The organism is Bradyrhizobium sp. Crot121 (assembly GCF_059512385.1).
This window is the reverse complement of record NZ_JCAMOR010000053.1, coordinates 1-53,620: the sequence shown is the minus strand read 5'-3', so window position 1 is coordinate 53,620 and position 53,620 is coordinate 1. Positions and strand designations below refer to the sequence as shown.

The 53,620-nt window shown below is 64.5% G+C and carries 48 protein-coding genes and 1 pseudogene; 20 read left to right on the top strand and 29 right to left on the bottom strand.

The features are described 5' to 3' along the window. The 3 genes and pseudogenes from AC5ZGW_RS32505 to AC5ZGW_RS32495 form a co-directional block, all read right to left on the bottom strand. Nucleotides 1-289: pseudogene (locus AC5ZGW_RS32505) on the bottom strand (IS110 family transposase); the annotation flags it as partial. A gap of 208 nt (nt 290-497) precedes the next feature. Next, nucleotides 498-1,283, bottom strand: a complete 786-nt coding sequence (locus tag AC5ZGW_RS32500) for a 2-keto-4-pentenoate hydratase (RefSeq protein ID WP_028163570.1) — start codon at nt 1,281-1,283, stop codon at nt 498-500. 78 nt (nt 1,284-1,361) lie between these two features. Then, on the bottom strand, nt 1,362-2,390 hold the full coding sequence (locus AC5ZGW_RS32495; RefSeq protein ID WP_130230100.1) for an SDR family oxidoreductase: 1,029 nt from the start codon (nt 2,388-2,390) through the stop codon (nt 1,362-1,364). Nucleotides 2,391-2,491: 101 nt separating this feature from the next. On the opposite strand from AC5ZGW_RS32495, the gene AC5ZGW_RS32490 reads away from it, so the two are divergent. After that, complete coding sequence (locus tag AC5ZGW_RS32490; RefSeq protein ID WP_207231154.1) at nt 2,492-2,920, top strand: winged helix-turn-helix transcriptional regulator; 429 nt, start codon at nt 2,492-2,494, stop codon at nt 2,918-2,920. 21 nt (nt 2,921-2,941) lie between these two features. Here AC5ZGW_RS32490 and AC5ZGW_RS32485 read toward each other — a convergent pair whose 3' ends face one another. From AC5ZGW_RS32485 to AC5ZGW_RS32475, 3 genes are all read right to left on the bottom strand, one after another. Further along, a complete protein-coding gene (locus tag AC5ZGW_RS32485; protein WP_130230098.1) occupies nt 2,942-3,751 on the bottom strand; it encodes a phytanoyl-CoA dioxygenase family protein in 810 nt (269 codons plus the stop codon). Between the two features lie 216 nt (nt 3,752-3,967). Further along, entirely contained in the window at nt 3,968-4,333 is a 366-nt protein-coding gene (gene dksA / locus AC5ZGW_RS32480) for an RNA polymerase-binding protein DksA (RefSeq protein WP_196237262.1), read from the bottom strand. 326 nt (nt 4,334-4,659) lie between these two features. After that, on the bottom strand, nt 4,660-5,073 hold the full coding sequence (locus tag AC5ZGW_RS32475) for a flagellar assembly protein FliX (protein ID WP_130230096.1): 414 nt from the start codon (nt 5,071-5,073) through the stop codon (nt 4,660-4,662). A gap of 267 nt (nt 5,074-5,340) precedes the next feature. Here AC5ZGW_RS32475 and AC5ZGW_RS32470 point away from each other — a divergent pair, with 267 nt between their 5' ends. The 4 genes from AC5ZGW_RS32470 to AC5ZGW_RS32455 all read left to right on the top strand — a co-directional run bounded on the left by AC5ZGW_RS32470 (nt 5,341) and on the right by AC5ZGW_RS32455 (nt 7,846). Next, nucleotides 5,341-6,465, top strand: a complete 1,125-nt coding sequence (locus AC5ZGW_RS32470) for a flagellar basal body P-ring protein FlgI (RefSeq protein ID WP_130230094.1) — start codon at nt 5,341-5,343, stop codon at nt 6,463-6,465. Beyond that, nucleotides 6,465-6,821: a flagellar assembly peptidoglycan hydrolase FlgJ gene (gene flgJ, locus AC5ZGW_RS32465; RefSeq protein WP_130230092.1), complete on the top strand. Its 357-nt coding sequence runs from the start codon at nt 6,465-6,467 to the stop codon at nt 6,819-6,821. Before AC5ZGW_RS32470 ends, flgJ begins: the two co-directional genes overlap by 1 nt. Nucleotides 6,822-6,836: 15 nt before the next feature. Continuing rightward, nucleotides 6,837-7,334, top strand: a complete 498-nt coding sequence (locus AC5ZGW_RS32460; RefSeq protein WP_130230090.1) for a hypothetical protein — start codon at nt 6,837-6,839, stop codon at nt 7,332-7,334. A 146-nt stretch (nt 7,335-7,480) separates the two neighbouring features. Continuing rightward, a complete protein-coding gene (locus AC5ZGW_RS32455) occupies nt 7,481-7,846 on the top strand; it encodes a flagellar protein FlaG (RefSeq protein WP_028163578.1) in 366 nt (121 codons plus the stop codon). A gap of 95 nt (nt 7,847-7,941) precedes the next feature. Here AC5ZGW_RS32455 and AC5ZGW_RS32450 read toward each other — a convergent pair whose 3' ends face one another. The 3 genes from AC5ZGW_RS32450 to AC5ZGW_RS32440 form a co-directional block, all read right to left on the bottom strand. Then, nucleotides 7,942-8,307 (bottom strand): hypothetical protein, encoded by a 366-nt coding sequence (locus AC5ZGW_RS32450; RefSeq protein WP_028163579.1) that lies wholly within the window; start codon nt 8,305-8,307, stop codon nt 7,942-7,944. 19 nt (nt 8,308-8,326) lie between these two features. Further along, nucleotides 8,327-8,692: a flagellar biosynthesis regulator FlaF gene (flaF, locus tag AC5ZGW_RS32445; RefSeq protein WP_130230088.1), complete on the bottom strand. Its 366-nt coding sequence runs from the start codon at nt 8,690-8,692 to the stop codon at nt 8,327-8,329. A 206-nt stretch (nt 8,693-8,898) separates the two neighbouring features. Next, nucleotides 8,899-11,361 carry a flagellin N-terminal helical domain-containing protein gene (locus AC5ZGW_RS32440; RefSeq protein WP_130230086.1) on the bottom strand — a complete coding sequence of 821 codons (2,463 nt, stop codon included), beginning with the start codon at nt 11,359-11,361 and terminating at the stop codon, nt 8,899-8,901. A gap of 365 nt (nt 11,362-11,726) precedes the next feature. Here AC5ZGW_RS32440 and flbT point away from each other — a divergent pair, with 365 nt between their 5' ends. Continuing rightward, the gene (gene flbT / locus AC5ZGW_RS32435) at nt 11,727-12,158 is read left to right on the top strand and encodes a flagellar biosynthesis repressor FlbT (protein ID WP_130230084.1); all 432 of its coding nucleotides are present in this window, start codon (nt 11,727-11,729) and stop codon (nt 12,156-12,158) included. An 80-nt stretch (nt 12,159-12,238) separates the two neighbouring features. On the opposite strand, the gene msrB is transcribed toward flbT, so the two are convergent. Then, nucleotides 12,239-12,739: a peptide-methionine (R)-S-oxide reductase MsrB gene (gene msrB / locus AC5ZGW_RS32430; protein WP_130230082.1), complete on the bottom strand. Its 501-nt coding sequence runs from the start codon at nt 12,737-12,739 to the stop codon at nt 12,239-12,241. A gap of 73 nt (nt 12,740-12,812) precedes the next feature. Next, a complete protein-coding gene (locus AC5ZGW_RS32425; protein ID WP_496114022.1) occupies nt 12,813-14,288 on the bottom strand; it encodes an NAD(P)/FAD-dependent oxidoreductase in 1,476 nt (491 codons plus the stop codon). Between the two features lie 94 nt (nt 14,289-14,382). Here AC5ZGW_RS32425 and AC5ZGW_RS32420 point away from each other — a divergent pair, with 94 nt between their 5' ends. Together AC5ZGW_RS32420 and AC5ZGW_RS32415 are read left to right on the top strand one after the other, a co-directional pair. Then, a complete protein-coding gene (locus AC5ZGW_RS32420; RefSeq protein ID WP_130227037.1) occupies nt 14,383-14,925 on the top strand; it encodes a SixA phosphatase family protein in 543 nt (180 codons plus the stop codon). A gap of 57 nt (nt 14,926-14,982) precedes the next feature. Then, nucleotides 14,983-15,408, top strand: coding sequence for a universal stress protein (locus AC5ZGW_RS32415; protein WP_130227038.1), 426 nt, complete (start codon nt 14,983-14,985; stop codon nt 15,406-15,408). Here the strand turns inward: AC5ZGW_RS32415 and AC5ZGW_RS32410 are convergent. Next, nucleotides 15,405-15,653 carry a DUF1127 domain-containing protein gene (locus AC5ZGW_RS32410; protein ID WP_130227039.1) on the bottom strand — a complete coding sequence of 83 codons (249 nt, stop codon included), beginning with the start codon at nt 15,651-15,653 and terminating at the stop codon, nt 15,405-15,407. The two genes, AC5ZGW_RS32415 and AC5ZGW_RS32410, sit on opposite strands and share 4 nt — an antisense overlap. Before the next feature lie 177 nt (nt 15,654-15,830). Between AC5ZGW_RS32410 and AC5ZGW_RS32405 the strand changes: the two genes are divergently transcribed. Then, nucleotides 15,831-17,174, top strand: coding sequence for an aminotransferase-like domain-containing protein (locus AC5ZGW_RS32405; protein ID WP_130227040.1), 1,344 nt, complete (start codon nt 15,831-15,833; stop codon nt 17,172-17,174). A 6-nt stretch (nt 17,175-17,180) separates the two neighbouring features. Here the strand turns inward: AC5ZGW_RS32405 and AC5ZGW_RS32400 are convergent, their stop codons facing one another. Continuing rightward, nucleotides 17,181-17,786, bottom strand: a complete 606-nt coding sequence (locus AC5ZGW_RS32400; RefSeq protein WP_130227041.1) for a hypothetical protein — start codon at nt 17,784-17,786, stop codon at nt 17,181-17,183. A gap of 72 nt (nt 17,787-17,858) precedes the next feature. Between AC5ZGW_RS32400 and AC5ZGW_RS32395 the strand changes: the two genes are divergently transcribed. Continuing rightward, on the top strand, nt 17,859-18,293 hold the full coding sequence (locus tag AC5ZGW_RS32395) for a hypothetical protein (protein WP_028163590.1): 435 nt from the start codon (nt 17,859-17,861) through the stop codon (nt 18,291-18,293). Here the strand turns inward: AC5ZGW_RS32395 and AC5ZGW_RS32390 are convergent. The 3 genes from AC5ZGW_RS32390 to AC5ZGW_RS32380 form a co-directional block, all read right to left on the bottom strand. Next, nucleotides 18,290-20,695, bottom strand: coding sequence for an EAL domain-containing protein (locus AC5ZGW_RS32390; protein ID WP_130227042.1), 2,406 nt, complete (start codon nt 20,693-20,695; stop codon nt 18,290-18,292). The genes AC5ZGW_RS32395 and AC5ZGW_RS32390 overlap by 4 nt on opposite strands. A 147-nt stretch (nt 20,696-20,842) precedes the next feature. Then, nucleotides 20,843-22,273, bottom strand: a complete 1,431-nt coding sequence (locus AC5ZGW_RS32385) for an MFS transporter (RefSeq protein ID WP_130227043.1) — start codon at nt 22,271-22,273, stop codon at nt 20,843-20,845. A 270-nt stretch (nt 22,274-22,543) separates the two neighbouring features. Then, complete coding sequence (locus AC5ZGW_RS32380) at nt 22,544-23,050, bottom strand: YciE/YciF ferroxidase family protein (RefSeq protein WP_028163593.1); 507 nt, start codon at nt 23,048-23,050, stop codon at nt 22,544-22,546. A 391-nt stretch (nt 23,051-23,441) separates the two neighbouring features. Between AC5ZGW_RS32380 and AC5ZGW_RS32375 the strand changes: the two genes are divergently transcribed. Both AC5ZGW_RS32375 and AC5ZGW_RS32370 read left to right on the top strand, forming a co-directional pair. Next, nucleotides 23,442-24,527 carry a lysylphosphatidylglycerol synthase transmembrane domain-containing protein gene (locus AC5ZGW_RS32375; protein WP_130227044.1) on the top strand — a complete coding sequence of 362 codons (1,086 nt, stop codon included), beginning with the start codon at nt 23,442-23,444 and terminating at the stop codon, nt 24,525-24,527. 213 nt (nt 24,528-24,740) lie between these two features. Next, entirely contained in the window at nt 24,741-26,681 is a 1,941-nt protein-coding gene (locus AC5ZGW_RS32370) for an SGNH/GDSL hydrolase family protein (protein WP_130227060.1), read from the top strand. A 54-nt stretch (nt 26,682-26,735) separates the two neighbouring features. Here AC5ZGW_RS32370 and AC5ZGW_RS32365 read toward each other — a convergent pair whose 3' ends face one another. Then, complete coding sequence (locus AC5ZGW_RS32365; RefSeq protein WP_130227045.1) at nt 26,736-27,323, bottom strand: DUF2147 domain-containing protein; 588 nt, start codon at nt 27,321-27,323, stop codon at nt 26,736-26,738. A gap of 163 nt (nt 27,324-27,486) precedes the next feature. Then, nucleotides 27,487-28,515 carry an NAD(P)/FAD-dependent oxidoreductase gene (locus AC5ZGW_RS32360; RefSeq protein ID WP_130227046.1) on the bottom strand — a complete coding sequence of 343 codons (1,029 nt, stop codon included), beginning with the start codon at nt 28,513-28,515 and terminating at the stop codon, nt 27,487-27,489. A gap of 177 nt (nt 28,516-28,692) precedes the next feature. Here AC5ZGW_RS32360 and AC5ZGW_RS32355 point away from each other — a divergent pair, with 177 nt between their 5' ends. Then, on the top strand, nt 28,693-29,157 hold the full coding sequence (locus AC5ZGW_RS32355; protein WP_130227047.1) for an acyl-CoA thioesterase: 465 nt from the start codon (nt 28,693-28,695) through the stop codon (nt 29,155-29,157). On the opposite strand, the gene AC5ZGW_RS32350 is transcribed toward AC5ZGW_RS32355, so the two are convergent. Together AC5ZGW_RS32350 and AC5ZGW_RS32345 are read right to left on the bottom strand one after the other, a co-directional pair. Continuing rightward, entirely contained in the window at nt 29,154-29,474 is a 321-nt protein-coding gene (locus AC5ZGW_RS32350) for a 2Fe-2S iron-sulfur cluster-binding protein (protein WP_028163599.1), read from the bottom strand. The two genes, AC5ZGW_RS32355 and AC5ZGW_RS32350, sit on opposite strands and share 4 nt — an antisense overlap. 127 nt (nt 29,475-29,601) lie before the next feature. After that, nucleotides 29,602-29,991 (bottom strand): Hpt domain-containing protein, encoded by a 390-nt coding sequence (locus tag AC5ZGW_RS32345; RefSeq protein WP_028163600.1) that lies wholly within the window; start codon nt 29,989-29,991, stop codon nt 29,602-29,604. Between the two features lie 393 nt (nt 29,992-30,384). Between AC5ZGW_RS32345 and AC5ZGW_RS32340 the strand changes: the two genes are divergently transcribed. After that, nucleotides 30,385-36,252: an apolipoprotein A-IV repeat region-like domain-containing protein gene (locus tag AC5ZGW_RS32340; RefSeq protein WP_130227048.1), complete on the top strand. Its 5,868-nt coding sequence runs from the start codon at nt 30,385-30,387 to the stop codon at nt 36,250-36,252. A 301-nt stretch (nt 36,253-36,553) separates the two neighbouring features. Here AC5ZGW_RS32340 and AC5ZGW_RS32335 read toward each other — a convergent pair whose 3' ends face one another. From AC5ZGW_RS32335 to AC5ZGW_RS32325, 3 genes are all read right to left on the bottom strand, one after another. Continuing rightward, nucleotides 36,554-37,441: an MlaD family protein gene (locus AC5ZGW_RS32335; protein WP_130227049.1), complete on the bottom strand. Its 888-nt coding sequence runs from the start codon at nt 37,439-37,441 to the stop codon at nt 36,554-36,556. A gap of 117 nt (nt 37,442-37,558) precedes the next feature. Further along, the gene (locus AC5ZGW_RS32330) at nt 37,559-38,332 is read right to left on the bottom strand and encodes an ABC transporter ATP-binding protein (protein ID WP_130227050.1); all 774 of its coding nucleotides are present in this window, start codon (nt 38,330-38,332) and stop codon (nt 37,559-37,561) included. Nucleotides 38,333-38,334: 2 nt separating this feature from the next. After that, complete coding sequence (locus AC5ZGW_RS32325; protein WP_028163605.1) at nt 38,335-39,468, bottom strand: ABC transporter permease; 1,134 nt, start codon at nt 39,466-39,468, stop codon at nt 38,335-38,337. A 137-nt stretch (nt 39,469-39,605) separates the two neighbouring features. Between AC5ZGW_RS32325 and dgcA the strand changes: the two genes are divergently transcribed. Continuing rightward, nucleotides 39,606-40,613, top strand: a complete 1,008-nt coding sequence (gene dgcA, locus AC5ZGW_RS32320; RefSeq protein ID WP_130227051.1) for an N-acetyl-D-Glu racemase DgcA — start codon at nt 39,606-39,608, stop codon at nt 40,611-40,613. Nucleotides 40,614-40,639: 26 nt separating this feature from the next. Here the strand turns inward: dgcA and AC5ZGW_RS32315 are convergent, their stop codons facing one another. After that, nucleotides 40,640-41,839, bottom strand: coding sequence for an MFS transporter (locus tag AC5ZGW_RS32315; protein ID WP_130227052.1), 1,200 nt, complete (start codon nt 41,837-41,839; stop codon nt 40,640-40,642). Between the two features lie 75 nt (nt 41,840-41,914). Between AC5ZGW_RS32315 and AC5ZGW_RS32310 the strand changes: the two genes are divergently transcribed. The 4 genes from AC5ZGW_RS32310 to AC5ZGW_RS32295 all read left to right on the top strand — a co-directional run bounded on the left by AC5ZGW_RS32310 (nt 41,915) and on the right by AC5ZGW_RS32295 (nt 47,948). Continuing rightward, the gene (locus AC5ZGW_RS32310; protein ID WP_130227053.1) at nt 41,915-43,117 is read left to right on the top strand and encodes a hypothetical protein; all 1,203 of its coding nucleotides are present in this window, start codon (nt 41,915-41,917) and stop codon (nt 43,115-43,117) included. Between the two features lie 146 nt (nt 43,118-43,263). Then, a complete protein-coding gene (locus AC5ZGW_RS32305) occupies nt 43,264-45,033 on the top strand; it encodes a metallophosphoesterase family protein (RefSeq protein ID WP_130227054.1) in 1,770 nt (589 codons plus the stop codon). 92 nt (nt 45,034-45,125) lie between these two features. Beyond that, entirely contained in the window at nt 45,126-45,788 is a 663-nt protein-coding gene (locus tag AC5ZGW_RS32300; RefSeq protein WP_130227055.1) for a TetR/AcrR family transcriptional regulator, read from the top strand. 96 nt (nt 45,789-45,884) lie between these two features. After that, nucleotides 45,885-47,948, top strand: a complete 2,064-nt coding sequence (locus tag AC5ZGW_RS32295) for a prolyl oligopeptidase family serine peptidase (protein WP_130227056.1) — start codon at nt 45,885-45,887, stop codon at nt 47,946-47,948. On the opposite strand, the gene AC5ZGW_RS32290 is transcribed toward AC5ZGW_RS32295, so the two are convergent. The 5 genes from AC5ZGW_RS32290 to thiD all read right to left on the bottom strand — a co-directional run bounded on the left by AC5ZGW_RS32290 (nt 47,945) and on the right by thiD (nt 53,158). Next, complete coding sequence (locus tag AC5ZGW_RS32290; protein WP_130227057.1) at nt 47,945-48,979, bottom strand: AI-2E family transporter; 1,035 nt, start codon at nt 48,977-48,979, stop codon at nt 47,945-47,947. The genes AC5ZGW_RS32295 and AC5ZGW_RS32290 overlap by 4 nt on opposite strands. Before the next feature lie 182 nt (nt 48,980-49,161). Next, entirely contained in the window at nt 49,162-50,151 is a 990-nt protein-coding gene (locus AC5ZGW_RS32285; RefSeq protein ID WP_130227058.1) for a threonine/serine dehydratase family protein, read from the bottom strand. 160 nt (nt 50,152-50,311) lie between these two features. Next, nucleotides 50,312-51,376, bottom strand: a complete 1,065-nt coding sequence (locus tag AC5ZGW_RS32280) for a glycosyltransferase family 4 protein (RefSeq protein WP_130227059.1) — start codon at nt 51,374-51,376, stop codon at nt 50,312-50,314. Next, on the bottom strand, nt 51,373-52,185 hold the full coding sequence (locus tag AC5ZGW_RS32275) for a UDP-2,3-diacylglucosamine diphosphatase (RefSeq protein WP_028163613.1): 813 nt from the start codon (nt 52,183-52,185) through the stop codon (nt 51,373-51,375). Before AC5ZGW_RS32275 ends, AC5ZGW_RS32280 begins: the two co-directional genes overlap by 4 nt. Nucleotides 52,186-52,357: 172 nt before the next feature. Further along, complete coding sequence (gene thiD, locus AC5ZGW_RS32270) at nt 52,358-53,158, bottom strand: bifunctional hydroxymethylpyrimidine kinase/phosphomethylpyrimidine kinase (protein WP_130227061.1); 801 nt, start codon at nt 53,156-53,158, stop codon at nt 52,358-52,360. 138 nt (nt 53,159-53,296) lie between these two features. Between thiD and AC5ZGW_RS32265 the strand changes: the two genes are divergently transcribed. Further along, the gene (locus AC5ZGW_RS32265; protein WP_027579940.1) at nt 53,297-53,542 is read left to right on the top strand and encodes an Lrp/AsnC ligand binding domain-containing protein; all 246 of its coding nucleotides are present in this window, start codon (nt 53,297-53,299) and stop codon (nt 53,540-53,542) included. Nucleotides 53,543-53,620: the final 78 nt, after the last annotated feature.

The following is a 53,620-nucleotide window of genomic DNA, read 5'->3' as shown; positions in this document are numbered from 1 at the left end:
ATCCTTCCGCATCCCGCCCGTCGTTCTTGTTCCGCTGCACGTAGGGCTTCACCAGTTGCGGGGCCATCAGCTTCACCTCGTGGCCGAGCTTGGAAAGCTCCCGCGCCCAATATTGCGAAGCCCCGCAAGCCTCCATCCCGATCACCGTCGGCGGCAACTTGGCGAAATACTCCAGCACCTGCTTGCGCGACAGCCGCTTGCGCAACACCACCTTCTCGGCCGCATCAACCCCATGCAACTGAAAAATATGCTTCGACGTATCCATTCCAATGCGGATAATCTGCGTCACGGACGGCTCCCTCGTTTGAGATTTCGACAACCTCATTCTGGCACAACTGATGCCGTAGGGGGCCGTCCACCCCATCAACCACAGGCGCTTGTGATGTGCTCCGCTGCAACCGCTTGCTTGCGCCACAGCAACTCCCTGTGCTTATGGGTCCCCGCTTTTCGCGGCGACGACAGCGAGAGAGCAGCGCGCTCGAACCCACCCTACCCCATCACGCGAACGTGGCCTTCACCTTGCCCAGTCCGGCGAGCTCCATCACGACGCTGTCGCCGGCATTGAGCCATATCGTCCTCACCAGGCTGCCCGTCAGCACCACCTGTCCCGCATGCAAGCCCTTGCCTTCGGCGGCAAGATGGTTGGCAAGCCAGGCGAGTGCGTTATGGGGATGACCGAGCACGTCGGCGCCGGTGCCGCTCGCCACCTCCTCGCCATTAATGAGGGCGCGGCCCTTGACGTCGTGCAGATCGGGCGCGGTGATGCGCGGCACTGCTGTGCCCAGCACGCAACCGGCGGCGAAGAAGTCGTCTGCGATCAGCGTCGGCGCGCCCATCGCCTCCCATTTCGCATAGCGGTCGTCGACGATCTCGATCGCGGGACGATACTCCGCGACCGCCTCCGCCACCCATTCGGCGGTGAACGGCGCCTCGCCCGGCGCCAGATCGCGCGCCAGCTTCACCGCGATCTCGCATTCGACGCCGACGCGGACATAGTCGGCCATCTTGAGCTCGGCGCCGCTCTCATGCACGCCCTTCTCGAACACGCCGCCGCCGCAAGGATGGTCGATGCCGAGATAGTCCTGCATCACGGCACTGGTGCAGCCGATCTTGTAGCCGACGAGCGCGCCGACCTTCGGCAACAACAGGTCATGCACCGCACGCTGGACCTGATAGCCCTCCTCCTCATCGGCCGGCACCAGATCCACCGGCAGCGCCGCCAGCGGCGCGCGGTTACGGCGAGCGGTGGCGATGGCCTTTGCGGCCGCTGCGGTCCTGTCCATGGCCACCTCCCGGATTGCGTTGTCGAGATGGCAATTCAGCACCACGGCGCGCGCTTGACAAGCGCGTCACATACGCGCTCACGCCTTGACAAGGCCAAGCCTGATCAGGCTTTCGGCGGTCGCAAGGATCGTCTCGTCATCGCGGCGGGGCGTCCAATCGAGCTTTTCGCGGGCCTTAGCGCTGGTGGAGCGGCGGACCTTGCCGAGCATCGGCACGGCATAGCGCAGCACCGGAACGCCCATTGCGGCCAACCGCACCACCCAGTCCGGCGCCTGGAAGCGCGGCACCCGCCGGGCGGCGGAACCGAGCTCGCGCCGCAGGAGGTTTGCGATGTCGAGCATCGACATCGGATCTCCGGCGACCGCGATGAAGCGTTCGCCGCGCGCCGCCGGCGAGGTCATCGCGCGCAGATGCAGCTCCGCCACGTCGCGCACGTCGACCACGGCGAAATGGATTCGCGGCACCGCCGGCATCGCGCCATTGAGCAGCATCCTGATGATGTCGATCGAGCCGGAGAAATCCGGTCCCAGGACCGGACCGAACACGCCGACGGGATTGATGACGGACAGCTCCAGCCCGCCGCCCTCCTTCGCAATGAAATCCCAGGCCGCGCGCTCGGCGAGCGTCTTCGATTTGACATAGGCGAACACGTCATCGCCATCGAGATTGGTCCAGCTCGTCTCGTCGAACGGCTGCGCCTGTGGCGGGTGGCCGTAGCCGATCGCCCCCATCGACGACGTGACCACGACACGCTTGACGCCGGCATCGCGCGCAGCGCGCAGCACCCGCAGCGTTCCATCGCGTGCGGGAATGATCATCTCGTTCTCGTCCCTGGGCACACTGCTGCTGAGCGGAGAGGCGACATGCAGCACGTAATCGCAGCCGGCCACCGCCTCGCGCCAGCCGGCATCCTGCGTGAGATCGGCAGTGAAGAACGATACGCTCTCGGGCGATGGCGCATTGCCCTGGTGCAGCATCGCCAGCACATCCTTGCTGCGCTCCGGCCGGCGTACCGTGGTGCGCACCTGATGCCCCGCGACCAGCAACTGCAGGATGGTGTGAACCCCGATGAAACCCGATCCACCCGTAACCAAAACGGTGCTCATCCGACAAAGCCTTTCCTGAATCCTCGGCCTCGGCGCGGAAATTCGTTTCGCCGGCCTGCAACATCCGCATCTGGGCCACTATCTGCAGCGGGACAAGTAGGATGAAATTCGAGACCGGTATGGAAAACAATACCACGTCGCCTTGCGATTCCGCCGAATGCGCAGGTTGTAAACCGGACCCCGCACTGCTCGACGATTTCAAGCATGCCATTCACGCGCTCGGCGGCAAATGGAAACTCGAGATTCTTTTTTTGCTGATGAACAGGGCGATCCGCTTCGGTGCCCTGCGCCGCTCGCTTGATGGCATCACCCAGCACATGCTGACCGCGCAACTGCGCGAACTCGAACGCGACGGCCTGGTTCTTCGCACCGTGCTTGCCGAAAAGCCGCTGCGGGTGGAATACGAATTGACCGACGCCGCTTACGGCCTGCTGCCGGCGTTCCGCGAACTGCTGGCCTGGTCAAAGACCTATGGCGCACGCGGCCATGCAGCCGCGCGCGAAGCGACACTCGGGGCCGAACTCACCTGAATGTCGCTTCGCAGCTTTACGCTATTTCGCCATTCCGAGCGCCCGCCGGATCGCGATCTCGACCGGCGAATAGGCGCCGTCGGGACGCGCGAGCCGATAGGGCTCCCTTAATGGCAGCGCGGGCTGTGCCATGAAGCGCGGCGCCCTGCCCTGGTGCGGTTGAGCGGCGTGAACCAGGAAGGGATGGCAGAGATAGACCGTGCCGGCCGCGCCGGTCGCGAGCGCAATCGGACAGTCGGCGCCGATCTCGTCCAGCACCATGCGGGCACGGCCGGCCTCGCCTGCGGGTGCGAGATAGCGAGCCATCGGCTGGTGCGAGCCGACCCTGATGCGTGTCGGCGCATCCCGTTCGCCGACATCCGAGAACAGGAACAGCATCAGCAATGCACGCCCGCGCGAGCTGACATTGACGCGCCAGGCCGAGAAATCCTGCCGCTCGTTCGGATCGCAATCCTCGCCGGGAAAGCTGAGGTCGACGTGCCAGCCGGCGTCGCCGGGATCCTCCGGATGCGGAAAGCGTACAGGAAAGGTGCCGATGTCCTGTCGCGGCCACCAACGGCCTCTCCCGACGATCTGGTCGATCGCCCTATGCAGGACCGGCGTGTTGATCGCCTGCCGGAACGGTGGCTGGCCATAGAAGCCCAGTCGTACCACCGGGCGCGTCCATGTTGCGGGCGCGTGCTCGCTGCATGGCAAGCCACGCCACAGGATGGCGCGCGCTTCCGCGGCAAGCTCGCGCGGAAAAGCGTCGTCGATCCTGACAAAGCCGTGTTCGATGAATTGGGCAATTTGCGCGTCGGTGAGCGAACGCGCGCGTTCGTGGTCGGTCATGATGATGATCTCTCAAGCTGGCGCCAGACATTGTTGCGCTGCGCCATGCAGCGGCGGTCCGGCTTAATCGGTCCAATGGGATGCCGCAGGCAGCGGCGGCTGGGGTCAGCGACCCAGCAAGAAGACCGACGCGAAGTTGAGAATGGATGTCATCATGGCGGCGCGAAACTACCTCCGCCGGATGGCGGTTTCAATGGCACCGCCGCGAGCCCAACCCTATTCGTCGCGATAGACTTTTTCGCGCTTCTCGTGACGTTCCTGGGCCTCGACCGAGAGCGTTGCGATCGGACGAGCCTCGAGCCGCTTGAGGGAGATCGGCTCGCCGGTCTCCTCGCAATAGCCGTAGGTGTTGTCCTCGATGCGCTGCAGTGCGGCATCGATCTTGGAGATCAGCTTGCGCTGGCGGTCGCGGGCGCGCAGCTCGATCGCACGGTCGGTCTCGGAGGAAGCACGGTCGGCAAGGTCGGGGTGGTTGACGTTCTCTTCCTGCAAGGTCTGCAGCGTGAGCTTCGATTCGCGGAGGATCTCATCCTTCCAGGCCAGCAGCTTGGCGCGGAAATAGTCGCGCTGACGCTCGTTCATGAAAGGCTCTTTTTCAGAAGGCCGGTAGTTCTTCAGCTTTTCCAAAGGCAGTCCATGTCCCTGTCAGGCGGACGAAAATGGGTCATCCGCGCGGCGCCTTATATAGCTACCTCATGTGACAGACAATATCGGTGCAACTGCTACGAATGGCCATTTCCACCCCCTTACACAGGCAAGTTGGCCCCGTTCCGCCGGGACCAGTCAGTGCACCCGTCCGGCACCAGCATCCCCGCGCATGAAGGGGCCGGATCAGTCCTTTTTGCCCGGCCTGGGAAATTAAATCCGCGCTGACCGGACCGAACGAATTGCTATCAAGGCAACCGCCCTTAGGCCTGCCCGGCCTTGGCGAGCTCGACTTCAACGCGAAGCTCGATCTCGGACAGGACCGCATCGAGGCCGGGATGGCCGGAGGAGGATTTCAGGCTGGCGGCGGCATCGCGCAGCCGCGCCACGGTGCTCGCTTCCAGATTGCCGGCCAGAAGGCCGATCTTGAGCTCATCGAGCACATCGAGCGCGCCGCGGCCCCGCGCGACCGAGCGCTTGCGACGTTCCATGGGGTCCTCGACGCCCTGCAGCGCAAGCAGCGCATCGATATTGCCGGCAGCCTTCGGCGCAGCGCCGGAACGAACCTCGCCCGCCTCCGTCGAGGGTTCCGGCAGCGCGAAGCTGCTCGAACTGTTCCGCCGCGTGCTGCTCGCGGGCGTTCCAAGCGTGGTGCCGTTCGGTCCTGAGATGCGCATCGTCGATGATCCCGCGGGCGTGCTGGGCGGAACTTTCGCCCCCTTATGGTTAAGGGACCGTAAACGACTCGGCAAAATCTGCCGCCAGCCGGCAGTTTCGACTCCGCCGGAAAACGGAGCGCGAATGACGATCACGCAATTTCACTAAAGATATCAGTGATTTGATGCATCATCCGGCCATGGCACAGGGCTCGCATAGTGAGGCGCGGATCGCCGCTATGGGAGTGGCGTGCCGGTCCGATGGAAGACCTCGAGGGGAGCACAGGGATGCCCGGCATCCGTTCGGCACATTTTTTCGCAGCCGCCTGCGCCGCGTGGCTCGCGCTCGCGCTGACTGCTTTGCCCGCGGGCGCGACGTCGCGGATCAAGGACCTCGCCAATATCGAAGGCGTGCGGCAGAACCAGTTGATCGGCTACGGCCTCGTGGTCGGCCTCAACGGCACCGGCGATACGCTCAACAACATCCCCTTCACCAAGCAATCGCTGCAGGCGATGCTGGAACGGATGGGCGTCAACATCCGCGGCGCCACCATCCGCACCGGCAACGTCGCCGCCGTAATGGTCACCGGCAATCTGCCGGCCTTCGGCACGCAGGGCACGCGGATGGACGTCACGGTCTCCGCGCTCGGCGACGCCAAGGACCTGCGTGGCGGCACCCTGCTCGTCACCCCCCTGCTCGGCGCCGACGGCAATGTCTATGCGGTCGCGCAGGGCACGCTCGCGATCTCCGGCTTCCAGGCCGAAGGCGAAGCCGCCAAGGTCGTGCGCGGCGTCCCGACCGTCGGCCGTATCGCCAACGGCGCGATCATCGAGCGCGAGATCGAGTTCACGCTCAATCGCCTGCCCAATGTCCGCCTCGCGCTGCGCAATGCCGACTTCACCACCGCCAAGCGCATTGCGGCTGCGGTGAATGATTTCCTCGGGGTCAAGACCGCCGAGCCGATCGATCCCTCAACCGTGCAGCTCAACATCCCCGCAGAGTTCAAGGGCAACGTCGTCGCCTTCCTGACCGAGATCGAGCAGTTGCAGGTCGATCCGGATCTCGCGGCGAAGATCGTGATCGATGAGCGCTCCGGCATCATCGTGATGGGCCGCGACGTTCGCGTCGCCACCGTGGCGGTCGCGCAAGGCAATCTCACGGTGTCGATCTCCGAGAGCCCGCAAGTGAGCCAGCCCAATCCGCTGTCGCGGGGACGCACGGTGGTGACGCCGCGCTCGAATGTACAGGTTACCGAAGACGGCAAGAAATTCGCCGTGGTGAAAGACGGCGTCTCGCTGCAGCAACTCGTCGATGGACTGAACGGGCTCGGGATCGGCCCGCGCGATCTCATCAGCATCCTGCAGGCGATCAAGGCGGCCGGCGCGATCCAGGCCGACATCGAGGTGATGTGATGCAGAGCGGATTTGCCGACGTCCTCACCAATCCCTACCGCGCGCCGCGCGGCAATAGCGGCAACGACCCGCAACTCGCGGAAGCGCTGACCAAGGTCTCACCGGAAATGCAGGCCAAGGCCCGCGCGAAGGCGCAGGATTTCGAGGCGCTGTTTCTCAATTCGATGTTTTCGCAGATGACCAGCGGCATCAAGGGCGAAGGCCCGTTTGGCGATACGCCCGGCACCGGCGTGTGGCGCTCGATGCTGACGGAAGAATATTCGAAATCGTTCGCGAAATCCGGCGGCGTCGGCATTTCCAACGAAGTGTTCCGCACGCTGATCCTGCAGCAGGCAGGCGGCGCCAGCCAAGCTTAAGGAGATCAGGACAAGATGAACCAGCGTCTTCAATCGCGGCCGGCGCCGGCGCAAGCCGCGAAGTCTGCAGCGTCGACACCTGCCGAAATCCGCAAGATCGCGGAAGAACTGATGGATGTGATGAGCGCGCTGCTCGGCATCACCGAGCGCGAGACGGAGCTGGTACGCGCCGGCAAGGTACGCGAGGCGATGCTACTCGAAGCGCAGAAATCGGAATTGTCGCGCCGCTACATGGTCGCGGTCGAGAGCGTGAAGGCTGCGCAGAAGCAGCTAGCACAGGCGGCGCCCGATCTCTTGAACACGCTGCGCCGCCATCACGATACCTTCCGCGCGATGCTTCAGGTGAATCTGACTGTTCTCGCCACCGCCCATGCGGTGTCGGAGGGTATCGTGCGCGGCGTCAACAGCGAGATCCAGCGCCGCAACGTGCCGAATACCTACACCGCCGCCGGCCGGCGCGCCGCGCCTGGTCCGCGCCACATGACGCCGCTCGCGGTCAGCCGGTCGCTGTAATTCGCTAAAATTGTCGCGCTGATGTAAGCGCGGCATTCAGCGCGTTCCCTAACAACCTATTGAGAGGTGTGGCCTATAGTTGCGGTTTATGGAGGGTTGGGATTTGACTCGAAGCATTAGCTAGTGCGCAGGCACTAGGAGGCGTGATGAGTACAGATTTCAGCATCAAGCCGGTCGGGGTACCGGTTGCGGCTCCGATCACCGCTCCCGTTAGCGAAGCGGCGCGGAATGCCGTCCCAACTGAATTGCCGCCGAGCCGGAGCGTCACCGCGACGGATGCAGGCGCGCGCGCCAGCATCAATTCCAACGTCGTCAACGCGTCCGTTTCCAATCAAGTCATTATCGATCGCGACGCCGCTTCCGTCGTCTTTCAGGTCGTCGACAACCGCACGAGCCAGGTTGTGAGGCAGTTTCCCGAAGAGGCGGTGCTGCGCCGCCGCGCCTATTTCCGCACGCTCGACCTGACCAAGGAAGCGCCGACGCGTCTCGGCGCCACCGACCGCAGGGCCTGACGCTTCAGAGCGTTTTCGAGCGAAGTGGATACCGGTTCGCGTGAAGAAAACGCGTCAAACAAAAGATCTAAAGCTTCGGTTCTCGAAACGAAGCTTTAGCCCTGGCGCTTCGCGTAGGCCTGGTCGAGATACGTTCCCCCGGTCGCAGGATCGTTGACGACATTCTTGATCAGCGCCGTGCCGATCGCGGTCAGCGTAAACTTGGTATCGCCGATCCGGAACGACTGATCCTTAATCAGGACATCCTGGTACTTGCTGGTGCCCTCGCTCTCGTAGTGCACCTTGGCGCGGAAGCCCGTGACGTTCGAGACTTGGATCTTGAACGACTTGTTGTTGGCGTATTTGCCGGTCCAACTGCCCTCGTAGAGCTGAGGATCAACAGCTACATAGGGCGTCTTGGAGGGAACGTTCAGCCCGACGGCCTTGTAGTTGGCCGCCAGGATGCCCATCATGTCGGCCATTGCAGCCGCCCCACTCTGCCTAGGCGCGGCCGGCGAGGCCGGCGGCGAGGTTGCAGTTGATGTCGATCAGCGACTTCAGCTTCGCCGGATCCGGATTGATCTGCATCTCGACGGTCTGCTTCATCACGAATACGCCGATATTGGTGATGTTCTGGCGCACTTCGAGCGGCTGCGGATTGTCATTGGCCTGCGCAGCGCTCATGAAGATCGACCACAGGCGGCGATTGAACAGCAGCGCGTTCTGCATCGCCTTGTCGGGCCCATTCCAGTTCGTCTGAACTTCCTGAAGCTGTCGTGCAGCCTTTAGCAGCGCCTGCGCTTCGATTTCACGGGGGGCCGCCGTCGTAGTTGACGTGCGTGCGTAGGCCTGAGCTGCGTTTGACATTCACGAACCTCGGTGGGAGCGGTTTGACCGCGGGGTCTCAAAAAGTGCCCAACTTTCATACAGAGCGTGCCTTTAAATATGGTTAGCAAGGGTTACCAAATGTGTCCGTTTTCCGGCAGAAGCCGCCACGCCACGCCTTAACCAAAACGAAGACGGCGGGGTTTCCCCCGCCGTCTCGTGTCGTTCTTGCTTTGGTGACGCTGCGCTTAGCGCAGCAACTGCAGCACGCTCTGCTGGCTCTGGTTGGCGAGCGCGAGCGCGGACACCGCGATCGACTGGCGGGTCGACAGCGCCTGGCTGTTGGCCGCTTCCTCGTTGGTGTCGGCCAGCGTCAGGTTGGAGGAGCCGGTCTGCAGCACGTTGATCAGGTTCTTCGAGAAGTCCTGACGGATCTGCACGATCGACAGGTTCGAACCGAAGGCCGACGCCTGGGCGCGCAGCGTGCTGCTGGCGTTGTTGAGCCCGCTCACCACCTTCTGCACGGAGTCGTTGTCCTTGAAGTCGCCGGCCGACAGCGCCGCAAGGCCAAGGCCCGCGGAGTTGAAGTTGACGCCGGAGATCCCCAGCGTCGACTTGCCGGTTTCGTTGAAGGTCAGCCGCAACGTGTCGCCGGTGAGCAGGTTGACGCCGTTGAAGGAAGCATCCTGCGCCGTGGTCGTGATCTGGTTCAGGATGTTGTTGTACTGGGTGACCAGCGCGTCACGAGCGGCGCTGGCGTTCGGATCGACCACCGGATCGCTCGGGGTCTTGCCGAAGAACAACTGGCCCGAAAGAGCCGCAGTGCCGCTGATCAAGCCGATCGTGGCGGAGGCTGCGTCGTTCGAGGTGGTGATCGTCAGCGTGCCGTCCTGCGCCAGTGTGGCCTGTAGATTGTTCGACGACAGCGCCGCGTTGAGGTCGTTCAGCGAGTTGACGTGGCCCGGGCCGGTACCGCCGAAGGTGATGCTGGTTGCGACGCCGCCGCCGGTGGAGGCGATCGACAGCGTCTGGCCGTTGAGCGGAGACGGACCGGTGCCGCGGGCCTGGCTGACGCCGGTGCCGAGGCCGAGCGCTGCGAGCGCATCGGCGTTCGAACTCGTGATCGTCAGGTCGCTGCTAGCGCCGGTATGGAGCACGATGTGACCGCCGGTGACGGTCGACGGCGTGGAGCCGGTGCCGGTGTTGCCTGACAACGTATCGATCTTGCTCAACAGGGTGGTGATGTTGTCGGTGATGTTGATGTGGTTATCGTCGGCTGCACCCGTGGTCACGAAGCTCAGGAGCTTACCGTTGACTGTGATGGTGTCACCCGCGGAGAAGGCCGACTTCAACGCATCGCTGGTCGCAGTCGAAGCACCGGAAAGCAGAGTAGCGCCGGTGATCTCAGGTGTGGCAATGGGCGCGCGGGTCACGCTCGTGACACCGCTCAGGCCAAGCTTGCTCAACGTACCGGCAAGCGAGCCCGGCAGGCTGAGGTCGTTGGTGGTGCCGGTATCGATATTGATCTGGCCAGTGCCATCGACCGTGGCGGTAACGCCGGGCGCGGCTTGATTGATCGCACTCAGGATGCTTCCGATCGTCCCGTCGGCGAGGCCGATCGAGTAGTTGTTGGCCGCCATCGAACCGGCAACGCCGGTGCCGGCGTGGAACTGGATCGTCTTGCCGTTGATCTGCAGGTAGTCCGACGTGGTGAGAGCAGAGCTCAACGCGTCGGAGCCCGGAGTCGCCGGCACGCCAATCAGCGTCGTTGCGGTGGCCGTTGCCGCAACGATCGAGCCGCCGCCGCGGTTGGTGGTGGAGATGCCGAGCGCGGTCGCCGCAGCGCCACCGGTGATGGTGACATCGTTCGTCGTGCCGGTTGCAATCAGGATGTGGCCAGTCCCGTCAACGGTGGCGGTCACACCGGCGCCCGCCGCGGTCCCGATCGCGGTAAGGATGTCACCGAACGTCGAGGTGGTGCCGGTGTTGAGGCCGATCGTGGTGTTGTTGCCGGTCGTCGTGGTCGCCGTCGCCGTCGCGCTGAAGGTGATGGTGTTGTTGTTGATGGTCAGCGTCTGGCCGGAGAGCGAGGCCAGAACGGCGGAATCAAGGTGGTTAGCGCCGCCAGAGTTGAGCGAGGTGAGGTTATTGACTGCCACCGCTGGCGGTCCTGCGTTGTCCTGCAGCGCAACCGTGCCGGTGGAGGTGTTGCTGGTGTAGGCGTTCTGGTGAGACGCGCCGATCGCGGTGCCATTGGCGGTCGAAGCGGTATAGGTGACCGTCTGGTTGTTGACCTGGTTGGTGCCGGTGAACGCCGCGTCGATCGACGCGCCGGTGCCGAGCAGGTTCGAGGCCGTGGCGCCGTTGATCTTGACGCTCACGCTCGACTTGGCGGAATAGCCGACGGTCGACTGCAGGGCCTGGGTCGCGACCGACTTGGCGCCGTCGACCAGCTTCTGCAGTGAGGTGATGCCGGTGTTGGCCGCCTGCAGCACCTGCACGCCGTTGCCGATACCATCGAGCAGGTTGTTGATGTCGCTGGCGCGATTGTCGAGCGCGGCGGCGGTGAAGAAGTTGGTGGGGTTGTCGAGGGCCGAGTTGACCTTCTTGCCGGTGGAAAGACGGCTCTGGGTGGTGGCGAGCAGATCGGCTGTCGACTGCAGCGAGAGGAGGTTCTGGCGTACCGATGCCGAAAGAACAATGCCGGACATTTTTCATACCTTTCTGGTGTGAAACAGGAACAAGTCGCTTCCAATCTTTTTTGATCGGACGACGGCTCACCTTGGAACCAAGCCTCCTAAGAAAAAATGAATCTTCCTGGTCGGATTTCTGGCCAGCGAACAGCGCGAAAATGCTACGCAGCGGCACAATTACTCCGGAATACTACTGAATTTGCTGCGCCTTCGGACCGAAGGGCGAACACAGCACGAATGGCGTTTACCAACTGTTAACCATGATCGGAAAGGATTGCGGCGCGATCGGCCGCCATCGGTCTTAACGGCGGACGCGCGCCAGACATGATTCGATTTCGTCGCAACGACGCATCGCGCGGGAATGGCGGCAGAGGAGAACGGGAATGGCATTGAAGGTCGAGCTGAAGCCGAACGAGCGGATCATCATCGGCTCCTGCGTGGTCACCAACACCGATCAGCGAGCTCGCCTCCTGATCGACGGCGACAGGATTCCGATCCTGCGCGAGAAGGACATTCTGACGCCGGAGACAGCCGACACGCCGGCCAAGCTGGTCTATCTCGCGGTGCAGCTCATGTATCTCTCGCCCGACCCGATGGCGCACCATCCGACCTATTTCAGCCTGGTGCGCGACATCATCACGGCTATGCCAAGCGGCTGGCCATTCATCGAAAACATCAACAACCACATCCTCAACGGTGACCTCTATCACGCGCTGAAGGAGTCGAAGAAGCTGATCGCTCATGAAGAGGCGCTCTTGGAAAGCGCAAGGAAGCTCGACGCCTCCGTGCAGCAGGACGAGCGCAAGTCGGCGTAAGGCAATCGCGCGATTAACGAAAAAGGCCTCCGAAACGGAGGCCTTTTTTGCGTTCATTGCATCGCGCGCGATGACGAGATTCAGGTCGCTGAAGCAGTCGCCGGATGGAAGACCAGCGCAAAGCCATCCATGCAGTAGCGCAGACCCGTCGGCTTCGGACCGTCGTCGAAGACGTGGCCGAGATGGCCGCCGCAGCGCCGGCAATGCACCTCCGTACGCGCCATGCCGAAGGTGCGGTCTTCCGTCGTGCCGACGGCGTTTTCGAGCGGCCGATAGAAACTCGGCCAGCCGGTACCGCTTTCAAACTTGGTGTCGGAGGAGAATAGCGGCAGGTCGCAGCCTGCGCAGGCGAAGATGCCCTTGCGGTGCTCCTTCAACAGCGGGCTGGACCATGGCCGCTCCGTGCCCTGCTTGCGCAGGATCTCATATTGCCGCGGCGTGAGCTGCGCGCGCCACTCGGCGTCGGTCTTCTCGATCTCGAATTTCTCGGCGGCCTGCGCCGGCGAACCACGCAGCCAGCGGAAAGCGGCGAGGCTGAACAGGCCGGCAACGGAAGCAAGCAAGAAACGGCGGTCAATCATGATGGTCTCCGTGGAGGCGGATGACGATTGTTCGCTGTCAGATACGGCACACCCGATTGCGACGTTACACCGGTCAGTCCCTGATCTCCTCACTTTTCTGCGAGCTTGAGCCATACGGCTCCTGCGGCACAGACGGTTGCGGGTGCGCAGTCCGCTGGCCACCAGGCGCCGGGCGGCGGCGCGGCGGCCGCGGCAGGGTGCCGTACTGGCGATTGGCCTCGGCCAGACGTGCGTTGCGGACGCGCTCCTTGGCGCGCACGCCCTCCCGATAGCGCGCCAGTGCGTTGGCGGCGGCGGAGGCGCCCCGCCCCCAAAGGCTGATCAGATGCGCCGCGATGCGGCCGGTCGTCCCGCCCGCCCAGACCAGTTCGAACGGCGAGAACAGCCGCCAGCGTTCGTCGCCCCACAGGATGCTGCGTGCGATCAACAGCCCGGCCATTGCCGAGGTGTTCATGCCCTGCCGGCCAAAGCCACTTGCGACCCAGAGGCCTTTGCGCAGTTCGCCGATCTGCGGCATGCCATGCACGGTCACGCCAACGGCGCCGCCGAAGACATCGTCGATTGCGACCTTGCCGAGTTGCGGAAAGATGGTCGCGATGCGGCGCTGGATGGCAGGTGCGAAACGCTGCGGCTTCGCGTTCCATGTCGTCTCCGGGCTCGCCCACATCAGCCGGTCGCCATCGACGATTCGGAAATGATCGATGCAGTCGCTGTCGCTGACCGAGCCGTGAAAGGCGAGCGCTTCCGCGAGTCGTTCGCCAAGCGGCTCGCTCACCGCCGCATAGCGCCAGACAGGCAGCAGCGTGTCCGACAGGCGCTGGAGCGGCGCGCCGAGATGAACATTGCCGGCGAGCACGATATGGGACGCTCGCAAGCGCGCCGAAGGCGTAACGATGCGCTTGCGGATGCCGGAGAAGTCGATGCTGACCACCGGCGTATCCTCGAAAATGCGCGCCCCTGCCCGCTGCGCAAGCGCCGCCAAGCCATGCACATATTTGCGGCCGTCAACCTGAAACGCTTTGGGATAGTAGATGCCATGGAAATAGCGCTTCGTCCTGATGGTGCTGCGCACACGGTCGACCTGCCAGCCCTCGACCTCGGTCTCGAAATCCTCAGCCAGCGTCTGCAGCCGGCTGATCAGGGTATCGCCGACATCGACGGTGGAAACCTGCAGCGCACCCTCGCTGAACGCGATGCCCGGGATCAGTTCCTCGGTCGCGGTCGCGCGAACGTAATCGGCGCCGGCCTTCGACAGCGCCCAGAGTTCGCGGGCGTCTTCCAAGCCGACGCGTTCGATCAGCTCGGACAGCGGAAGATTGAATCCCGGCATCACCGTGCCGAGCTGGTTACCGGAGGCGTTCCAGCCGACCTGGCGGCCTTCGAGCACCGCAACACTGGCGCCAAGCCGCGCCGCCTCCCGCGCCACCGTCAGTCCGGCAAGCCCCGCCCCGACCACGCAGATATCGACGTCCAGCTCGACCGAAAGGCGTGAGGGGAACGGCATCGCAGCATCGCGATGGTCGGTCGCACTTGTGGAAGTCTCGCTCATGTCGTTTTCTTACGGACCGCGACACGGCTTGTCACCTTGTCGCGGGCATGAGCATGTAAGATTAATCCAGAACACGCCGAATTGAGATTGCGCCATGCGCCGTTTGATGCTGTTGCGTCACGCCAAGACCGAAACCGAATCGCCCACGGGCCAGGATCACGACCGGCGGCTCGACGAGCGCGGCCACCGTGATGCCGCGGAGATCGGCGCCTGGATCGGCCGGCATCCGCCATTTCCTGACCGCGTGCTGGTCTCGCCCGCGGTCCGGGCACATCAGACCTGGGAAGTCGCCTGGCAAGCGATGGAAGGGCTCGTATCGCCGCCAGACGTCGAGTTCCTACCGGAACTCTACGGCGCCGATCCGACCGACCTGCTGCACACGATTCGGATGGCTTCGGTCAGCGACCCCAAGCGGCTGATGCTGGTCGGCCACAATCCCGGCATGCATGAGCTTGCCCTCACCCTCATCGGCAGCGGCGACGCATCTGCGAAGAAAGCGCTCGATCACAACCTGCCAACCTCCGGTCTTGCGATCTTCGACTTCCCGACGCACGACTGGACCGACGTGGCGTTCCGTCGCGGCAAGCTCGTACAGTTTGTCAGCCCGAAACTATTGAAGCAGACTTCGGACGACTAGAGGCAGGCGCGGGAATCGCCGCTTGCCGTGTCAATGTTGAGCGGACAGGAGGCGTGGATGTTCAAGTCCATTCTGGTGCCGATCGATTTGGCCGACACCGATCTGGCGAAGCCCGCGATCGCGACAGCGGCAACGCTCGCGGAAAACTGGAGGGGTACGGTACGCCTGCTCAACGTGCTGCCGATGACACCGGTGATGCTGGCCGAATATGTGCCGGCCGATTTCGATATCCAACAGCGGCAGACCTCCGAGGAAGCGCTGGCGATCGTGGCCCGGGAAAGCGGCATCGAGCCATTGCGCATTTCCAGCGTGGTGCGACAGGGCGGCATCTATCACGAGATCCTAGAGGAAGCGGCGGCAATGCACGCCGACCTGATCGTGATGACCTCGCACCGCCCAGCGATGCGCACCTATTTTCTCGGCTCCAATGCCGGCCATGTGGTGCGCTACGCAAAATGCTCGGTGCTGGTGGTGCGGCACTAAAATGCTTTCGAGCCAAGCTTTCCCATCGCGGGATTGAGCGCGCCGCCAACGGCGGCCTCGATCTGGCAGCGTGAGATGCCGATGTCGCGCAGCGCGCGGTCATCCAGTCCGCGAAGTGTTTTGATGGCGGCGCGGCGCTCCAGATAGGCGAGCAGCGCGTGCGCGCCCGCTTCGATCCGGCGAACCAGCCCGCCTGATGCGCCCGGCTGCGCGGGCCGGCCTGCGGCTGAGGATAGCGTCGACATCGTCTTCTCTCCGGCTTTCTCCCGCGCGGCAAAGCGATGCCGTCGGCGCAAATGCTATCGCAGCGCCGTATTGACCTCGGATTGCTTGCGCATCCTCAGTACAATCGTAGGATTGATGCCCTCTAGATGATCCGGTAATTATCTCGGTTCAAGCGAAACATTGTCCTCGGTGCAATAATGTCGAAGTTCGAATATTTGCGGCTTGCCGACGCCATCGCCGCCGAGATCGCCGGCGGCGCGCTGAAACCTGGCGACCGCCTGCCGCCACAACGCAGTTTCGCCTATGAGCGCAAGATCGCGGTGTCGACCGCGAGCCGGGTCTACACTGAGCTGTTGCGGCGCGGTCTCGTCGTCGGCGAAGTCGGCCGCGGCACCTTCATTTCCGGCGACGCGCGAGGCAGCATCGCGCCGTCGCCCGAGGCGCATGGCGCGCGCATCGACATGGAATTCAACTATCCGCTGCTGCCGCAACAGGCGGCGATGATCGCGAAAGGCCTGCAAGGGCTCGAGCGGCCGGATGCGCTCGAGGCCGCATTACGGCAACCGACCACGACGGGCACGCCAGCGGCGCGACAGGTTTCGGCAGCGTTCCTTGCCCGCAAGAACTGGTCTCCAAGCGCCGAGCAGATCGTCTTTACCGCCAACGGCAGGCAGTGCATCGCGGCTGCGCTCGCCGCGCTGGTGCCGCCGGGCGGGCGCTGCGGCGTCGAGGCGCTGACCTATCCCTTCATCAAGGGCATCGCGGCGCGGCTTGGCGTGACGCTGGTGCCGCTTGCGATGGATGAGCACGGCGTGCGGCCCGATGCGGTGCAGAAAGCGCACCGCGAGGCGCATCTTTCGTCGCTCTATCTGCAGCCGACCATTCAAAACCCGCTGGGCATCACGATGCCGGCCGCGCGGCGCACCGATCTGCTGCGCGTGGTCGAGAAGCTCGACCTCACCATCATCGAGGACACGGTCTACGGATTTCTCGACGATGAGCCGCCGCTCGCTGCGCTGTCTCCCGACCGCTGCATCGTGCTCGACAGCCTCTCGAAGAAAGTCGCACCCGGGCTTGCGCTCGGCTTCATCGTGTCTCCGCTACGGCTGCGCGAGATCATCATGGCATCCGTCCGCTCCGGCGGATGGACGGCGTCAGGCTATGCGTTTGCGGCCGGGCAGCGGCTGATGGGTGACGGCACCGTGTCCGAGCTCACGCGGCTGAAGCGGATCGACGCGGCGCGCCGCCAGCAGATGGCCGCAAAATTGCTCGCCGGGTTCGAAATCCAGGCCAATACCAAGGCCTATCATCTCTGGCTGACATTGCCGCCGCATTGGCGCTCGCAGACTTTCGTAGCCGCAGCCGCCCGTCGCGACATCGCGTTGACGCCGTCCACGACCTTCGCGGTCGCCCCGGGACATGCACCCAATGCGGTCCGCCTGGCGCTGGGCGCGCCGACGCTGGAGCAGCTCGAAACCGGACTCCGGGCGCTATCGGGCATCTTGATTGCGAAGGAAGAAGATTTTGACGCGACCGAGTGAAGCGAGCTACGGCAGCAATTTATCCGGCAGATGATCGAAGCTGTAGCTGCGCGGCCGGTTGCGCCCGACGAAGCCGCCGATCTGCCAGGCGAACAGGACGGCGAAGCCGATCAGAAACAACACGGCGACGAATTCGCCGGTGAACAACGCGCGCAGCAAAAGCCCGATCATCGCGACCGCCAGCACGGCCAACACCGCGAGCGCGGCCGCATAGGTCGCACGCCCGAGCCCGCCTGTCAGCACCGCCTTGCTGCCCGCCGTGTTCATCCGCCGGTGCAATTCCTCGATGAAGGCACGGTAGCCGTGGCCCTGCGGCGCCATCAGTGTTGCGGTCTGCCAGGTGGTCGAGAGGATGGCGAGACGTCCGCCATTGCCGTTCTCGATATCGGCGCGGAAACGGCGCGACTGCATCGACACCGGACGGTACGAGAGGCGGACCGCCGAGATATCGCGATAAGGCCAGACGCCGGAACGGCCGGCGATGCGCCACGACAATCCGGCATCGGTCAATTCGAATTGATGCGCCGATCCGATCAATGATGCCTTGTAGGCATAGCGCGTCGGCGTGTCCTCGCCTGGCTCGGCGCTATTGTTGGCTGATGATTTCGGCAAATTCCACAACCCGGAGCAATCGACTGACCGCGCCGCTTGCGCGGCGCGCCGGCTTCATCCTACAAGCAGACCATGGACGAGACGACCTCTTTTCCACGCCACCTGATTCTCGGCGGCGCCATGCTTTCCGGCGTGCTGCTGGCGCTCGCCGTGCACATGCTGGGCATGCGCTACGGCCTTGATCTTGGCGGGCTGTGGCGCTCCGACACGCACGAGACCATGCCGGCGGGCGCGGCGATCGCCTGGTGGCTGATCGCGACGGTGGCGTTCTGTGGCGGCTACTTCACCGCAAACCTGATGCACAGCGCCGTCGCCGGCGAGATCCCGCCGCGGATGCGGCAGTTCCTGATCGCCGTCGGCGTTCTCATTCTCGCCGGCGCCGGCCAGGTGGCGTCGGCACCGAGTTCGATCTCGACCATCTCGATCGTGGAGGCCGGCCTCGCCGCGCTATGCCTCGGCGGTGCGATGGCGTTTTGCGGCGCGCATTTTGCGCTGCGCAGGAGTTAAGCGCTCAGGCGCTGCGGCGACCTTTCCGCCAGGATTTTCATTACCTCGGCGACGGGACGCGGCGCGCTGAACAGATAGCCCTGCGCCTGCGTGCATCCCTCGCGACGCAGCAGTTCGAACTGCGCATCGGTCTCAACACCCTCCGCCGTGGTGACGATGCCGAGACTCTTGCCGAGCCCGGTCACGGCGCGGACGATCGCCATAGAATCTTCCCGCGTCGCGAGGTCGCTGACGAACGAGCGATCGATCTTGATCTTGTCAAACGGGAAGCTGCGAAGATAGCTCAGCGACGAATAGCCGGTGCCGAAATCGTCCAGCGAGATGCGGATGCCAAGCGCGCGCAGTTCGTGCAGCACCGCAAGCGTCGCCTCGCTGTTCTGCAGCAGCACCGTCTCCGTGATCTCGAGCTCGAGGCGATGCGCAGCAAGGCGGGTGTCCTCAAGCGCCGCCTTCACAGATGACACCAGGTTCGGGTTCTTGAACTGGATCGGCGACAGATTGACCGCGACCGCGACGTCCTGCGGCCAGGCAGCCGCATCCGCGCAGGCCTGGCGCAGCACGAATTCCCCGATCGGAACGATCAGTCCGGTTTCTTCCGCAAGCCCGATGAAATTGCCCGGCGGGATCACCCCGCGCAGCGAATGTTTCCAGCGCAGCAAGGCCTCGCAGGCGACGATCCGGTCGTGGGCGACGTCGCGGATCGGCTGATAGTGAACCTCGAATTCATCACGCTGCAGCGCCTTGCGCAGGTCGAGCTCGAGCATGCGCCGCGCTTGCGCGCGTGCATCCATCCCGGTCTCGAAGAAGCGATAGGTGGCGCGGCCGTCCGCTTTGGCACGGTAGAGCGCGAGATCGGCCTTCTTCAACAATTCGTCCGGATTCTTGCCGTCCTCGGGCGCCAGCGAGATGCCGATGCTGACGCCGATCACGAGCTGATGGCCGCCGATGTCGTAAGGAGCCGCGATTTTCTCGACGATGAGGCTCGCGAGCGCGGCCACCACTGATGGGTCGCAATCCCCGCAGAACTGCACGATCGCGAATTCGTCGCCGCCGAGCCTGGCCACGGTATCGTTCTCGGTGACGCATTCACCGAGCCGCTGCGCGACCGCCTTGAGCAGCGCGTCTCCGACGGGATGGCCGAGCGAATCGTTGATGATCTTGAAATGATCGAGATCGAGGCAGAGCACCGCGAGCTGGTCGCTGCGCCGGGCGAGCCGCAATCCCTTTTCGAGCTGTTCGCGGAACAGCGTCCGGTTGGGCAGATTGGTCAGCGCATCATGGCGCGCCATGTGCGAAATCCGCTCCTGCGCCTGCTGCCACTCGGTGATATCCTCAAAGGTCGCGACCCAGCCACCGCCTTTCATCGGCTGATCGACAACGCGGATCGAGCGGTCGCCCCTGGTCACCACCTTGGTCACGGTGTGGCCGGCGCTGGCTTCCGCCATCACATCGGCGACGAACTGATCGGGATCGCCGTCCCATTCGCCGTTCAGCTTCTGGTCCTGCAGGACGTCGCGCAGCAGGCGGCCCCGCAGCGGAATGCTGGACCGGCCCATCATCGCGCCGTAACGGTCGTTGGCCAGGAGGATGCGGCCATTCGCATCGAACATGCACAAGCCCTGCGACATGTTGCCGAGCGCGGTGTCGAGCAGAACCTTCTGCTGGCGCATTTCGCCCTTGGCACGACGGTCGAGCATGGCCGCAACCAGCGTGATCCCGAGAAACGCGAAGGTCACGATCGCCGTCAGGGAGGAAAGCGCGACCGGCGAAATCGACATCTGGTCAACGGCGACGCTGGGATCGGGAATGACGCTCATTGCGCCCATTCCAGTGAAGTGGAGCGAGACGACGGCCAGCGTCAGCAGTGCGGTCGCGCCGATGCCGTGGTTGCGATCATCGCTGCGCGTCGCAACCACGAGCGCCAGCGCCGCGAACAGGCTGCCGATCAGGACCGAACCGAGCACGATGCCGGGCGACCATTCGACGCGCGCCGGAAATGCAATGGCCATCATGCCGACGTAGTGCAGGGCGGCAATGCCAAGGCCAACGATCGCGCCGCCAGCTGCTGCCGTCGAGACGCGGTTGTTCAGCAATGCAATCGTCAAGCCTACCGTCGCGATCGACACCCCAAGGGCCAGTGACAGCAGGGTGAGCGGAATGTCGTATCCGACGCCCATGCCGGGCTGATAGGCCAGCATCGCAATGAAATGCGTCGCCCAGATCCCGCAGCCGCCGGCCACCGCATCCAGCCCGATCCAGACCACCCGCGGAAGCCCTTGCGACGCTCGGGCCCGGTGAAACAGGCTGATCGCGACCGCACCGGCGAGCCAGCAGGTCGTCAGGGCAAGGATGACGAACCGCCAATCGTGCTGCGTCGTCAGGCAAATCAGGACTTGGTACATTGCAGTTCCCCTATCCCGCCGTACCAGCCCTCCAGTTGGTGGATTTGGGGTAACCGCAGCGGAACTCGTTCCGCTGATGGTGAACGAAGTTTTGAGCCGGCGACAAAAATCGGCTCAATCCGCAACGGGCGCGCGTGATGATGCAGGTCACGTCGTCGCCCGGTCCCGCCACATGGCGCCGAGCATGATCGCGGCAGCGGCCGCAAGCAGCAGGCCAGCCGAGATCAGCAGCGAGGTGTGCAGGCCGGCGATGAACGCTGCGGACCGGCCGACCAGCGAGCCGAACAGCGCGACGCCGAGCACGCTGCCGGTCTGCCGGGTCGCATTGAGCACGCCGGCTGCAATTCCCGAGCGCGACTTCTCGACGCTGCCGAGCAGCGTCGACGTCAGCGGCGGGACCAAAAGACCAAGTCCGCTGCTCATCGCGATCAATTGCGCACAGATCGCCCAATAGGCAGTGTCAGGCCCCAAGCCGAGCAAGGCCAAACATCCCGCTGCCGACAGCAGTGCACCGCAGCCGATGGTCGCGGGCGCGCCGATGCGCTCGCTGATGCGCGGCGCGATCAGATTGACGGGCAGCACCGCGCCCATCATCGGCACGAAGGCCAGCCCGGTCTGAAATGCCGACAAGCCGTTGATCTCCTGGAAATACAGGCTCAGCACGAAGATCAGCCCGTAAAGGGCAACGTTGACGAGAAGACCGACGAACGACGTCGCCGCGAACATTCGCTGTCTGAAGAGCGACAGCGGCAGCATCGGTTGCGACGCATGGGCTTCGCGCCAGACGAACAGCGCGCTCAGCACCGCGGACGCAGCAAAGCCTGTGAGCACGAACGGATCTTGCCAGCCGCGGGCGCCGCCCTCGATGAGGGCGCCGGCGAGCGCGCCAAGCGCCGTGATCGCCGCGATTTGACCAGGCAAATCGATCTCGCGCGAAAGCGAGCGCGTGGTCTCATCGGCATAGCGGAAGGTCAGCCAGAGGCCGGCAAGGCCGATCGGCAGGTTGACCAGGAAGATCGCGCGCCAGCCGATGAGCGCAATCAGGGCGCCGCCAAGGAACGGCCCGGCCGTCAGCGCCACGCTGGCGCCGGCCGCCCAGATCGCGACGGCGCGGCCGCGCGCCCTCTCATCCGGATAGGCATGGTTGAGCAGCGCCAGCGAATTCGGCACCAGGATCGCGGCCGCCAGTCCTTGGATGCAACGCGCCGCGATCAGCACCGGTGCGTTCGGCGCCAGCGCACAGGCAAGCGACGCCGCGGTGAACAGCGCAAAGCCTGTCATGAAGACCCGTTTGGCGCCGATGCGATCGCCGAGCGCACCGGCGGTCAGGATGAAGGCAGCAAAGGCGATGGTGTAGGCGCTCACCACCCATTGCAGCTCGGACACGCCACCGCCAAGCGCACCGCCGATCGCATGCAGCGCGGTGTTGACGATGGTGACGTCGAGCTGCACCACCCCGTAGCCGAGGCTCATCGCGGCAAGCGTCAACGAGCCGGCGAGCTTCGAAGGCACGGGTTTTTCGGCCGGACGGGACGGCGCGTCCGCATATTGTCGGGTCTTGAGTGACAGGTCTTGCATGGATCACCTCAACGGAGAGCCAACACCAGACATATCCCGTCGTTTCGTGAATACATTTCGGTACCGATCGAAGGATGATCGCGGAGGGCAGCGACCGGTACAAAAAGCCGCACCGGAATTATCCAGGCGCGGCTTTTTGCCTCAATGTCCGAAATGCCTGGAGCATGATCCGGGCCATCCGAAACCGGATTTCGCCTGGCGAGCCAGACGTTAGCCCGAAAATCACACTCTGATGAGCTGCAGCCCAGTCAAACGTGGCCGGATCGTGATCTAGCTCGCCGCCCTGAGATTGACCTTGCCTTCGGCGATCGAGGTCAGCTTCTTGTCGGTGGTTTTTTCCTCATCCAGCGTCTTCTGCAGGATGGAAGCGCAGTCGTTGCGGCCGAGTTGCCGTGCCCAGGCGATCAGACTGCCGTAGCGGGCGATCTCATAATGCTCGGCGGCCTGTGCGGCGTTGATCAGCGCGGCGTCGAGCACGTTCTTGTCATCCACCTCGCCGGCCACGTCGTCGGCTTCCTCGATGATGCCGTCGATCGCCGGGCAATCGACCGCCTTCACTTGGGCGCCATGCATCTGGAATACCTGCTCCAGTCTCTGCACATGCGTTTTAGTTTCATCCAGGTGGGTCAGAAATCCCTGTTTGAGCTGCGGATCGGAGGCCTTTTTGGCCATCTTCGGCAGCGCTTTCACAAGTTGTTGCTCGGCGTAATAGATGTCCTGCAATTGGTGCACGAACAAGTCATTCATGCTCTTGATGTCTTTACTGAAGAGTCCCATTGCGCGTATCCCTTGGTTCTGGAACATGGCGCCCGCCCACCTTGTCGTCCCCGCAAAACGCCATGTTCTGGTTGCTGATACCTGCGCTAACAGGCTGGATGGACAGACGTTCCGGCGAAACGGCAAGAACCGGGGACGGAACAGCGGAACGCTACGACGAAATTGAACCGACAGGACCGCCGGCGGCGACTCACATTTTCCAATACCCAGACATATGTACTGCGTATGACAGAAATCACGAACGAAGCCGGACGCGTGGCTTGTCAAGGGCTGCACAAATCTACCGTTTTGCCTTATGGGTGCTGGGGCACGGTGCGTTTGACCGTCACCCGTTATCCCATGTGACCATGTAACGGGCCTTCTTTAGAATGCCGCTCCGCCGGGAGGACGAATGCATCGGCTGCTGACCGCGCTTGGGCGTGGCTTCAAGGAAAAGATCGGCTGGAAACGGCTGGGGATCGCCGCGAGCGTCATCATCATCGTCTTGGCGGTGACCCATCTGGTCCGGACGTTGAAGGGCGTCGACACCGCCCTGGTCCTGACGGCGTTGACCGAGATCGCCCCGCACCGCATTGCGCTTGCCGCGCTGTGCGTGGTCGGTGCCTTCTGCACGTTAACCTTTTACGACTTCTTCGCGCTGCGAACCATTGGCAAGACCCACATCCCCTACCGCATCGCGGCGCTGTCCAGCTTCACCAGCTACACTATTGGTCACAATATCGGCGCCACCGTCTTCACCGGCGGCGCGATCCGCTTTCGCATCTATTCGGACTACGGCCTGACCGCGATCGATGTCGCCAAGATCTGCTTCCTCTCCGGCCTGACCTTCTGGCTCGGCAATCTGTTCGTGCTCGGGATCGGCATGGTCTGGCACCCCGGAGCGGCGTCTTCGATGGACCTGTTGCCGGAAGCCATGAACCGGCTGATCGGAGTGGGCTGCCTCGCCGGCATCGGCGCCTATCTGGTCTGGCTCGTGACCGGCACCGGCCGCCGCGAGCTCGGCCAGAACGGCTGGAAGGTGGTATTACCGTCCGCGAAGCTGACGCTGGTGCAAATCCTGATCGGCGTCGTCGACCTCGGTTTCTGCGCGCTCGCGATGTATCTGTTGATGCCGACCGAGCCCTATATCGATTTCGTCTCGCTGGCCGTGGTGTTCATCCTGGCCACCCTGCTCGGCTTCGCGAGCCACGCGCCGGGATCGATCGGCGTGTTCGACGCCGCGATGCTGGTGGCGCTGCCGGACTTCTCCAAGGAGCAGTTGCTGGCCACGCTGGTCGTGTTCCGCATCCTGTACTTCCTGATCCCCTTCGGTATCTCGATCTCGATCATGGGGGTGCGCGAGCTGTGGCTTAACGTGGTGCAGCCGTGGCTCAGCCGGCGCAAGCTCAATGATCCGCCTTTCAGAGCGGAGACCGCCGAGGTTACCGTGCGGCAATCGGTCGAGAGCCGGCCACGGATCAAGCACCTGAAACGGTAACAGCGACGTTATCTGGAGCATGATCCGGAAAAGTGGGAACCGGTTTTCCCTCGCGACAAACGCGAAGCGTTTGCGCGGAGATCATGCTCAAACAAAGCGATGAGATCACAATCCGATCCCGTCCAATCGGATCATGATCTCGGCGCGTTATTCTTTCTGGCTAATTCGGCGCGGCTCTCTTATTTCTGCCCCACCGATGCCGTCAAACGCGCCATGGTCAAAATTCTGTTCCGTTCGATCGTTTCCGCCGCGCTGCTGGCGGTCGCGCTGCTGAGCCAATCGGCCGAAGCGCAGACCGCGGCCCAACAGCCGCTGCAGATCTCGTGGGAAGTCCGCAACCGCTTTCGCCTGTTCCGCGAGGAGCGCGACTTCCTGCTGCAGACCGAAGCCGGGGGCGGCCGCAGCGTGCTCGCCGCCGAGCAGGCGCTGGAATTGCAGAGCGACGGCCGCGGCTGGGCGCGCAACACCGTCAACCGGCTCTGCATCGACCTCGCCGGCCGCGTCAACGAGCCCTGCACCCGCGACAACGTCAAGGAAAGCTACCTGACGCCAACAGATCACCCGATCACGGTGCGATTGGTCGGGCCGATTCCGGTCGGCGCCACCTGCGCCTGGTCGTTCGACGATGGCGACGGGCCGCAGACCTCCGCCTTCGACTGCGCCGAACCGGTGAACCTGCGCGTCCGCTACGGCCGCACGACCATGGCGACCGTCGACGTCTCCGCGGGTTCGGATCCGGCCCAGCGCGTCTCCACCGAGATCGCCGTGCGCGATATCTTCATCGCAGGGCTCGGCGACAGCATCGCCTCCGGCGAGGGCAATCCGGACCGTCCGATTGCGCTGGCGGAAGAAGGCTTCTGCGTCCGCTCCTATCTCGGCACCGCGGGCGAGCAATATTACCGGCCGAGCCGCGCCGGCTACAAAGGCGGACGTGCCTGCGAAGCACCGGACTTCCTCTCGGTATGGCAGAAGCACAGCGCGCTGTGGTTGAACGCGGCCTGCCACCGCTCGCTCTACAGCTACCAGACCCGCACGGCGCTCGCGCTCGCGGTGAACTACCCGCACATCGCCGTGACCTACCTGCCGCTCGCCTGCACGGGAGCAACCATCAATGACGGGCTGTTCGGCTCACAGCAGGCCCGCGAGTGCCTGCCGAGCAAATCGGGCAACACCTGCTCGGGCACCGTCAACGGCCAGCTCGCCGAATTGCGCGATGCGCTCGCGGCAGCCAAGCGCCGCCAGCCGGATCGACAGCTCGACCTGCTCCTGCTCTCGATCGGTGCCAACGATATCTACTTCTCCGGCCTCGTCGCCAATGTGATCGTCGATGCCGGGAGAGAGCGCGCGCTGTTCCGGCGCGGTGGCGTCATGGCGTCTGTCGACGATTCCCGCGATGCCCTGCGACGCACATTGCCGCAATCCTTTGCCAAGCTGCGCGAGGCGCTAAGGCCGCTCGTCGGCGGCGATCTTTCGCGCGTGATCTATACGGCCTATGCCAATCCGGGGCTGTCGGAGGGCGGTGTCCCCTGCCCCGGCGGCCGCGCCGGCTTCGACATCCATCCCTCCTTCAATGCCGCGCCGCAGCGGCTTGGTCCGGTGGTCGGCTACGTGCAGGACGAATTCCTTCCGGCCTTGAAGGCGCTGGCGCTGTGCCAGTCTGGCGTCCTCTGTCGTAATCCGCGTGCCGACCGCATGACCTTCGTCGACGCCCATCAGGACGCGTTCGCGATGCATGGCTTCTGCGCGCGCGGCGCCACCGATCCGGAGTTCGACCGGCAATGCTTTGCGGCCAATGGCGAGAGCTTCAATCCTGACATCGTCACCGCCGCCAGCCAGCCGATGCTCTGCGGCCGCAGCGCCTCGGAATATCGCGCCTACCTGCCGCGCGCCCGCTGGATCCGCGACGCCAATGACAGCTACTTCACCGCGATGACCTATCCGCAGGCGCTGCCATCCTCGATGCAGCCTTCGGACATCCATGATGCGACCTGGGGCCTGCTGTCGGCCGTCTACGGCGGCGCGGTGCATCCGACCGCCGAAGGCCACGCCGCGATGGCGGACGCCGCCCTCCCCGCGGCGGCCGGAGTGCTGCGACTCGACGTCGGCGTGGGCGAGGTGATCTCCGAACCGGTGCAGCCGATCGGCAGCCGCTAAAGCGCTTTCGAGCGAGGTGGGAATGTCGGCTCTAATTCAATCAGAACCGAAGCTTTAGCGCGAAGGCGTGCCGGCTGGACCGACGTTCTTCTTCGTGGTGGCCGGCACCGGAGGCTTCATCGCGGCCGCCTGTGCCGGCAGATATTTCGCGACGATGGCGGGATCAAGTTGCGCGATCGCCGTATCTGGCAGGCGGTACCAAGTCTCGTCCTTGCCGAACAGCGAGATGCCGATGTAGCCGCGCATCGTCAATTCCTTGCCGTCGGGACTGACGCTCATCTTGGCCTTGTAGATACTGCCGTCGCGCGGATCGAGCACGTTGCCTTCCTCGTACTTCAATCCGTTGCGCTTCATGTTGCGGATGAAGGGAATGCCAAGAAGTGGCGCGTTCTTGCGGTCGTCGGTGCATTTCGTGCAGGCCTCGGTGACGGGCTCGCCGGGCCTCGGGAATGTCTTCGCCATGATGCCTTCGAAGACGCCGTTATGGTCGACGAACAGCACCCAGATCACGGGCCTGCCGTCCTCGACCTTCTGCCACAGCCCCGCCGCCGACGGCTGCTGCGCCTGCGCCGGCAGGGCGGCCGCCAGGAGCGCCATGATAACAGGCACTAGCAGCCGAAATCGAAATCGCCAATTTCGCATTGTCGTCACCCGACTAATTCAACGAACGAATGAGCGAAGACTACGGCCATTTCGCGGAAGGTTCCAGTGGCAGGGCAGAACGATGCAAATGTCCGCAGCGGCCGCTCCGCGGCCTGACCGACGATATTTTGACTGAAATCGACCAAACATATGTTGATTGGAATCAACCGACGCCGAGTTTCTTCTGCAGGCTCGATGACGACGTCGTGTATTGGAACACGAGCCGCTTGTCCGGATAGACATAGCGGTGGGCCTTCTGCGCCATCAGCGCGCCCTCGTGGAAGCCGGACAGGATCAGCTTCAGCTTGCCGGGATAGGTGTTGATATCCCCGATCGCGAAAATGCCTGATACGTTGGTCTCGAAGGCGGCGGTGTCGACCGGCACCAGACTGTTCTCCAGCGCCACGCCCCAGTTCGCGACCGGACCGAGCTTCATCGTGAGCCCGAAGAACGGCAGCATGGTATCGCACTCGACCCTCGTGACGGCGTTGTCGTTGCCCTTCACCGTCGCCGCCGCAAGCCTGCCCGCCTCGCCTTCGAGGCCGGTGACCTGGCCGAGCTTCAGGTCCATCTTGCCGTCGGCAACGAGCGCACGCATCTGCTCGACGCTGTGGGGCGCAGCGCGGAACTCGTCGCGTCGATGCAATAGCGTGATGCGCTTGGCGATTGGGTGCAGGTTGAGGGTCCAGTCGAGCGCGGAATCGCCGCCACCGACAATCAGGATGTTCCGGTCGCGGAACTGCTCCATTTTCCGCACTGCGTAGAACACCGAGCTGCCTTCATAGGCTTCGATGCCCGGCACCGGCGGCCGCTTCGGCTGGAACGATCCGCCGCCCGCGGCGATCACCACCACCTTGCATTCGAACACCTTGCCCGCGTCGGTCTTCACGCGGAAGGCGGGATCGCCGACCTTCTCGATCGTCTCAACCATCTCGTTCAGATGGAAGGTCGGGTGGAACGGCTTGATCTGCTCCAACAGCGACTCCGTCAGCCCCTGGCCGGTGACGAGCGGGATGCCGGGAATGTCGTAGATCGGCTTCTCCGGATAGAGCTCGGCGCACTGGCCGCCGATCTTGTCGAGGATGTCGACCACATGGGTCTTCATGTCGAGGAGGCCCAGTTCGAACACGGCAAACAGTCCACAGGGACCTGCGCCGATAATCAACACGTCGGTTTTGATCGCTTCGCTCATATCCGCTTCTTTGTCAGTTGAGTACGAAATGGGAAGGCTGCCGACCGAGGCAAGACGACCTGATCGGGAACGGCCTGATCGGGAACGCCATAATAGGGGCGACAAGCGCCGCGGCAACCCCTTGCCGCAACTCGACAACTAGGCTGTAACGTGGCCAACGACCTGGAGATTGTGCAAGTGAATGCCCCGATCCGTTCCGACGCCACGCCGCGCCTGGAAGACTATCCCTATCGGCTGTCAGACAATGTGCGCTTTGCCGACCTCGATCCCAATGGGCACGTCAACAATGCGGTCTATGCGAGCTATTTCGAGACCGGCCGCGTCACGCTGATGAAGGATCCCAGCAAGGGATTGGTGCCGGATGGGCTCGCCTGGATCATGGTGCGCCTCGACACCCATTTCCGCGCTGAGCTGCATTGGCCCGGCACGATCGAACTCGGGCTCGGCGTCGTGAAGTTCGGACGAACCTCGGTGACGTTCGATCAGGTGGTGTTTTCGCAAGGTCGATGCGTGGCCTCCGCGCAGGCGGTGACGGTGCTGATCGACGAAACCACGCGCAAGCCGGTCCCCCTGACGGATGAAGTGAAGGCTAACCTAAAGCCCTGGATCCGCCGCGGCCTTGATCTGTATCAACGGGATTAAGCCTGCCGTTCCGGCGTCGTCACCACGAGCCCGTCAAGGTCGTCGGTGACCTTGATCTGGCAGGACAGACGCGAATTCGGCCGCACGTCGAAACCGAAATCCAGCATGTCCTCTTCCATCGGCGTGGGCGCGCCGACCTTCTCGCGCCAGGCTTCGTCGACATAGACATGGCAGGTCGCACAAGCGCAGGCGCCGCCGCATTCCGCCTCGATGCCCGGAACGCCGTTGCGGATAGCGCCTTCCATCACGGTCGCGCCGTTCTCCACCTCGATGGTGCGTCTTTCCCCGGAATGGTCGACATAAGTTATCTTGGCCATGATCGCTCGTGCTACCGGAATACGGATCTGGATGAGGTCCCCGGCAGTCCCTATAACGGGTCGATCCGGGGAGCGCCAGCGGCCGGGTGCCCTCACGCAAAACCTTTTGACGCGAATTTGTCGCCGGTCAATTCGGGCTTGAAGGGTCGCCGAGGATGGCCTCGATCGCGTTCCGCGCCCGCGCGACCGCGTCAGTGAGCACCGCCAGCGGCTCCGCGGGTTCGATGCCACTCGTCAGGACATGTTCCAGCCCGGCGGCGGCATCCGCGACAGCGAAAGCGCCGATCGCGCGTGCCGATCCCTTCAACTTGTGCGCCAGTTCGCGCGCATCCTGCGGAAGGGTGGCCAGGGCTGCGATCAGCTTGGCCGACTGCGCCACGAACAGCGAAAGCACCTCGCGCTCGAGAGCGGCGTCGCCGAGCGACATGCGCGCAAGATGTGCAAGATCGATCGGGCCGTCCCCGGGGGAGAGCGGCGGCGAAGCTATCCATTGGGTCCGTTCGAGGTGACGCGGCATGGGCCTGATCCTGAGGACCGGCCACCACCTCCTTTTCGGTAGGGCCGTTTGGGCGTCACCCAATCACGGAAATAGTTAACGGATCGTTGGCCAAATTTGCCTCAACTTTGCCCTTTTTCAGACAAAGTAGGACCTCAATGGGCGTCAGCTCGCAGGATTTATGTGGAAGCATAAGGCCTTATGGCACAAACCTGTTAACGATGATTAAGAATGTCTTAATCGCGGCCATTTCATTCGCATCGCTCAACCAATAGGATGTTTCCGGATGTAGCGGACAAGCGGCCGACGGGCGTGCTTGCGTACCGCTTTACGGGGACGGGACGGCTCGAGCTTGCGGGGGACAATGTTCGCAAGATCGCCGACGCGTATTAGTTGAGAGGGCTCAGACTTAACATGGCGAACAATCCCAAGAAGGTGAAAGATCCCACCGAAGTCGCACTGTCTGCCATTCAGGAAGCCCTGAACATCGGTGAGAACAGTGCCGAGCCCAACCGCGATGTGATCAGTACCGGTAGCGGCGAAGCCGCGCCGCCCGCGATCCCTGCTGCGACCACGCCCTTCCCCGAAACCCCGTTCGAGACGCGTCCAATCGAAACACGTCCCGGCAACGAGCGATCGGTGTTCGAGCCGATCGAGGAGCAGCGCGGCCCCCGGCGCGCCGCCAATGACGATCGCGAGGCGATCGGACAGCTCCTGCAGGCGCTGCAGAAGGGCAGCCCTGCCCGCAACGTCTACACCTTTGCGTCGATCTTCACCGGCGTCTGGCTGGTCGGCTGCGGCCTGCTCACGGTGAGCTTCCTGTCCTCGCTGCAGGCCGCGATCGGCCAGAGCGGCGGCGTCCTGGTGCTGGCAGGCCTCGCCTGCCTGTTCCTCGCGCCCGTGCTGCTATTCTACTTCCTCGCGAGTCTTGCCTGGCGCGGGCAGGAGATGCGGATGATCGCGCAATCGATGGCGCAGGTCGCGATCCGCTTCTCGGAGCCCGAAGGGGCGGCGAGCGATTCCATGGTCACGGTCGGACAGGCGATCCGCCGCGAGGTCGCGGCGATGGGTGACGGCATCGAGCGCGCGATCGCGCGCGCCGGCGAGCTCGAGACGCTGGTCGCCAATGAGGTCGCGGCGCTGGAGCGCGCCTATTCCGACAACGAGGTGCGCATCCGCGCGCTGTTGCAGGACATCGCCCACCAGCGCGACAATCTGGTCGGACAGGCCGAGCAGGTGCGCAGCGCCATTTCCGGCGTGCAGATCGACCTGCGCCACGACATCGCGCTGATCTCGGATGCGATCGCCTCGCGCGTCGACGAAGTCGCAAAGAGCATCACCGGCGCTCTGGAAGAGCGCGGCCAGCACATCACCCAGGCGTTGAGCCACGCCGGCGACAACATGATCCTCGCGCTCGGCGAGCGCGGCGGCGACCTGCTCGACCGGCTCGAGGAAGCCAGCTCTGAGACCACGCGCGCGGTGCTCGATGCCTCCGAGCGGCTGACGAGCAGCCTCAACTTCAAGACCGGCCACGTCCACGACGAATTCGTCGACCTCGCCGACCGCGTCCATGAGATGCTGAACGAGCGCATCGACCGCATCACCGGCGAATTTGAGCAGCGCGCCGTGAGCGTTGTCGAGGGCATCTCCGAGCGCACCGAACTGGCGCACGATTCCCTGAAGAATTCCTCCGACTCGCTCCTGCTCGAGCTCGAGCTGCGCAGTGGAGACCTCGTCACCAAGATCGACGAGGCCGGCAATCGGCTGGCCAGCCACATCATCAGCTCCGGCGACAAGGCGAGCGAAGTGCTCGACGTCACCGTCAATTCGCTGGTTGCCAGGGTGGTGAGCCAGACCGAGACCGCACACGACTCGCTCTCGCTGCAGATGAGCGCCTTCGACGAACTGGTGAAAAACCAGGGCTCGGAACTGGCGGAGAAGTTCGCCCGCGACTCCGGCACGCTCGGCGCGCTGATCACCCGCCACATCGCGGAATTCGACCGCACCGTGAAGACGTTCGGCGGCGAGATCGTCGAGCGCATGGGCCAGCGCACCGAGGACATCGCCAACACCCTGAAAACCTATGTCGACAATTTCGACACCCGCCTCACCTCCAACAGCGGCGAGATCACGGCGACCCTCGACCAGCGCCTCCTGCAGTTCGAGACCACGCTCGGCGACCGTGTCAGCAGCCTCGACTCGTCGCTCGACAGCAAGCTCGCCATGTTCGACAGCGCGCTGAGCGGCCGCGTCAACACGCTCGACAGCTCGCTGGAGAACCGGCTCGGCACGCTCAACGCCTCGCTCGAGACCCGGCTTGGCTTCCTCGACAATTCGCTCGAAGGCCGCCTCAAATGGCTCGACGAGTCGATCGAGGGCCGCTTGAAGTCGCTGGAACAGACTTTCGACACTCGCACCAGCTCGGTCACGCAGACGATCGATGGCCGGCTCGGCATGCTCTCGACCTCGCTCACCGAAGGTGCGGCGCAGGCGATCCAGTCGATCGACTCCCGCCTCGGCCTGCTCACCTCCTCGCTCACCGACGGCGCCGCGCAGGCGATCGAGGCGCTCGATCGCCGCATCGCCAGCGTCACCGAAACCGTGGACGGCCGCAGCGCGCATCTGACCGACACCATCTCGGCCCGGTTCCTGGAAATCCACCAGGGCATCGAGACCCGCGTTGGCGCCATCGCCGGCGACATCGACGCCCGCGTGGCGCAGTTCGAGGACCTCCTGGGCTCGCGCGTCGAGGCGGTCGCGGGCCGCATCGAAAGCAGCGGACGCCAGGCCAGCGACGAGCTGATGGCGCGCGCTGAACTGCTCTCCTCCGGCATCAAGTCGCATGTCGAGGACGCCGAGCGCTCGCTCACCAATTTGGTGGTCAACACCAGCGAGACCATCCAGACCGGCGCGCGCACCGCGCAGCAGTCGCTGCTGACGGTCTCCTCCGACGTCGGCGCCCAGCTCAAGCTCACCGCCGGCGAAGTGGAGGCTGCGCTGACCGCGGTCGGCTCCGGTGCCGCAAGCTCGATCCTGTCCAGCGCCCGCGATGCCCAGGCCTCGCTGATGGCAGCCACCGGCGAGGTCGCCTCCCAGGTCAAGGCGCTCTCGACCGATGTCGAGCGCACCCTGCAGACCGTCGGCAGCGCGACCGCCGCCTCGATCCTGTCGGGAGCACGCGAGGCACAGACCGCGCTGGTCAGCGCCTCCACCGACGCGGCAAGCCAGGTCAAGTTGCTGGCCGTCGACGTCGAGCGCTCGCTGACGCTCGCCGGCACCGCCACAGCCGAAGCCGTCACGGCCGGTGCGCGCGAAGCACAGAACACGCTGATCGCGGCATCGACCGACATCACGAACCAGATCAAGTCGCTGGCGGGCGATGTCGAACGCTCGCTCACGCTTGCGGGTAGCTCGACGGCGGAAGCAGTCGTTGCCAGCGCACGCGAGGCCCAGAGCGCGCTGACAACAGCCTCGACCGACATCACCAGCCAGGTGAAGGCACTCTCGGTCGATGTGGAGCGCTCGCTGTCTGCCGCCGGCACATCGACGGCCGAGACAGTCCTGAGCAGCGCCCGCGAGGCGCAGAACAGGCTCACGTCGGCCTCGACCGAGGCGGCAAACCTGGTACGAACGCTAACCGCCGACGTGCAGAGCTCGCTGGTCGCGGCCTCAACCGACGCTGCAAACGCGGTCACGACGCTGACTGCCGACATGCAGCGCTCGCTATCCATGGCCGGCACGGCGACCGCGGAGTCGATCACCTCAGGCGCACGCGAGGCGCAGAACACGCTGGTTTCCGCGTCAACCGAAGCCGCGAACACTGTCAAGGCGCTGGTCGCTGACGTGCAGCGCTCGCTGTCCATGGCCGGCGCTGCTACCGCGGAGTCAGTCACCTCAGGCGCACGCGAGGCCCAGAACACGCTGGTTGCCGCATCAACCGAAGCTGCAAACAGCGTCACGACGCTGGTCGCAGACATGCAGCGCTCGCTGTCGATGGCTGGCGCGGCCACCGCGGAGTCGATCACTTCGGCTGCCCGCGACGTTCAGACCACGCTGGTCACCGGATCGTCGGAGGCAGCCAACCACGTCAAGTCGCTGGCGATCGATATCGAACGGACGCTGACCGCAGTCGGCGCCGACACTGCCGCGGCCATCCTGAGCAGCGCACGCGAGGCGCAGACCTCGTTCGTGTCGACCTCGGCCGACGCGGCTGGTCAGATCCAGGCCATCTCGGTCCAGATCGAGCGCTCGCTCGCTGCCGTCACGGCGAACACCACCGAGACGATTCAGACCTCGGCGCAGAACGCGCACAGTTCGCTGGTCGCCGCCGCCAACGAGGTCTCCTCGAAGGTCAAGACGACGTCCGCCGACATCGAGCGTTCGGTGCTCGCCGCCTCCAGCCAGTTCGGCTCGACCATGACCGGCAAGACCGACGAGATCGTCACCTATGTGCAGCAGCAGGCCGAGCGGCTGGCGCAGATGGTCGACACCAGGCGCGGCACGCTGGTGGAAGCGCTCACCAACAAGAGCGCGCAGCTCGCCACCGATATCGACCGCGCCACCGCGGACGCGCTGAAGTCGATCGAAATGCGCGGCCACACCTTCGCGCAGACGATGTCGAGCCACGGCGCCGAAGTCGCGCGCAACATCACCTCTGCCGGCGATCTTGCGACCGGCGCGGTGGCAAAGTCGCTGAAGGACCTCGAGCACTCCTCGCGCGCGGCGATCGACCAGTCGCGCCAGGTCTCGATTGCCGCCGTCACCGAGATGCAGGAGACCAGCAAGATCCTGCGCACGGATACAGTGGCGCTGTTCGAGCGGCTGCGCGAGGGCAACATCCTCTTGCAGGAGGTGCTCACCGGCGCCCACGACAACCTCAACTCGCTCGAGCGCGCGCTCGTGACCCGCGTCGCCGACTTCGTCTCGGCGATGAACGACGTCACCTCGCGCAACGGCATTGCGACCCAGACGCTGGAAGACCAGCTCACCGTGTTCAACAGCAAGACCCAGAAGGCGCTGGAGGACCTCGGCGAACTGTCGACCCAGTTCGACACCCACGGCCGCGCGTTGGTCGAAGCCGCCGCATTGGTGGAGCAGAGCAACCGCAACACCACGGGCTCGATCGCCGAACGCAAGGCGACGCTGGAATCGCTGGTCACCACCATCGACCTGCGCACCACTGATCTCGACCAGCGGCTGTCGCGCTTCACCGGCCTGCTCGATGAATCGCTCGCCGCGGCCGAGGAGCGCGCCCGCGACATCGCCCGCGTGGTGGCGGAGACCGCCGGCGCCGGCTCTGCGGCGATCAGCCGCCAGTTCGAGGCCGTGCGCGCCGCGGCCGAGAACGAGCGGCAACAGACGCTCGACGCCATGAACGACCTGTACCAGCAGAGCACCCAGGAAACGGATGCGATGTTCAAGGAATCGACGGAAAAGTTCTCCGCGATGGTGCAGTCGATGAAGCAGATGGCGGCCGAGATGCACAACGAGCTCGAAGCTACCCGCACCGAGCTGCGCCGCGGCGTGCTCGAGATGCCGCAGGAGGCCGCGGAGAACACTGCGCAGATGCGCAAGGTGATCGTCGACCAGATCGAGGCGCTGGCCGAGCTCAACCGCATCGTGGCCCAGCACGGCCGCGGGCTCGACGTCGCGACCAATAGCCGGGTCAGCGTGCAGCGCCAGGACGAGACCGTGGTGGTCGCTGCCGCCGGCGGTCGCACAAGCGATGTCCGCATGCGCGGCGACTATGGCAGCGCATCGACCCTGCCGCCGCCGGACCTCGGCGTGCCGGCGCCGGCCTCGCGCCGCGCCGAAGCGCCGCCGGTCAGCCCGGCGACCCCGGACAACGGCCGGGACGGCTGGCTGTCGGACCTGCTCAACCGCAGCGATACCCCTGCCCCCGCGCCCCGCGAAGCGCCGCGTCCCCGTCCGCAGGCTGCCGCCGCCAATCCGCTGGAATCGCTGTCGCTCGACATCGGCCGGCTGATGGACCGCAACCTTGCGGCTGAGATGTGGGATCGCTACCAGCGCGGCGAGAACAAGGCGTTCAGCAAGCGGCTCTACACGCCGGCCGGCCAGAAGGCTTTCGACGAGGTCGCCCGCAAGTACCGCTCCGACCGCGGCTTCAAGCAGACGGTCGACCGCTACATCGCAGAGTTCGAGCGGCTGCTCGACGAAGTCGCCCGCGACGACCGCGGCCCGCAGTCGCTGCGCAACCACCTGACCTCGGAGACGGGGCTGGTGTACACGCTGCTCGCACACGCAGCGGGGCGGCTGGGATGAGACGCGAATAGCGAGTGGCGAATAGCGAATAGAGAAATGGAGGCCGAAGGGCCTCCGTTTTGCTTTTCGTCATTGCGAGGAGCGAAAGCGACGAAGCAATCCATTCTCACCCGTTATGCGGTGCCAATGGATTGCTTCGCTTCGCTCGCAATGACGGCGGAGAACAAATCTCTCACCGTTATGCCCCGCGAAGGCGGGGCATCCAGTAGTCGCTACGGCCTGAGATGAGCCCGTGACGCTGCCGCATACCGGATCGTCCGCCTTCGCGGACGATGACGCTGGAGAGGGAACGAATCGCCCGCTACTGTCGCCTGCGTACCGGCCCTACGGACCTCGGCGGAGGCGGCGGTTCGGATGCGTTGCTGTTGCTGCTACTGCTGCTGCTGCTGGCGCCGAACAACAGGCGCGTCGGGTTGCGGTCGAGGTTGTTCACGGCGCGGCTGATATCGCCGAGCGTCCTGCGGCCGTCGGCCATCAGTGCGCCCGAGCGCTTGTCGAAATCTTCGGCGAGCTCGCGGATCGATTTCACCATCGCGGCCAGTTCGCCACCGCGATCGCCGCCGGCGATGCTGTTGAGGCCGAGCATGAGGTTGTCGGCCTTGCCCATCACGCCGTCGACCCTCAGCATCACATTGTCGATCTTCTCGGAATTGCGCGCGAGCGCCGCGGTGAAGGTCTCGAGATTGCGCAGCGAGTTCTTCACCGATTCTTGATTGTCCGCGACGATGCGGTTGACGTTCTGAAGCGTCGCGCGGATCGCTTCGGTGACATCCTGCAGGGCCCTGGGATCGGCGGTCAGCACGGGGATACCGTCCTCGTCGAGCGGCACCGGAGGCGCCGTCTCCTCGCCGCCCTTCAGCGAGATCGCGGCAACGCCTGTCAATCCCTGGAATTCGAGGCCGACCAGGGTGTCCTTGCGGATCGGCGCGTTGTTCTCGACCATCGCGAATGCAACTACGCGACGCGGATTGTCGAGCTTCACCGAAATGACTTCCCCTATCCTGATACCATTAAAATTGACATTACCACCGTTCCGCAGACCCGAGGCCGGACCTTCGAAGATCACCCGCAAAGGGCTGCGCTGCTTGGTGGTATGCAGGCTCTGGAACCAGAGCACGAAGCCGAACGCAGCCGCAATCACCGCCAGCGTGAAGGCGCCGATCAGGACATAGTTCGCCCGGGTTTCCATCGATTGCTCCAGCTACTCGTCCAAGCTCGGGGTCCGCCGCGGCGGAACCGTCACTGATCCTTCTCTCTCGCGCATGATCTTGTCCGAAAACCGGTTTCCACCTGTCGGGATCACGCGCTAGCCGATGACGGCGCGGGCGCGTTTGCCATGGAAGTATTGCCGCAGCCATGGATGCTGCGAGGCCTGCATGTCGGCGATCGATCCTGCGGCAATGATCTTACCGTTCCCTAAAACGGCGATGCGGTCGCACGCGGTATATAGGCTGTCGAGGTCGTGGGTTACCATGAAAACGGTCAGCCCCAAAGTGCGCTGCAGGGTGCGCACCAGCTCGTCGAACTCGCCGGCGCCGATCGGGTCCAGGCCGGAGGTCGGCTCATCCAGGAACACGAGCTCGGGATCGAGCGCGAGCGCACGCGCCAGCGCCACGCGCTTGATCATGCCGCCGGAGAGCTCGGAAGGATAGCGGTCGGCGACCTCGGGCTTCAGCCCGACCATCACGAGCTTCGCCACCATGATCTCGTCCAAGAGCCGCTGTGAGACCCTCAGATATTCGCGCACCGGAAACTGGATGTTCTGCCGCACGGTGAGCGAGGAGAACAGCGCGCCCTGCTGGAACAGGACGCCCCAGCGCCGTTCGACCCGGCGCCGTTCGCTGGAGCTGGCGGCATCGAGGTCGATGCCGAACACCTCGATGCGTCCCGACACCTTCGGCACCAGCCCGATGATGGTGCGCGTCAGCACCGACTTGCCGGCGCCGGAGGGGCCGACAAAGCCCAGGATCTCGCCGCGTTTCACATCGAGATCGAGACTGTCGAGCACGCGAGTCCTGCCGAACTGCACCGTGATGTCGCGAACGCGGATGATGGCGTCGGAAATGGGCTGTACCAGCATGGTCACATCCCGATCGACGCGAAGAAGATCGCGAACACGCCGTCCATCACGATGACGAAGAAGATGCCCTTCACCACCGATGACGTCGTGTGCTGGCCGAGCGATTCCGCGCTGCCCTGCACCGCCAGCCCCTCGACACAGGCGACGATGCCGATCACCGCCGCCATCACCGGCGCCTTGACCATGCCGACGATGAAATGATTGATCGAGATGGCATCGCGCAGCCGCAGCAGGAACGCTTCCGGATCGACGCCGCCATAGAGCCAGGCGACGAGGCCGCCGCCATAGAGCGCGGCCATCGCGCCGAGAAAGGCGAGGATCGGCAGCGCCAGCACCAGCGCCAGCATGCGGGGCAGGACCAGCACCTCGATCGGATCGAACCCCATGGTACGCAGCGCGTCGATTTCCTCGCGCATCTTCATCGAGCCGAGCTCGGCGGTGTAGGCACTGCCCGAGCGTCCGGCGACCATGATGGCAACGAGCAACACGCCGATCTCGCGCAGCACCAGCACGCCGAGCATGTCGACCACGAAGATGTCGGCGCCGAACCTGCGGAAATGAAAGATGCCTTGCTGCGCGATGATGCAGCCGATCAGGAAGGTGATCAGCACCACGATCGGCACCGCGCGCCAGCACACCTGCTCCAGATGGTGGATGGTCGAGGTCAGACGGAACGAGCGCGGGCGGATCAAGACATGCCCGCTCGCGACGAGTACGGCACCGAGCATGTCGATCAATCCGATGATCGTGCCGCCGATGCCGACCACCACCCGGCCGATCTGGTCCAGCATGGCCGTAATCGAGACCGGGCCGGTCTCGGCCTCCGGCGTTTCCTTCACCCGCCTGACTTCGTCGACCAAGCTCGAGTAGTTTTCCGAGAGCCCGGCGATGGTCGCCTCGCCGCCACCGTGGCTCAGGCTGCGCCTGAGCCGCTCGATCAACCAGGCGCCGAAGGTGTCGAGCTTGGAGACCTGGGAGACGTCGATGAAGATATCGGGACGGGTGCCCCGGAGCTTTTCCGCGTCGGCCACCATCCGCTCCAGCACGGGCGCAAAACGGGCCGTCCAGGGCCCCGCGGCGCACAGGGCAAGGCCGCCGCCCTGTGTTATCCGTTCCAGTGTCGGGTCGCCGTTCAAAATGCCCACCCCAGGCTGGTTGTCTCGTTCGAAAGATAGGAATTCGAACGCCGCATTGCCTTGTAGAATCTGGCGCTAACCAGCCATAGTTGGCAGCGCCCCGCAAGCGCACGGTTCAGAAATTGCGAGATTTTGAAATGACTTCCAGCCGATCCGCGCGCCTAACGCAAGAGCTTGCCGCCTTTATCGAACGCTGGCCGATCGCGGGCGCCTTCACCATCAGCCGGGGCGCCAAGACCGAGGCCGTTACCGTCGTGGCCGAGGTCAGCCTGGACGGGTTGACCGGGCGCGGCGAATGCGTGCCCTACCCGCGCTATGGCGAGACGCCGGAGGCGGCGCTTGCGGCGATCCAGGCGATGCAGGGGTCCCTTGCGGCCGGCATGGACCGGAAGGCCCTGCAGGCGCAAATGCCGCCGGGCGCGGCCCGGAACGCGCTGGATTGCGCCCTGTGGGACCTCGAGGCCAAGCGCAGCGGCAATCGGATATGGAACCTGCTCGGGCGCGGAACGCCGGTCCCCTGCACCACGGCCTACACGATCTCGCTGGGAACGCCGGAGGCGATGGCGGAAGCGACCGCCAGGGCCGCGCACCGGCCGCTGCTCAAGATCAAGCTCGGCGGCGACGGCGATGGAGAGCGCATCAAGGCGGTACGCAGGGCGGCGCCGAAGGCCGAACTGATCGTCGACGCCAATGAGGCCTGGACGGCGGACAACCTCGCCGACAACCTCGCCGCCTGCGCGGATGCCGGCGTCACGCTGGTGGAGCAGCCGCTGCCGGCCGGCAACGATGCGGCGCTGACTGAGATCAAGCGGCCACTTGCCGTCTGCGCCGACGAAAGCGTGCATGCGCGCGCCTCGCTGGAGGGGCTCCGCGACCGCTACGACGCAGTCAACATCAAGCTCGACAAGACCGGCGGCTTGACCGAGGCGTTGGCGATGGCGGATGCCGCCCAGGCGCTCGGCTTCGACATCATGGTCGGCTGCATGGTCGCGACCTCGCTCGCCATGGCACCCGCGATGCTGCTCACCCCGCAGGCGCGCTTCGTCGATCTCGATGGCCCGCTGCTGCTCGCGCACGACCGCGACCACGGGCTGCGTTACGACGGCAGCCTCGTCTATCCGCCGGAGGCCGCGCTCTGGGGATGATGGAGTCCCCTTCTTGACGCGTTTTCTTAACGCGAACCGGTACCCACTTCGCTTGAAAACGCTATCCGGTTGCGCCCCAGCCACATCACGAGCGCACCTGACGCCGCCATCGCGGCCATCAGGTAATAGACGCCCTGGCCGTAGCGGGCATAGACGACGCCGCACAGGATCGCGGTGCTGCTCGAGACGATGCCGCTGCAGGCGGCAAGATAGCCCTGCCCGCGCGCCATGATGTGTCCGGGCACCTGGTGCACCAAAAGCCCCATGATGCCGGCCTGCGTCAGGCCGAAGGTCAGCCCATGCGTGAGCTGCACGACGGCCAGGACCGGAAGCGGCGGGTCCTGCGCGGTGATCACCCAGCGCGCAACCCCGGCCAGTGCGCCGATCACGACCAGCATCGCCGGGGGCAGCGTGAGGCGCGGCGATACCGCAAACAGCACGATCTCCGCGAGCACGCCGAGCGACCACAGCGCTGCGATGGTGAGCCCGCCCAGGCCGGCCTGCTTCCAGACGATGGAGGCAAAGATGTAATAGGCGACATGGCTGCCCTGGATCAGCGCAGAAGCCGCGATGATCGCGAGGAAGCCGCGATCGCGGAGCAGCGCGACGCCGCCGCGCTGTGCGGTCTCGGCCGTCTTTGCGACCTCGAGCGGCCGCAGGCCCAGGCTGGTGAGCGCACTGACCCCCGCTACGGCAGCAATGATCCAGATCAGGTGCTCCGCCGCGACTTCATCGACCAGCAGCCCGCACAAGAGCGCGCCGACCACGAAGGCCGCCGAACCCCACAGCCGCAGCGGACCATAGTTCAGTCTGTAATGCGTCACGCCGCGGAGCGCATAGGCATCCGTGAGCGGCCCCGTCGGCGTCCAAAGGCAGCAGGTGACGACGAAGACCAGGAATACCGGCAGTGCCTGGCGCTGGGTGCCGATGAGGGCAAATCCGAACGCGGTCGCGGCCGCCGTGATCATGATGGCGCCGCGCAGCATCCGCCGCCGCTCGGCAAGGGACGTGATCAGCGGCAGCACGGTGAAGCGGGTCACCGCGGGCACCGCCGTGATGATGCCGATCCAGGACGCCTCGATCCCCACCGCCTTCAGCCAGAGCGGGAAGAACGGCAGATAGGTGCCGAGCATCCCGAACATGGTGCCGTAAAAGGCTCCGAGGCGAGCCGCGAATCGCTTAGCATCCACTTGCGGCGCTGCAGGAATTTGTGATTCGGAAGCCATCAATCCAATTGCGATTCGCCTGATATCGTGGTGTTCGTTATCGCAGCGCGCCGCAATTTGCGCGACGAGATTTGCATGGCCAACGAAGCATTCGCCCTTTCGCCGATCACAGCCCGCCCGGTGCAGCCGGGCGAGGACGATTACCACGCGATCAGCGAAGCCTTCATGGAGACTTCGCGCGGCCGCTGGTTCCTCTCCGAATACGCCAAGCGCAACCGCAACGCCGATACCCGCCTGGTGCTGGATGCGGTGGCCCGGCTCGAGGAAAGCCTTGCCGCGCAGAAGCAGGCGGTCGAACCCGATCCGGGGCCGGCGGTCGCCGAGGCCATCGCCGCGATCCGCGACGCGGTGGAGGCCGCGCAGGCATCTGCGGCCGAAGCGCTCGACAGCCTGGCGCTGGAGCAGAAGCTTGCCCCGGTGCGCAAGGGCGCGCGGGTAATCCGCGAGATCGCGTGGCGGCTGCGCGAGATCGGCAATGACGGACGCATCTGCGACCTCATCGATTCCCAGGTCGTCGCGATCGAGAACGGCGCCGCGCAGATTTCATCCGACGACGCGAAGGCCGCGCTGGATGCCGCCTTCGCACCGATCGTGCAACGCCTCGCCCAGTTCTCCGAGGTCGATGAGACGCCCGCGCCGAGCGCCGAAGCGCCGATGGCTCCGTCACCCGCACCTGCACCGGAGAGCCACGCGGAGCCGCGCGCCCTTCACACGGTGGAGGTCGAGCACACGACAGAAGTCGAAGCCCCACCGGAGGCGCCGGCCGCCGTGGAGACCGTCGCCGCACCTCCCGAGCCGGAAGCTGCGGAAGAGACCATCACCGTTGCGGACGCGGAAGCCGCGCTCGCTGTCGCCGAAGCGGCGCTGGCGGAGGCTGAAGCGATCGAGCTTGCTCGCGCCACCGAGGAAGCTGCTGCCGACGCTCATGACGAGGCCGTGCTCGACATGATCGCGATGGAGATGGGCGCGCCCGACCCGTTCGACGTTGAGGACGCCACGGCGACGATCGCCGAAGAACCACCTGTTGAACTGGAAGCACCGCCCGCGCCGGAAATCGTGCCGCAGGCGCCTGAGCTTGCCGTCGCGCTGCCGGAACCACAGTTCGAGCTTCCACCGCAGCCCACCTTCGTCGCGCCGCCCGAGCCTCCGGTCGAAATCTCGCTCGGCTCCACCATCATTGCCAACGGCATCGTGAAGAAGCCGAGCACTGCCGCCAACGATCCGCTCGCGCCGATCCGCCGCATGAGCCAGGCCGAGAAGATCGCGTTCTTCTCGTAGGCGCGAATGCCGCTGCTGTGTGAGGAGACTCGCGCAGTGGCCGATGTCTCGTTGCAAGACCTGTGATAAAGTATGCAGCACGGACACGCGCTGCTAGCGTCCGCGAAGTCCATCCCGGCGACAACTGCAAGCGACGGACTCATGTCATGAGGCAGTCGACATCGGCGGACGAACGTTCGAGCATTCAGCGCCGCGTGCTGCTTGATCCGCGCGACGGCGACGTCGAGGACGATGCCGCCAGCCCCGGTCAGCGTTCGCTGCTTGCTATTGCCGGCAGCCTGCTTGTCGAGATCAGCCTGCCGAAGCTCTTGTTCGCGTGGACCGCGTTGCTCCTGCTGCCGGCCGTGCTGCTCGGCCTCGCGCCGCTCTTGGCCTCCGCCTGGCTTTCGATCTTGTCGGAAAAAATCCTGGTCCTGACGGAAATCGGCGCGGCGTTGATGCTGATCGCGATCGTCGCGCTCGGCTGGTTCGCCTGGCGGCCGCTGCTGCGGATCGTCGAGACCAGTTTCTGGTCGCTCAACGCGCTCGCGGTGCAGCCAAGCTACGCGTTCTGCCGTGAGGCACTGCGCCACCTGACGGAACGGATCTGGCAAAACAGCCTGACTCCAAATTTGCGCATGCGAGTGCGACGCGCGTGTTCGCGCGGTGCCGGCATCCTGCTCAGCGCAGGCGCGGCATTGATCGCAATCCTGGTTTGGCCGACCTCGCAATGGACCGCCGGCCTGATCGATCTCGCCATAGGTCATCATCTCGTGGTGACGACGCTGGCCAACGCCGTTGTGCTCGTGTCCTGCTATCTCGCCGCGGCGTCATTGGCCTGGGGTTTTGCCGATGCCAGCATGGATCAGCCGGCCGATCTTGCCGCGTTCGATATCCCTGGATCCGATGCGCGCATCTGGCGCGTTGCGCACCTGTCCGATGTCCACGTCGTCGGCGAGCGATATGGCTTTCGCATCGAATGCGGGCGCGCCGGGCCGCGCGGCAATGAACGCTTTGCCGCCGCGCTTGCTCGTCTCGCCGCCATTCATGCCGCCGATCCGCTCGATCACGTGCTGATCAGTGGCGATATGACGGATGCGGGGCGCGCCAGCGAATGGGCCGAGTTCTTTGAGGCATTGTCAGAGCACCCTGATCTTGCCGCGCGGACGCTTCTGCTGCCGGGCAATCATGACGTGAACATCGTCGATCGCGCCAATCCGGCCCGGCTCGACTTGCCGTTCAGCCCCGGCAAGCGGCTGCGGCAAATGCGAACCCTGTCGGCGATATCGGCCATTCAGGGCAATCGGGTGCGCCTCGTCGACAACTCAGGCAAAGTCGCGGCCACGCTGGACGAACTCCTCACGCCGCATCGCGAAGAGATTGTTGCGTTCGCCGAGCGCGGCGGCGTGCGTCGGGGCGCCGAGCTTCGCCGGCTATTCGAGGACCAATTCCCGATGATCCTGCCGCCCGACCAACCGGAAGGCCTCGGAATAGCCATCCTCGACTCCAATGCCGAAACCCACTTCTCCTTCACCAACGCGCTCGGGCTGGTCTCGCTCGAACAGGTGCAGCGGCTGGAGGCCGCCATGAACTATTTTCCGAAAGCACGGTGGATCGTGGCGCTACACCATCACCTCACGGAATATCCCATGCCGACGACGAAGTTCTCCGAGCGCATTGGAACGGCATTAATCAATGGGAGCTGGTTCGTCCGTAGACTGCAAGCCTTTGCCGACCGCGTCGTGGTGATGCACGGTCACCGCCACATCGACTGGATCGGTGCATGCGGCGCATTGAAGATTATCTCCGCGCCCTCGCCGGTGATGAACGCTGCCAATGATGCGCCAAGCTATTTCTACATCCACCACCTGATGAGCGGCCTCGATGGAACGCTTTGCCTCGCCGAGCCGGAGAAGGTGGAGATTGCGGGAAACTAGCTAGCAGCACCCCTACGCTGGTCGCGCTCGGGCTTTACATTTATGTCACTTAGTGACGTCATTTACGTCACTAAGTGACATGAGGTTACTCCGTGGGTTCGATACAAGACGATGCGCGTCTGGCGGTCTCGCGCCAGGCAGCCAGACTTTTTCTGGAACGTGGGGTCAGCGGCACCAGCGGAGACGATATCGCCGAGGCTTCCGGCCTCTCCAAGCGAACGGTATGGCGGTACTTCCGCACCAAGGAGAGCTGCGTCGAGCCGCTCTTTGCCCAATCATGGAACCGGTTCGCCCTGCAACTGCAACGTTGGCCGCGCAACGTGTCGCTTGAAGCGCATCTCGCGGAGTGTTTCGACCTGGAGAAGCAGTCGGCAGAAGAGATCGCCGACGGGATCCTGATCGTCAGGCTGATAGCCGCCTTTCCCGATGAGCCTGACCTTCGCTCAACCTGGCTCCTGTCCTACCACGATGGCGAAGAGCAGATGATGGCGGTCATCGCGGATCGGCTGGATCGCTTGCGCAATGATTTCGACGTCCGTCTGTGCGCCGCTGCCGTGATGTGTGCGATACGCACGATCGATGAGACGATCAGTCTGGCTGCGGTGCGCTACGGCCAGACCTTCACCACCGCAGATGTGGTTGCGCGGATGTCGCGCGCCATCCGGGCGGTCAGCAACCTGCCCTTCTGTGATCCTGTCGTGCCGAAACCTTTCGGCGACGACCTTCCCGCCGTCGACGACCGGCAACCTTCATGACCGAAGCCTAGGCGGCGACGTTTCGTGCCGCACTGCTCCCTCGCTTCTTCTGCCCCGGCCATTCCCGCCCTAGCCCAACCCGTTTTGGAGAGACTCATGCCCGACATCGCTTATCCAGAGACCGCACGCGGTGATCTGGTGGAGGAGCATTTCGGCGAGCGGATCGCCGATCCCTATCGCTGGCTGGAAGGCGATGCGCGCAGCGACCGAAAGGTTGCAGCCTGGGTCGAGGCGCAAAACGCGGTAACGCAAAAGTATCTCAGCACCCTGCCTGGCCGCGACGTGTTCAGGCAGCGGATGACTGAATTGCTGGACTACGAGCGGTTCACAGTCCCGCTGAAGCGCGGCGAGCGCTACTTCTTCACCCGCAATGACGGCGTTGCCAATCAGGCTTCGCTCTATGTGGGCGACGCGGCGGCGGGCGCAGACCGCCTGCTGATCGATCCCAATGCCTGGTCGGAGGACAACGCTGATGCGTTGGCCGAATGGGCGCCGTCCGACGACGGCCGCTTCCTGGCCTTCGGCGTGCAGACCGGCGGCACGGACTGGCGCACCATCAAAGTGCTCAACGTCGATACTGGCCAGCAGTTGGACGACGCCGTCGAATGGGCGCGGTTCACCCGGCTGGCCTGGGTGCCCGATGGCTCCGGCTTCTTCTATTCGCGCTATCCTGAGCCTGAAGCCGGCACGGCCGCGAGCGCTGGCGTCGCCAACCACGCCGTCTATTTCCACAGACTGGGCACACCGCAGGCCGAAGACCGTCTCATCTATTCCACCCCGCATCGTCCGGGGTTGCTGCACGTGGCCGATCGCGCCGTGGATGGCCGCTACCTCCACATCTCCTCGACCCCTGGGTCGAACGAGAGCGCCCTCACCGTTGTCGACCTGAGCGCTACGGACTGGACGCCACGCACTATCGTCCCAAGCATGGATGCCGAGTGGATGGTCCTCGGCAACGATGGCGCCAAGTTGATCCTGATCACCACCGACGGCGCCGAACGCCGCCGCGTGGTGTCGCTCGACCTCGCCGCGCCCGAGCCGCAGCCGGTCGAGATCGTGCCCGAAGCCGAGGGCAGCGCGGTGCTCAACGACGCCGCCCTGCTTGGCGGCAAGCTGTTGATCGGCTACCTCGTCGATGCCAAGACCGAGATCCGTCGCTTCGACATGGACGGCGCGCCCGATGGCGCGGTGGCGCTGCCCAGCATCGGCACGGCAGGCGGCTTGACCGGCAATCCGGCCGAAGACGAGGCGTTCTTCGTCTTCACCAGCTATAACGTGCCCACCACCATCTATCGTTACGACGTGGCCGCCAACACCATCACGCCGTGGGCCGAGCCCGAGGTGGCGATCGACCTGAGCAGGATCGTGGTGGAGCAGCGCTTCTGTCGCTCCAAGGACGGCACATGGGTGCCGTTGTTCCTGATCCATCGCAAGGACGTGTCCGGGGCCGCGCCGACCCTGCTCTACGGCTATGGCGGGTTCGGCATCAGCCAGGTTCCGATCTATAACTCCCTGCAACTCGCCTGGGTCGAACAAGGCGGCGTGCTGGCAGTTGCCAACATCCGCGGCGGCGGTGAGTACGGCAGGGCCTGGCACCGCGCGGGCCAACTTGAAAACAGGCAGAACGTGTTCGACGATTTCATTGCCGCCGGCGAATTCCTGAAGGATGAAGGCATCACCGCGCCGGACGGCCTCGCGATCCAGGGCGAGTCGGGAGGCGGCCTGTTGGTCGGCGCCGTGACCAACCAGCGACCTGACCTCTTCGACGTGGCGCTGCCGGGCGTCGGCGTGATGGACATGCTGCGTTACGACAAGTTCACCGCCGGTACGTTTTGGATGGGCGAGTTTGGCAGCCCGGCCGAAGAGCGGCACTTCCGCAACCTCATGACCTACTCGCCCTACCACACCATCAGGGCCGGCGCCGACTATCCGGCGATCCTCGCCACGACCGCCGACGCCGATGACCGCGTCGTTCCCGCGCACACTTTCAAATATGTCGCGGCGTTGCAGGCGGCGGACCTTGGTCCGAGGCCGCATCTGGTGCGCATCGAAACCCGCGCCGGGCACGGCGCCGGCATGCCGCTGGACAAGATCATCGCCCTGCACGCCGACATGTGGACCTTCGCTGCCCATTGGACGGGTCTGCAAGTAGGTGCCTAGGCCCGCTTCGCATCCGCCGGTCCTCCGAGCAGATCGGCGAGCCAGCACGTCGACGGGTGCTCGGCAGAGAAGGTGAGAAGCGCAAGCGTGATTGGCACACCGATGAAGGTGCCGAACAGGCCCCACAGGAAGGTCCACAAGAAGATCGCAAACAGCACGATGAACGGCGATATCGATAGCGTGTTGCCGGCGACGCGTGGCTCGACATAGCTGCCGACCACGAACTGGATGATGTTGAGGCAGGCAAAGACACCGAACACCGCCGGCCAGCTCTCGAATTGCGTCATGGCAAGCAGCGTCGGAAACAGCGTGGCGATGAACGGCCCGATGAACGGGATGTAGTTCAGCACGAAGGCGATCACGCCCCATTCGAACGCGAATGGCAATCCGGTAACGCCGGCGAAAAGGCCGACCAGAAGGCCGGTGACTGCGCTCATCTGCGTGCGCACCAGCAGATATTTCCGAAATTTGGCCGCGGTCGCCGCGCTGCCATTGAGCAACACGCGCGCCGCCGTGGCGTTCTCCAATCTGTCTATCCTTCGCCTGGCATCCTCGACCTCGAGCAGCCCCAGCACGACATAGACCAGCGCGATCAGCCAGAAGCTCAGCGTGGTGTTGAGGCGGCCGGTGACGTATTGCGTGGCGCGCAGCAGCCAGCCGACATTGAAGTGCTCGGCCCAGAGGCTGGCAACCTCGATGCCATGGCCATCGAGCCATATCACGGCCCGTTCATAGAACGTCTGATACCGCCCAGCATCGGCGACGAGGAAATGGCCGACGCGGCCAAAGCCCCACGCTGCCAGCGAAGCGAAGGCAAGGCAGATCGCCACCGTGACCAGCATGGTGATCGCGAGCGCTGCGAGCTTCGGCATCCATGACTGCAGCCATTTCTGCGCCGGCCAGACGATCGCGATGATGAACAGCGCCGCAGCGAGCGGCGCCAGCACACTCCTCGCCTGAGATGCGGCCGCGCCGACGAGCACTACCGCGATGACGACGGTTGCAACCCTTTGCCCGGAGCCGTCCCCCATCCTGGATTCCTCCGACCTTGCGCCGAACAAAGATTGTCAGGTGCTGCAATCCGCCGCAAGGGCAGTCAGCCAATCGATGGGGCGGGGCCAGGGATTTGGACGCCGTTGATGCGCTGATTGCGCAAGCGCCAAAACGATGTTCTGCGTCGTAGCCCGGGCGGGCTACAGAATCTCGGCGTTGTTCAGGCCACCAGCTTGGCGAACAGGTCGGCGTCGACATTGCCGCCGGAGAGAACGATGACGACGTTCTTGTCCTTGGCGTCGATGCGGCCGGCGAGCAAGGCGGCAAGGCCGACGGCGCCGCCGGGTTCGACCACCAGCTTCAATTCGCGATAGGCGAACGCGACCGCAGCGGCGACTTCCTCATCCGAAGCCGACACGCCGCCCGCCAGCAGCTTGCTGTTGATCGCAAACGTCAGTTCGCCCGGCATCGCCGCCATCAACGCGTCGCAGATGGTGCGGGCGGCGGCTGGATGCGGCTCGCGATGTCCTACCTGCAGCGACAGCGCGTGGTCGTCATAGCCCTTCGGCTCGGCGACGATCACCTGGGCTTGCGGGAATTTGGCCTTCACGGCGGTCGCGACGCCCGCGATCAGCCCGCCGCCGGACGCCGGTGCCACCACGATGTCAGGCGTAAGCCCAAGCGTGGCCATGTCCTCGGCGATTTCGCGGCCCGCGGTGCCCTGCCCTGCGATCACGAAGGGATCGTCATAGGGACGCACCAAAGTCGCGCCGCACTTCTCTGCGATGCCATTGGCGATCGCCTCGCGGTCCTCACGGTCGCGGTCATAGAGCACGACCTCGGCGCCATAGGACTTGGTGCGCTCGCGCTTGGTGATGGGCGAGTCCGCCGGCATCACGATGGTCGCCTGCATGCTGAGGATCTTCGCCGCTGCGGCCACACCTTGAGCGTGGTTACCGGAGGAGAATGCGACGACCCCGCCACCACGCTGGGCCTGCGGGATCGACGACAGTTTGTTGAAGGCGCCGCGGAACTTGAACGAGCCTGTCCGCTGCAGCATTTCCGGCTTCAGGAACACCGTGGTCCCGGCGCGCTCGTTGAGGACGGGAAAGGACAGCAGCGGCGTGCGCACCGCGAACGGCGCGACCACCTTTGCGGCGGCTTCGATATCAGCCGCGCCGATGGGTTGATTCGCAATGATTTCGGTCATACCCGATTTGTAACGCGGTCGCGGACAAGCCGGCAAGACGCTTCTGTGTGATCCCCGGCCGTAGCCCGGGTGGAGCGGAACGCGTAACCCGGGACCGCTGGTCAAGACAGATACAGAAATCCCGGGTTGCGCTGCGCTTCACCCGGGCTACGGTGTCAGGCTAGGCCGCGAAATGCGGGTCCTCAGCCACGAATTCCGCCGGTTCGTTCTCAGGCTCGGGCTCGACCGGCCGGAGATTGAGGGCGTGGTCGATAAAAACGCGCGCCGAGGCTTGCCAGGTGTGGCGCGCAGCAAAGTCGACACAGGTTTGCGCGGGGATGCTGAGCGCCTCCAGGCAGGCCTCGCGGAGGTCTTCTTTCAGCACGCCGACCGGCGCAGTGCCGATCACGTCACGCGGACCGACCACCGGGAAAGCGGCGACCGGCAGGCCGCTCGCAAGCGCCTCCAGCAGCACCAAACCGAAGGTGTCGGTCCTGCTCGGGAACACGAACACATCGGCAGCGGCATAAATGCGCGCCAATTCCTCGCCGTGCCGTGCGCCCAGGAACACGGCGTCGCGGTATTTCCGCTCCAGTGCCGGCCGCGCCGGCCCGTCGCCGACAACAACCTTGGTGCCCGGCAGATCGAGATCGAGGAAGGCTTCCAGGTTCTTCTCGACCGCCACCCGGCCGACGCTCAGGAAAACCGGTGCCGGAAGACAGAGGTCGACATGGCGCGGATGGAACAGCTCGGTATCGACGCCGCGCGACCACAGCACCACGTTGCGAAAGCCGCGCGAGCGCAGTTCGGCGGCGAGCGCCGGAGTTGCCGCCATCACCGCCTGGCTCGGCCGATGGAACCAGCGCAACAGCCGCCAGACCCAGTTTTCCGGGATTGGCGAGCGCGCCGAGACATAGTCGGGAAAGCGGGTGTGAAAGCTCGTGGTGAACGGCAGACCGCGCTTGCGGCAGTAGCGGCGCACCAACAGGCCGATCGGACCTTCGGTGGCGATGTGGATGCTGTCGGGCTTGTCCTGCTCGATCAGCGCGGCAATCGCAGCCGGGTGCGGCAAGGCCAGCCGGAGGTCGCGATAGCTCGGCATCGCGAAGGTGCGGAACGATTGCGGTGTGAGAAATGCGATCTCAACGCCGAGGCCCTTTGCCGCCTCGGCCATCATGGTCAGCGTCCGAACCACCCCGTTGACCTGGGGATGCCATGCGTCGGTCGCGACCAGGATTTTTGTCATGCAGCGCGCGCCGTGACCCGCGGCACTGGGGCGATGCGCCGGACCGGGTCCGTCCAGGTGATGATCTCGAAGCGGCCATCCTCGTGCTCGGCTAGCGCCGTGCAGCTCTCGACCCAGTCGCCGCAATTCATGTAGCGGATGCCGTGCTCGTCGCGGATCGTTGCATAATGGATGTGGCCGCAGATCACGCCGTCGCAGCCGTGGCGACGTGCTTCGCTCGCAAGCGTGGTTTCGAACGCGCCGATGTAATTGACTGCCTTCTTGACCTTCAGCTTCGCCCATTGCGACAGCGACCAGTAGGGCACGCCGAACATGCGGCGGAAGAAGTTGACGAAGCGATTCATCTGGATCGCGAAGTCGTACGCCTTGTCGCCGAGATGGGCGAGCCAGCGCGCATTCTGCACCACGAGGTCGAAGATATCGCCGTGGATCACGAGGTAGCGCTTGCCGTCGACGCCGGTGTGGATGGTGTTCTCCATCACGTCGATGCCGCCGAAATGCGTGCCGTAGTACTTGCGCAGGAACTCGTCGTGATTGCCGGGGATATAGATGACCTTGGCGCCCTTGCGTGCCTTGCGCAGCATCTTCTGCACGAAATCGTTGTGGGTCTGGGGCCAGTGCCAGCTCGACTTCAGCGCCCAACCGTCAACGATGTCGCCAACCAGGTAGATCGTGTCGGCATCGTGAGAGCGCAGGAAATCCAGCAATCGGTCGGCTTGCGACCCGCGGGCTCCGAGATGGACATCGGAGATAAACAACGTGCGAAAGCGCCGCTCGGGGCTCTCTTCACTGAAAGAGTCGCTTCCCATACCTGTGCACCTAACAAATCCCTGTGACAGGGCGATGACGATTCGTCGCAGCCAACAGTCCCACCAGAATCAGCTACGCGCCCCTTTGAAATGCGGATAACAGCGCCATGCGACAATCTGGCGACACCAGAGGCCGTAGATATGCGGGACAGGGTTGAGGCAGCTCGGTCGTCTAATAAAATCTGTGAAAATGATGCACCGGCCCGTGGCCGTGGCCGACGGTGAAACGGTCGGCGGCTTCGATGGCGGCGCTGATCCAGCGCTTGGCATTGCGCACGGCTGACGTCACGTCTTCGCCCTTGGCAAGCTCGGCTGCGATCGCAGACGACAAAGAGCAGCCGGTGCCATGGGTGTTTGCGGTGCCGATGCGCGGCGCCGCGAGCACGAGCGCGCTGTCTACATCGACGAGATAGTCGATGCTCTCGCTGCCCTGCCCGTGCCCGCCCTTAATCAGGACCGCCTGACAGCCGAGGGCAAGCAGCCGCCTGCCCTGGCTCTCGATGGCGGCCTCATCCGAGGCCATCGGTTCGTCGAGCAGTGCTGCGGCCTCCGGCAGGTTCGGGGTGATCAACGACGCAAGCGGGATCAATCTCGTGCGCAGCGCATCGACCGCCTCCGCGGCAAGCAGGCGATCGCCCGAGGTTGCAACCATCACCGGATCGAACACAACATGCTTCGGCGACCAGCGCTCGAGCCCGGCCGCGATCGCATCGATGATCGAAAGCTCCGCCACCATGCCGATCTTGACCGCGCCGACCGCAAGATCGGAGAACACCGCATCGATCTGCGCCGTCACGAACTCGGCCGGCACCTGATGGATGCCGCGCACGCCCATCGTATTCTGCGCGGTGAGCGCGGTGATGACGGATGCGCCGTAGACACCGAGCGCGGCAAAGGTCTTCAAATCCGCCTGGACGCCGGCGCCGCCAGAGGAATCCGAACCGGCAATGGTGAGTGCGATCGGCGTCGTCATCGGAAAGCTGCCGCGCAGTGGGATAGGCATAATACCATGGTCCCTCCTAGCGCGGCGAACCAACGCCGGCAAGCTGGCTTGCCATTGCACGGCGAATTTGGCTCTATGGACCGGCTACCTGCCCCGGAGATAACAGCGATGGTTCCCTTCTTCATTCAGATCAAGTGCAAGCTCGGCCAGTCCTATGCCGTCGCCAATGCGCTGGCGGAGGCCGAGATCGCCTCCGAGATCTACTCCACCGCGGGCGATTACGATCTCCTGGTGAAGTTCTACGTCGACAAGGACACCGACATCGGCCATTTCGTCAACGAGAAGGTCCAGGTCATCCCGGGTATCCAGGACACCCACACCATCATCACCTTCAAGGCGTTCGGGACCACCTAGACTAGGTCGTGTGGACAGTTACCTTATCCAGAGCAGAGTAGCGGCAATGGTGACAACGGCGAAGTAGTTTCGCGCGGT

What these genes read in the sequence shown, in the direction of transcription:
- AC5ZGW_RS32500 (WP_028163570.1), bottom strand. Translation starts at nt 1,283, where the DNA reads ATGGACAGGACCGCAGCGGCCGCAAAGGCCATCGCCACCGCTCGCCGT.
- AC5ZGW_RS32495 (WP_130230100.1), bottom strand. Translation starts at nt 2,390, where the DNA reads ATGAGCACCGTTTTGGTTACGGGTGGATCGGGTTTCATCGGGGTTCAC.
- AC5ZGW_RS32490 (WP_207231154.1), top strand. Translation starts at nt 2,492, where the DNA reads ATGAAATTCGAGACCGGTATGGAAAACAATACCACGTCGCCTTGCGAT.
- AC5ZGW_RS32485 (WP_130230098.1), bottom strand. Translation starts at nt 3,751, where the DNA reads ATGACCGACCACGAACGCGCGCGTTCGCTCACCGACGCGCAAATTGCC.
- dksA (WP_196237262.1), bottom strand. Translation starts at nt 4,333, where the DNA reads ATGAACGAGCGTCAGCGCGACTATTTCCGCGCCAAGCTGCTGGCCTGG.
- AC5ZGW_RS32475 (WP_130230096.1), bottom strand. Translation starts at nt 5,073, where the DNA reads ATGCGCATCTCAGGACCGAACGGCACCACGCTTGGAACGCCCGCGAGC.
- AC5ZGW_RS32470 (WP_130230094.1), top strand. Translation starts at nt 5,341, where the DNA reads ATGCCCGGCATCCGTTCGGCACATTTTTTCGCAGCCGCCTGCGCCGCG.
- flgJ (WP_130230092.1), top strand. Translation starts at nt 6,465, where the DNA reads ATGCAGAGCGGATTTGCCGACGTCCTCACCAATCCCTACCGCGCGCCG.
- AC5ZGW_RS32460 (WP_130230090.1), top strand. Translation starts at nt 6,837, where the DNA reads ATGAACCAGCGTCTTCAATCGCGGCCGGCGCCGGCGCAAGCCGCGAAG.
- AC5ZGW_RS32455 (WP_028163578.1), top strand. Translation starts at nt 7,481, where the DNA reads ATGAGTACAGATTTCAGCATCAAGCCGGTCGGGGTACCGGTTGCGGCT.
- AC5ZGW_RS32450 (WP_028163579.1), bottom strand. Translation starts at nt 8,307, where the DNA reads ATGGCCGACATGATGGGCATCCTGGCGGCCAACTACAAGGCCGTCGGG.
- flaF (WP_130230088.1), bottom strand. Translation starts at nt 8,692, where the DNA reads ATGTCAAACGCAGCTCAGGCCTACGCACGCACGTCAACTACGACGGCG.
- AC5ZGW_RS32440 (WP_130230086.1), bottom strand. Translation starts at nt 11,361, where the DNA reads ATGTCCGGCATTGTTCTTTCGGCATCGGTACGCCAGAACCTCCTCTCG.
- flbT (WP_130230084.1), top strand. Translation starts at nt 11,727, where the DNA reads ATGGCATTGAAGGTCGAGCTGAAGCCGAACGAGCGGATCATCATCGGC.
- msrB (WP_130230082.1), bottom strand. Translation starts at nt 12,739, where the DNA reads ATGATTGACCGCCGTTTCTTGCTTGCTTCCGTTGCCGGCCTGTTCAGC.
- AC5ZGW_RS32425 (WP_496114022.1), bottom strand. Translation starts at nt 14,288, where the DNA reads ATGAGCGAGACTTCCACAAGTGCGACCGACCATCGCGATGCTGCGATG.
- AC5ZGW_RS32420 (WP_130227037.1), top strand. Translation starts at nt 14,383, where the DNA reads ATGCGCCGTTTGATGCTGTTGCGTCACGCCAAGACCGAAACCGAATCG.
- AC5ZGW_RS32415 (WP_130227038.1), top strand. Translation starts at nt 14,983, where the DNA reads ATGTTCAAGTCCATTCTGGTGCCGATCGATTTGGCCGACACCGATCTG.
- AC5ZGW_RS32410 (WP_130227039.1), bottom strand. Translation starts at nt 15,653, where the DNA reads ATGTCGACGCTATCCTCAGCCGCAGGCCGGCCCGCGCAGCCGGGCGCA.
- AC5ZGW_RS32405 (WP_130227040.1), top strand. Translation starts at nt 15,831, where the DNA reads ATGTCGAAGTTCGAATATTTGCGGCTTGCCGACGCCATCGCCGCCGAG.
- AC5ZGW_RS32395 (WP_028163590.1), top strand. Translation starts at nt 17,859, where the DNA reads ATGGACGAGACGACCTCTTTTCCACGCCACCTGATTCTCGGCGGCGCC.
- AC5ZGW_RS32390 (WP_130227042.1), bottom strand. Translation starts at nt 20,695, where the DNA reads ATGTACCAAGTCCTGATTTGCCTGACGACGCAGCACGATTGGCGGTTC.
- AC5ZGW_RS32385 (WP_130227043.1), bottom strand. Translation starts at nt 22,273, where the DNA reads ATGCAAGACCTGTCACTCAAGACCCGACAATATGCGGACGCGCCGTCC.
- AC5ZGW_RS32380 (WP_028163593.1), bottom strand. Translation starts at nt 23,050, where the DNA reads ATGGGACTCTTCAGTAAAGACATCAAGAGCATGAATGACTTGTTCGTG.
- AC5ZGW_RS32375 (WP_130227044.1), top strand. Translation starts at nt 23,442, where the DNA reads ATGCATCGGCTGCTGACCGCGCTTGGGCGTGGCTTCAAGGAAAAGATC.
- AC5ZGW_RS32370 (WP_130227060.1), top strand. Translation starts at nt 24,741, where the DNA reads ATGGTCAAAATTCTGTTCCGTTCGATCGTTTCCGCCGCGCTGCTGGCG.
- AC5ZGW_RS32365 (WP_130227045.1), bottom strand. Translation starts at nt 27,323, where the DNA reads ATGCGAAATTGGCGATTTCGATTTCGGCTGCTAGTGCCTGTTATCATG.
- AC5ZGW_RS32360 (WP_130227046.1), bottom strand. Translation starts at nt 28,515, where the DNA reads ATGAGCGAAGCGATCAAAACCGACGTGTTGATTATCGGCGCAGGTCCC.
- AC5ZGW_RS32350 (WP_028163599.1), bottom strand. Translation starts at nt 29,474, where the DNA reads ATGGCCAAGATAACTTATGTCGACCATTCCGGGGAAAGACGCACCATC.
- AC5ZGW_RS32345 (WP_028163600.1), bottom strand. Translation starts at nt 29,991, where the DNA reads ATGCCGCGTCACCTCGAACGGACCCAATGGATAGCTTCGCCGCCGCTC.
- AC5ZGW_RS32340 (WP_130227048.1), top strand. Translation starts at nt 30,385, where the DNA reads ATGGCGAACAATCCCAAGAAGGTGAAAGATCCCACCGAAGTCGCACTG.
- AC5ZGW_RS32335 (WP_130227049.1), bottom strand. Translation starts at nt 37,441, where the DNA reads ATGGAAACCCGGGCGAACTATGTCCTGATCGGCGCCTTCACGCTGGCG.
- AC5ZGW_RS32330 (WP_130227050.1), bottom strand. Translation starts at nt 38,332, where the DNA reads ATGCTGGTACAGCCCATTTCCGACGCCATCATCCGCGTTCGCGACATC.
- dgcA (WP_130227051.1), top strand. Translation starts at nt 39,606, where the DNA reads ATGACTTCCAGCCGATCCGCGCGCCTAACGCAAGAGCTTGCCGCCTTT.
- AC5ZGW_RS32315 (WP_130227052.1), bottom strand. Translation starts at nt 41,839, where the DNA reads ATGGCTTCCGAATCACAAATTCCTGCAGCGCCGCAAGTGGATGCTAAG.
- AC5ZGW_RS32310 (WP_130227053.1), top strand. Translation starts at nt 41,915, where the DNA reads ATGGCCAACGAAGCATTCGCCCTTTCGCCGATCACAGCCCGCCCGGTG.
- AC5ZGW_RS32305 (WP_130227054.1), top strand. Translation starts at nt 43,264, where the DNA reads ATGAGGCAGTCGACATCGGCGGACGAACGTTCGAGCATTCAGCGCCGC.
- AC5ZGW_RS32295 (WP_130227056.1), top strand. Translation starts at nt 45,885, where the DNA reads ATGCCCGACATCGCTTATCCAGAGACCGCACGCGGTGATCTGGTGGAG.
- AC5ZGW_RS32290 (WP_130227057.1), bottom strand. Translation starts at nt 48,979, where the DNA reads ATGGGGGACGGCTCCGGGCAAAGGGTTGCAACCGTCGTCATCGCGGTA.
- AC5ZGW_RS32285 (WP_130227058.1), bottom strand. Translation starts at nt 50,151, where the DNA reads ATGACCGAAATCATTGCGAATCAACCCATCGGCGCGGCTGATATCGAA.
- AC5ZGW_RS32280 (WP_130227059.1), bottom strand. Translation starts at nt 51,376, where the DNA reads ATGACAAAAATCCTGGTCGCGACCGACGCATGGCATCCCCAGGTCAAC.
- AC5ZGW_RS32275 (WP_028163613.1), bottom strand. Translation starts at nt 52,185, where the DNA reads ATGGGAAGCGACTCTTTCAGTGAAGAGAGCCCCGAGCGGCGCTTTCGC.
- thiD (WP_130227061.1), bottom strand. Translation starts at nt 53,158, where the DNA reads ATGACGACGCCGATCGCACTCACCATTGCCGGTTCGGATTCCTCTGGC.
- AC5ZGW_RS32265 (WP_027579940.1), top strand. Translation starts at nt 53,297, where the DNA reads ATGGTTCCCTTCTTCATTCAGATCAAGTGCAAGCTCGGCCAGTCCTAT.